Origin of the sequence: Nocardia sp. NPDC058705 (assembly GCF_042749305.1) — a bacterium.
Taxonomy (GTDB): Bacteria; Actinomycetota; Actinomycetes; order Mycobacteriales; family Mycobacteriaceae; genus Nocardia.
This window is the reverse complement of sequence record NZ_JBHYRN010000022.1, coordinates 57,672-115,342: the sequence shown is the minus strand read 5'-3', so window position 1 is coordinate 115,342 and position 57,671 is coordinate 57,672. Positions and strand designations below refer to the sequence as shown.

Annotated in this window: 52 protein-coding genes and 1 tRNA gene (2 of these 53 cut by a window edge); 35 read left to right on the top strand and 18 right to left on the bottom strand. The window is 67.6% G+C overall.

The window, feature by feature from the left end; all coding sequences use genetic code 11:
- From ACFW6D_RS23385 to ACFW6D_RS23375, 3 genes are all read left to right on the top strand, one after another.
- On the top strand, positions 1-673 hold the 3' end of the coding sequence (locus ACFW6D_RS23385) for a PepSY-associated TM helix domain-containing protein (RefSeq protein ID WP_379331377.1). The gene continues 764 nt to the left of window position 1, outside the view; the window shows 673 of its 1,437 coding nt (coding positions 765-1,437); the start codon falls outside the window, past its left edge; it ends in the stop codon at positions 671-673.
- A 65-nt stretch (positions 674-738) separates the two neighbouring features.
- Entirely contained in the window at positions 739-1,071 is a 333-nt protein-coding gene (locus tag ACFW6D_RS23380) for a hypothetical protein (protein WP_379331375.1), read from the top strand.
- Positions 1,072-1,118: 47 nt separating this feature from the next.
- The gene (locus ACFW6D_RS23375) at positions 1,119-2,702 is read left to right on the top strand and encodes an alkaline phosphatase D family protein (RefSeq protein WP_379331373.1); all 1,584 of its coding nucleotides are present in this window, start codon (positions 1,119-1,121) and stop codon (positions 2,700-2,702) included.
- A gap of 4 nt (positions 2,703-2,706) precedes the next feature.
- Here the strand turns inward: ACFW6D_RS23375 and ACFW6D_RS23370 are convergent, their stop codons facing one another.
- The 3 genes from ACFW6D_RS23370 to galK form a co-directional block, all read right to left on the bottom strand.
- A complete protein-coding gene (locus tag ACFW6D_RS23370) occupies positions 2,707-2,955 on the bottom strand; it encodes a hypothetical protein (protein WP_379331371.1) in 249 nt (82 codons plus the stop codon).
- A gap of 11 nt (positions 2,956-2,966) precedes the next feature.
- A complete protein-coding gene (locus ACFW6D_RS23365) occupies positions 2,967-4,661 on the bottom strand; it encodes a sodium:solute symporter family protein (RefSeq protein ID WP_379331369.1) in 1,695 nt (564 codons plus the stop codon).
- A 153-nt stretch (positions 4,662-4,814) separates the two neighbouring features.
- Positions 4,815-5,921, bottom strand: a complete 1,107-nt coding sequence (gene galK / locus ACFW6D_RS23360; protein WP_379331367.1) for a galactokinase — start codon at positions 5,919-5,921, stop codon at positions 4,815-4,817.
- Between the two features lie 294 nt (positions 5,922-6,215).
- Here galK and ACFW6D_RS23355 point away from each other — a divergent pair, with 294 nt between their 5' ends.
- Complete coding sequence (locus ACFW6D_RS23355) at positions 6,216-7,721, top strand: diguanylate cyclase domain-containing protein (protein ID WP_379331365.1); 1,506 nt, start codon at positions 6,216-6,218, stop codon at positions 7,719-7,721.
- Between the two features lie 114 nt (positions 7,722-7,835).
- A complete protein-coding gene (locus tag ACFW6D_RS23350) occupies positions 7,836-8,696 on the top strand; it encodes a BTAD domain-containing putative transcriptional regulator (RefSeq protein WP_379331363.1) in 861 nt (286 codons plus the stop codon).
- A gap of 65 nt (positions 8,697-8,761) precedes the next feature.
- Here ACFW6D_RS23350 and ACFW6D_RS23345 read toward each other — a convergent pair whose 3' ends face one another.
- From ACFW6D_RS23345 to ACFW6D_RS23325, 5 genes are read right to left on the bottom strand one after another with little or no spacing between them, the layout of a single operon-like run.
- A complete protein-coding gene (locus ACFW6D_RS23345; protein WP_379331361.1) occupies positions 8,762-9,019 on the bottom strand; it encodes a phosphopantetheine-binding protein in 258 nt (85 codons plus the stop codon).
- Positions 9,016-10,233, bottom strand: coding sequence for a type III PLP-dependent enzyme (locus tag ACFW6D_RS23340; protein ID WP_379331360.1), 1,218 nt, complete (start codon positions 10,231-10,233; stop codon positions 9,016-9,018). The genes ACFW6D_RS23345 and ACFW6D_RS23340 overlap by 4 nt, the downstream gene beginning before the upstream one ends.
- Positions 10,233-11,672 carry a class I adenylate-forming enzyme family protein gene (locus tag ACFW6D_RS23335; RefSeq protein ID WP_379331358.1) on the bottom strand — a complete coding sequence of 480 codons (1,440 nt, stop codon included), beginning with the start codon at positions 11,670-11,672 and terminating at the stop codon, positions 10,233-10,235. Before ACFW6D_RS23335 ends, ACFW6D_RS23340 begins: the two co-directional genes overlap by 1 nt.
- Positions 11,665-13,125: an MFS transporter gene (locus tag ACFW6D_RS23330; protein ID WP_379331356.1), complete on the bottom strand. Its 1,461-nt coding sequence runs from the start codon at positions 13,123-13,125 to the stop codon at positions 11,665-11,667. The genes ACFW6D_RS23335 and ACFW6D_RS23330 overlap by 8 nt, the downstream gene beginning before the upstream one ends.
- A complete protein-coding gene (locus ACFW6D_RS23325; RefSeq protein ID WP_379331354.1) occupies positions 13,122-14,183 on the bottom strand; it encodes a ketoacyl-ACP synthase III family protein in 1,062 nt (353 codons plus the stop codon). Before ACFW6D_RS23325 ends, ACFW6D_RS23330 begins: the two co-directional genes overlap by 4 nt.
- 222 nt (positions 14,184-14,405) lie before the next feature.
- Here ACFW6D_RS23325 and ACFW6D_RS23320 point away from each other — a divergent pair, with 222 nt between their 5' ends.
- The 15 genes from ACFW6D_RS23320 (at position 14,406) to ACFW6D_RS23250 (ending at position 32,266) form a co-directional block, all read left to right on the top strand.
- Complete coding sequence (locus tag ACFW6D_RS23320) at positions 14,406-15,080, top strand: hypothetical protein (protein ID WP_379331352.1); 675 nt, start codon at positions 14,406-14,408, stop codon at positions 15,078-15,080.
- Positions 15,081-15,151: 71 nt separating this feature from the next.
- Positions 15,152-16,084 (top strand): PDR/VanB family oxidoreductase, encoded by a 933-nt coding sequence (locus tag ACFW6D_RS23315; protein ID WP_379331350.1) that lies wholly within the window; start codon positions 15,152-15,154, stop codon positions 16,082-16,084.
- A 28-nt stretch (positions 16,085-16,112) separates the two neighbouring features.
- Positions 16,113-17,831: a fatty acyl-AMP ligase gene (locus tag ACFW6D_RS23310; RefSeq protein WP_379331348.1), complete on the top strand. Its 1,719-nt coding sequence runs from the start codon at positions 16,113-16,115 to the stop codon at positions 17,829-17,831.
- Positions 17,828-19,546 carry an acyl-CoA dehydrogenase family protein gene (locus ACFW6D_RS23305; RefSeq protein ID WP_379331346.1) on the top strand — a complete coding sequence of 573 codons (1,719 nt, stop codon included), beginning with the start codon at positions 17,828-17,830 and terminating at the stop codon, positions 19,544-19,546. Before ACFW6D_RS23310 ends, ACFW6D_RS23305 begins: the two co-directional genes overlap by 4 nt.
- Positions 19,543-21,246 carry an acyl-CoA dehydrogenase gene (locus ACFW6D_RS23300; protein WP_379331344.1) on the top strand — a complete coding sequence of 568 codons (1,704 nt, stop codon included), beginning with the start codon at positions 19,543-19,545 and terminating at the stop codon, positions 21,244-21,246. Before ACFW6D_RS23305 ends, ACFW6D_RS23300 begins: the two co-directional genes overlap by 4 nt.
- Entirely contained in the window at positions 21,243-21,512 is a 270-nt protein-coding gene (locus ACFW6D_RS23295; RefSeq protein WP_379331342.1) for an acyl carrier protein, read from the top strand. Before ACFW6D_RS23300 ends, ACFW6D_RS23295 begins: the two co-directional genes overlap by 4 nt.
- Before the next feature lie 20 nt (positions 21,513-21,532).
- On the top strand, positions 21,533-24,469 hold the full coding sequence (locus ACFW6D_RS23290) for a type I polyketide synthase (protein WP_379331340.1): 2,937 nt from the start codon (positions 21,533-21,535) through the stop codon (positions 24,467-24,469).
- Positions 24,466-25,488, top strand: coding sequence for a 3-oxoacyl-ACP synthase III family protein (locus ACFW6D_RS23285; RefSeq protein WP_379331338.1), 1,023 nt, complete (start codon positions 24,466-24,468; stop codon positions 25,486-25,488). Before ACFW6D_RS23290 ends, ACFW6D_RS23285 begins: the two co-directional genes overlap by 4 nt.
- Positions 25,485-27,368, top strand: a complete 1,884-nt coding sequence (locus ACFW6D_RS23280; RefSeq protein ID WP_379331336.1) for an HAD-IIIC family phosphatase — start codon at positions 25,485-25,487, stop codon at positions 27,366-27,368. Before ACFW6D_RS23285 ends, ACFW6D_RS23280 begins: the two co-directional genes overlap by 4 nt.
- Positions 27,365-27,598: an acyl carrier protein gene (locus ACFW6D_RS23275; protein ID WP_379331334.1), complete on the top strand. Its 234-nt coding sequence runs from the start codon at positions 27,365-27,367 to the stop codon at positions 27,596-27,598. The genes ACFW6D_RS23280 and ACFW6D_RS23275 overlap by 4 nt, the downstream gene beginning before the upstream one ends.
- A complete protein-coding gene (locus ACFW6D_RS23270) occupies positions 27,595-28,368 on the top strand; it encodes a 2-oxo acid dehydrogenase subunit E2 (protein ID WP_379331332.1) in 774 nt (257 codons plus the stop codon). The genes ACFW6D_RS23275 and ACFW6D_RS23270 overlap by 4 nt, the downstream gene beginning before the upstream one ends.
- Positions 28,365-29,093, top strand: a complete 729-nt coding sequence (locus ACFW6D_RS23265) for a 4'-phosphopantetheinyl transferase family protein (protein ID WP_379331330.1) — start codon at positions 28,365-28,367, stop codon at positions 29,091-29,093. Before ACFW6D_RS23270 ends, ACFW6D_RS23265 begins: the two co-directional genes overlap by 4 nt.
- The gene (locus tag ACFW6D_RS23260; RefSeq protein ID WP_379331328.1) at positions 29,086-30,207 is read left to right on the top strand and encodes an alpha/beta fold hydrolase; all 1,122 of its coding nucleotides are present in this window, start codon (positions 29,086-29,088) and stop codon (positions 30,205-30,207) included. Before ACFW6D_RS23265 ends, ACFW6D_RS23260 begins: the two co-directional genes overlap by 8 nt.
- Entirely contained in the window at positions 30,204-31,031 is an 828-nt protein-coding gene (locus ACFW6D_RS23255; RefSeq protein ID WP_379331326.1) for an alpha/beta fold hydrolase, read from the top strand. The genes ACFW6D_RS23260 and ACFW6D_RS23255 overlap by 4 nt, the downstream gene beginning before the upstream one ends.
- Positions 31,031-32,266: an FAD-dependent oxidoreductase gene (locus ACFW6D_RS23250; RefSeq protein ID WP_379331324.1), complete on the top strand. Its 1,236-nt coding sequence runs from the start codon at positions 31,031-31,033 to the stop codon at positions 32,264-32,266. Before ACFW6D_RS23255 ends, ACFW6D_RS23250 begins: the two co-directional genes overlap by 1 nt.
- A gap of 73 nt (positions 32,267-32,339) precedes the next feature.
- Here the strand turns inward: ACFW6D_RS23250 and ACFW6D_RS23245 are convergent, their stop codons facing one another.
- Both ACFW6D_RS23245 and ACFW6D_RS23240 read right to left on the bottom strand, forming a co-directional pair.
- Positions 32,340-33,272: an NAD-dependent epimerase/dehydratase family protein gene (locus ACFW6D_RS23245; protein ID WP_379331322.1), complete on the bottom strand. Its 933-nt coding sequence runs from the start codon at positions 33,270-33,272 to the stop codon at positions 32,340-32,342.
- A gap of 71 nt (positions 33,273-33,343) precedes the next feature.
- On the bottom strand, positions 33,344-33,700 hold the full coding sequence (locus ACFW6D_RS23240; protein WP_379331320.1) for a hypothetical protein: 357 nt from the start codon (positions 33,698-33,700) through the stop codon (positions 33,344-33,346).
- Positions 33,701-34,006: 306 nt separating this feature from the next.
- Here ACFW6D_RS23240 and ACFW6D_RS23235 point away from each other — a divergent pair, with 306 nt between their 5' ends.
- The 4 genes from ACFW6D_RS23235 (at position 34,007) to ACFW6D_RS23220 (ending at position 37,720) form a co-directional block, all read left to right on the top strand.
- Complete coding sequence (locus ACFW6D_RS23235) at positions 34,007-34,510, top strand: hypothetical protein (RefSeq protein ID WP_379331318.1); 504 nt, start codon at positions 34,007-34,009, stop codon at positions 34,508-34,510.
- Between the two features lie 138 nt (positions 34,511-34,648).
- Positions 34,649-35,485: a BTAD domain-containing putative transcriptional regulator gene (locus ACFW6D_RS23230; protein ID WP_379331316.1), complete on the top strand. Its 837-nt coding sequence runs from the start codon at positions 34,649-34,651 to the stop codon at positions 35,483-35,485.
- A complete protein-coding gene (locus ACFW6D_RS23225; RefSeq protein ID WP_379331314.1) occupies positions 35,475-36,479 on the top strand; it encodes an NAD-dependent epimerase/dehydratase family protein in 1,005 nt (334 codons plus the stop codon). Before ACFW6D_RS23230 ends, ACFW6D_RS23225 begins: the two co-directional genes overlap by 11 nt.
- Positions 36,476-37,720 carry a cytochrome P450 gene (locus ACFW6D_RS23220; RefSeq protein ID WP_379331312.1) on the top strand — a complete coding sequence of 415 codons (1,245 nt, stop codon included), beginning with the start codon at positions 36,476-36,478 and terminating at the stop codon, positions 37,718-37,720. Before ACFW6D_RS23225 ends, ACFW6D_RS23220 begins: the two co-directional genes overlap by 4 nt.
- Positions 37,721-37,824: 104 nt before the next feature.
- Here the strand turns inward: ACFW6D_RS23220 and ACFW6D_RS23215 are convergent, their stop codons facing one another.
- Positions 37,825-38,268, bottom strand: a complete 444-nt coding sequence (locus ACFW6D_RS23215) for an XRE family transcriptional regulator (RefSeq protein ID WP_379331310.1) — start codon at positions 38,266-38,268, stop codon at positions 37,825-37,827.
- Between the two features lie 241 nt (positions 38,269-38,509).
- On the opposite strand from ACFW6D_RS23215, the gene ACFW6D_RS23210 reads away from it, so the two are divergent.
- Positions 38,510-39,568, top strand: coding sequence for a hypothetical protein (locus tag ACFW6D_RS23210; RefSeq protein WP_379331308.1), 1,059 nt, complete (start codon positions 38,510-38,512; stop codon positions 39,566-39,568).
- Here the strand turns inward: ACFW6D_RS23210 and ACFW6D_RS23205 are convergent.
- Complete coding sequence (locus ACFW6D_RS23205; protein WP_379331306.1) at positions 39,557-40,315, bottom strand: DUF6319 family protein; 759 nt, start codon at positions 40,313-40,315, stop codon at positions 39,557-39,559. The genes ACFW6D_RS23210 and ACFW6D_RS23205 overlap by 12 nt on opposite strands.
- A gap of 133 nt (positions 40,316-40,448) precedes the next feature.
- Complete coding sequence (locus ACFW6D_RS23200) at positions 40,449-41,624, bottom strand: alpha-hydroxy-acid oxidizing protein (RefSeq protein WP_379331304.1); 1,176 nt, start codon at positions 41,622-41,624, stop codon at positions 40,449-40,451.
- 80 nt (positions 41,625-41,704) lie between these two features.
- On the opposite strand from ACFW6D_RS23200, the gene ACFW6D_RS23195 reads away from it, so the two are divergent.
- Positions 41,705-41,929, top strand: a complete 225-nt coding sequence (locus tag ACFW6D_RS23195; protein WP_379236850.1) for a hypothetical protein — start codon at positions 41,705-41,707, stop codon at positions 41,927-41,929.
- 3 nt (positions 41,930-41,932) lie between these two features.
- On the opposite strand, the gene ACFW6D_RS23190 is transcribed toward ACFW6D_RS23195, so the two are convergent.
- On the bottom strand, positions 41,933-42,751 hold the full coding sequence (locus ACFW6D_RS23190; protein WP_379236852.1) for an amino acid-binding protein: 819 nt from the start codon (positions 42,749-42,751) through the stop codon (positions 41,933-41,935).
- Positions 42,752-43,013: 262 nt separating this feature from the next.
- On the opposite strand from ACFW6D_RS23190, the gene ACFW6D_RS23185 reads away from it, so the two are divergent.
- The 4 genes from ACFW6D_RS23185 to ACFW6D_RS23170 all read left to right on the top strand — a co-directional run bounded on the left by ACFW6D_RS23185 (position 43,014) and on the right by ACFW6D_RS23170 (position 47,409).
- Positions 43,014-43,781, top strand: coding sequence for a DeoR/GlpR family DNA-binding transcription regulator (locus ACFW6D_RS23185; RefSeq protein WP_379331302.1), 768 nt, complete (start codon positions 43,014-43,016; stop codon positions 43,779-43,781).
- Positions 43,778-44,758 carry a 1-phosphofructokinase family hexose kinase gene (locus tag ACFW6D_RS23180; protein WP_379331300.1) on the top strand — a complete coding sequence of 327 codons (981 nt, stop codon included), beginning with the start codon at positions 43,778-43,780 and terminating at the stop codon, positions 44,756-44,758. Before ACFW6D_RS23185 ends, ACFW6D_RS23180 begins: the two co-directional genes overlap by 4 nt.
- A 144-nt stretch (positions 44,759-44,902) precedes the next feature.
- Complete coding sequence (locus ACFW6D_RS23175) at positions 44,903-47,125, top strand: fructose-specific PTS transporter subunit EIIC (RefSeq protein WP_379331298.1); 2,223 nt, start codon at positions 44,903-44,905, stop codon at positions 47,123-47,125.
- Between the two features lie 26 nt (positions 47,126-47,151).
- Entirely contained in the window at positions 47,152-47,409 is a 258-nt protein-coding gene (locus tag ACFW6D_RS23170) for an HPr family phosphocarrier protein (RefSeq protein ID WP_379331296.1), read from the top strand.
- Between the two features lie 51 nt (positions 47,410-47,460).
- On the opposite strand, the gene ACFW6D_RS23165 is transcribed toward ACFW6D_RS23170, so the two are convergent.
- A tRNA-Met gene (locus ACFW6D_RS23165) sits at positions 47,461-47,534 on the bottom strand.
- A 355-nt stretch (positions 47,535-47,889) separates the two neighbouring features.
- On the opposite strand from ACFW6D_RS23165, the gene ACFW6D_RS23160 reads away from it, so the two are divergent.
- The gene (locus tag ACFW6D_RS23160; protein WP_379331294.1) at positions 47,890-48,435 is read left to right on the top strand and encodes a transglycosylase family protein; all 546 of its coding nucleotides are present in this window, start codon (positions 47,890-47,892) and stop codon (positions 48,433-48,435) included.
- A 68-nt stretch (positions 48,436-48,503) separates the two neighbouring features.
- Here the strand turns inward: ACFW6D_RS23160 and ACFW6D_RS23155 are convergent, their stop codons facing one another.
- On the bottom strand, positions 48,504-51,482 hold the full coding sequence (locus ACFW6D_RS23155) for a UPF0182 family protein (RefSeq protein ID WP_379331292.1): 2,979 nt from the start codon (positions 51,480-51,482) through the stop codon (positions 48,504-48,506).
- Positions 51,483-51,639: 157 nt separating this feature from the next.
- Between ACFW6D_RS23155 and ACFW6D_RS23150 the strand changes: the two genes are divergently transcribed.
- Positions 51,640-52,218, top strand: a complete 579-nt coding sequence (locus ACFW6D_RS23150; protein ID WP_379236866.1) for a PPA1309 family protein — start codon at positions 51,640-51,642, stop codon at positions 52,216-52,218.
- On the opposite strand, the gene ACFW6D_RS23145 is transcribed toward ACFW6D_RS23150, so the two are convergent.
- A complete protein-coding gene (locus tag ACFW6D_RS23145; protein ID WP_379331290.1) occupies positions 52,219-53,244 on the bottom strand; it encodes a PDZ domain-containing protein in 1,026 nt (341 codons plus the stop codon).
- Between the two features lie 128 nt (positions 53,245-53,372).
- On the opposite strand from ACFW6D_RS23145, the gene ACFW6D_RS23140 reads away from it, so the two are divergent.
- From ACFW6D_RS23140 to ACFW6D_RS23130, 3 genes are all read left to right on the top strand, one after another.
- The gene (locus tag ACFW6D_RS23140) at positions 53,373-54,800 is read left to right on the top strand and encodes a zinc-dependent metalloprotease (protein WP_379331288.1); all 1,428 of its coding nucleotides are present in this window, start codon (positions 53,373-53,375) and stop codon (positions 54,798-54,800) included.
- A 210-nt stretch (positions 54,801-55,010) separates the two neighbouring features.
- Positions 55,011-55,886 carry a TOMM precursor leader peptide-binding protein gene (locus tag ACFW6D_RS23135; protein WP_379331286.1) on the top strand — a complete coding sequence of 292 codons (876 nt, stop codon included), beginning with the start codon at positions 55,011-55,013 and terminating at the stop codon, positions 55,884-55,886.
- 58 nt (positions 55,887-55,944) lie between these two features.
- Positions 55,945-57,297, top strand: coding sequence for an ABC1 kinase family protein (locus tag ACFW6D_RS23130; protein ID WP_379331284.1), 1,353 nt, complete (start codon positions 55,945-55,947; stop codon positions 57,295-57,297).
- Between the two features lie 65 nt (positions 57,298-57,362).
- On the opposite strand, the gene ACFW6D_RS23125 is transcribed toward ACFW6D_RS23130, so the two are convergent.
- Positions 57,363-57,671, bottom strand: the 3' portion of a protein-coding gene (locus ACFW6D_RS23125) for a WhiB family transcriptional regulator (protein ID WP_379331282.1). Its footprint extends 15 nt past the window's final position; only the last 309 of its 324 coding nucleotides appear in the window; its start codon lies beyond the right edge, outside the window; the stop codon is at positions 57,363-57,365.

The following is a 57,671-nucleotide window of genomic DNA, read 5'->3' as shown; positions in this document are numbered from 1 at the left end:
CACGAAGCTGCGCGAGGAACTGAGCTGGACCACGCCCGCGGTCACCGTCGCCAAGTCAGGTGAGGCTGCCGCCCCGAGCGATCATCACAGCGCAGGCCACACCGCACCCGCGCCCGTCGACCCGGCGGCCCGGATCGCGCAGCTCGATCGCGTGTACGAGGTGGCCCGCGCCAACGGCATCACCCAGGGCGCGGAGATCGCGGTCCCGGCGACACCGGACGAGGCCTTCGCGATCAAGGAACTGCGCCTGCCCGGCACCTTCACCATCGATGCGCTGGCCGTGGACGGCGCGACCGGCACGGTCACCGACCGACTGGCGTTCGCCGACTGGCCGCTGATGGCCAAGCTCACCAGCTGGGGCATCGCCTTTCATATGGGCCTGCTGTTCGGCCTGATCAACCAGTTGCTGCTGCTCGCGATCATGCTCGGGCTGGTCACCGTGATCGTGCTCGGCTACCGCATGTGGTGGCAGCGTCGGCCGGTACGGAAGTCGGCGCTGCCCGTCCCGCCGCGCCGTGGCGTGCTGCGCCGCACCTCGCTGTGGATCACCGTGCCGATGGTGGCCGCGGCGGTCGCGATCGGCTGGTTCGTTCCGCTGATCGGGGTGAGCCTGGTCGTGTTCCTGCTCATCGACGTGGCCTTGGGACTCGCCGCGCGGACCGACAAGGTGTAACGCAAAGCTAACTATCGAGGAAACATCCCATGTAACCCATGCCACTCGATGATCGGAGCTCCCCCATGAGAACCTCAGCTCGCGCAGTAGCGATGGCCCTGGCCGCCCCGATCGTCGCGGTCGCGTTGACCGGGATCAGTGCGGGCACAGCCGCCGCTGATGCCGGCTGTCAGGGCTCGATGAACGGTCCGTGGGCGTTCAACGGTGGGTGCTACGGCGGCGAGGGGACCTATCGGCTCGAGGTCGACTGCCTCGGCTACAACATCGCTCCCCTCGCCGTAGGCCCGTTCACGATCCGCAAGGATCTGCCCGTCGGCCAGGCTGGCACGGTGTCGTGCTTCGGACCGAACTGGTCGAGCGCGGGTTGGGCCTCGGGTTCGCGGATCTTCCGCCTCTGACACCGCATCGGTGGGCAGGTTCGCCGCCGCGGTGAAAGGATCCGAGGATGACCCTGTCTCGTCGAAAACTCCTGCGCGGCAGCGTGACAGGTTCGATCGCCGCCCTGGTCGGGGTGTCGGCGGTGAGCAGTGCGAGATTTCCCGCGCCGCGAACGCTGGGCGAACCGTTCTCACTCGGGGTCGCCTCCGGCGAACCGACCCCGGACGGGGTGGTGCTGTGGACGCGACTGGCCCCCGATCCGCTCGCACCCGACGGCTACGGCGGGATGACGATCGCCCCGGTGACCGTCGACTACGAGGTCGCCGAGGACGAACGCTTCACGAAAGTCGTGGTCAGGGGCTCGGCGGTGGCCACCCGCGAATTCGGGCACAGTGTGCATCCCGAGGTCGCCGGGCTCGCACCGGACCGCTGGTACTACTACCGGTTCCGGGCGGGCTCGGCGATCTCGCCGGTGGGCCGCACCCGTACCGCACCCGCGCTCGACAGCCCGACCGAGCGGCTGCGGTTCGCCTTCGCGTCGTGCCAATCGTGGAGTTCGGGCTACTACACCGCCTATGAACATCTCAGCGCCGAAGACCTCGACCTGGTCGTGCACCTCGGCGACTACATCTACGAAACCTCGTGGGTGATGGCCCGCCGTGGTGCGGACGAGCCGCCGCCGCAACTGCACGGCGAGGCCGTGGATCTGACCGGCTACCGGTTGCGCTACGCCCAGGCCAAAGGTGAAGCGCCGCTGCAGGCCGCGCACGCCGCGTTCCCGTGGCTGGTCACCCTCGACGACCACGAACTCGACAACAACTGGGCCGGTGAGAGTCCCGGTCTCGGCCTCGACGTGTATCGCCTGCCGCCGCTGTATCGTCGCCGCAAAGCCGCTGCCTTCCAGGCCATGTACGAACACCAGCCGATGCGCCTTGCCCGACTCCCCGTCGGCCCGTCGGCGCACCTGCACCGCCGCTACCGGTTCGGCGATCTGGCCGAGTTCACCATGATCGATACCCGCCAGTACCGCACCGCCCAGGCTTGCGGCGACGGCTCCGCGGTGCTGGGCTGTGCCGACCGCTACGCCACCGACCGCACCATTCTCGGTGCGGCCCAACGCGACTGGCTCGTCGACGGCTTCGCCACCTCGACCGCGCGCTGGCAGGTACTCGGCAACCAGGTCGCCATGGCTCAGTCCGACTACGACCCCGGCCCCGACCTGCTGCTGGGCACCGACGCCTGGGACGGCTATGTCGCCGACCGCAATACTGTGCTGGGCGCGGCGACCGATTACGAGGTCGACAACCTGGTGGTGATCACCGGCGACCGCCACGAGAACTACGTGGCCGACCTCCGACGCGATTACGCCGATCCCGAATCACCTGTGGTGGCAACCGAATTCACCGGAACATCGATCAGTACTGGCAGCGACGGCGCCGACCAGTCCGACGGCGGCCGCGCGCTGCTGGCCGCGAACCCCGACATCAAGTTCCACAACCGGCAGCGCGGCTACGTAAGAGTCGACCTCGATCATCGACAGTGGCGCAACGACTTCCGCGTGGTCCCCTACGTCAGCAGCCCCGGGGCCCCGATCAGCACACGCGCGAGTTACGTTGTGCAGGACGGGATCCCCGGCGCCGAGCTGGTGTGAGGTGTCACGGATCCGGGGTGAATTCCTCCATCGTCATCGTCGTGGTCTCGGGGACCTGCACGGGACGCAGCAGCGCCCAGCCGATGAACACGACCGCGAACCCGAACATGCCGAGGCCCGCCCACAGATTCACATCGACGCCACCGGTTTTGACGTCTTGGGTCGCACTGTCCTGCAGCAACGAGGTGATCACCAGGATCACGCCGTAGCTGCCGAGCAGCGCACCGATGATGGTTCGGATGTCGAAAAGCATTGCGGGACTCCTTATCCGATGATGATGTTGAGGGCGATCACCAGCACGAGCGCGATCCCGGCGAGCAGGACGGGGCGCTGGTACCAGGGCAGCGAGGCGGCGTCGGCGTCGGTGCGCATCGCCTTCGGCGTCTCGGAATACACCAGGCCGACGAGCTCGGCGGCCGGTTTCGGCCGCGTCACCATGGTCACCGCGACGCTGACGGCGATATCGACCACGAAGGCCGCGCCCGCGGCGACGAAGCTGGCGCCTTGCCCGGACAGGTTCGTCACCCCGGTCTCGTTGAGCAGGAATACGAACACGGCGGCGAGGGTGCCGCTGACCAGGCCGACCCAGCCCGCTGTCGGTGTCATCCGCTTCCACAGCATGCCGAGGATGAAGGTCGCGAACAGCGGCGCGTTGAAGAAGCTGAACAGGGTCTGCAGGTAGTCCATCATGTTGCTGAAACCGCCCGCGATGAACGCGGTGAAGATCGCCGCCACCGTCGCGCCAACCGTGGCGAGCCTGCCGACCTTCAGGTAGTACCCGTCGGGGCGATCCTTGCGGACGTACTGCTGCCACAGATCGAAGCTGAACACGGTGTTGAACGCGGAGACGTTGGCCGCCATGCCCGCCATGAACGCCGCGAGCAGACCCGCGAGCCCGACACCGAGAAGTCCGTTGGGCAGAACCTCTTTCATCAAGAACAACAGCGCTTGGTTATAGGTGACATCGCCTTCGAAATCAGGATTCGCGGCGACCTGCTGCTTGTACTCGATCATCTGCGGCACCAGGACCGCGCTGATCATGCCGGGAATCACCACGATCAGCGGAATGAACATCTTCGGATAGGCGCCGATGATGGGTGTGCGCTGTGCGGCCGAGATCGAGTGAGTTGCCAACGCGCGCTGCACTTCTACGAAGTTGGTCGTCCAATAGCCGAAGGAGAGCACGAAACCCAGACCGAACACGATGCCCATGATCGAGGCGAAGTTGTCGGTGAACCCGCTCATCGCATTGCCCGGCCAGGTCTGCAACTGTTCGGCGCCGCCCGGGGAGCCGGTTACCTTGGCCTGCAATCCATCCCAGCCGCCCACGCGGTGCAGACCCACCAGGGTCAACGGCAGCAGCGCGGCGACGATCACGAAGAACTGCAGCACCTCGTTGTAGATCGCGGCCGACAGCCCGCCGAGGGTGACATAGGACAGCACGATCGCCGCCGCCGCGACCACCGAGATCCACAGCGGCCAGCCGAGCAGCACGTTCACGATGGTGCCGAGCAGGTAGAGGTTCACGCCCGCGATCAGCACCTGCGCGACCGCGAAGCTCAACGCGTTCACCAGATGCGCGCCGGTACCGAAGCGCCTTCGCATGAATTCCGGCACCGAACGCACCTTGGAGCCGTAGTAGAACGGCATCATCACCACGCCGAGAAACAGCATGGCCGGGACCGCGCCGATCCAGAAGTAGTTGAACGTGGGGAAACCGTATTGGGCGCCGTTGGCGGACATACCCATGATCTCCACCGCGCCCAGATTGGCGGAGATGAACGCCAGACCCGTCACCCAGGCGGGTAGTGAGCGGCCGGACAGGAAGAAGTCGACACTGTTCGACACCCGCCGCCTGGCGATCAGGCCGATGCCGAGGACGAAGACGAAATACAGGGCGACCAGCGCGTAGTCGACGGGGGCGGCGTCGAGTCTCAGTGTCGAAGATGCCTCTAGCACAGCGTATTCCTCCTGGCCTGGAGCCGGGCGGCACACGAGCGTCGTTCACACGGCGCGGGCTGCGTCGCCCGTCGAACTGTTTCGGATGCCTCCACTGTGAGGGTTTGTGCCGTGCGTCACAGCGAAATCGGGCTGAACAAAAAAGACAACTGTTCAATTCAGTTTGTGGGCACCCGCGGCGGGTTCGACGGCGAAAACGCGCGGTGGAGCGAAACCTGTTGCGGCGAACCGGTTCACGATGTTTTCGGCGACACGGTCGGCGTGGTCGACCAGGGCGATGATGCTGCCGCCGAAACCGCCGCCGACCATGCGCGCGCCGTGGGCGCCCGCGTCAAGCGCGGCTTCGACCGCGAGATCCAGTGTGGGCGCGGAGACTTCGAAGTCATCGTGCAGGGATCGGTGCGAAGCGGTGAGCAGCTCGCCGATCTCGCGTGGGTCCGCGCTGGTCCGCAGCTTGTCGGCGACTGCGAGGACCCGCGCGTTCTCGGTGACCACGTGGGTGGCGCGACGCCGCAGCAGTGAATCCCGCAGGTGTGGAAGGTCTTCGACGCCTGCGTCGCGCAGGGCGGGCAGGTCCAGTGCGTCGGCGGCGGCTTCGCATTGGGCTCGACGTTCGGCGTAGCCGCCGTCGGACAGGTCGTGCGGTTGGCCGGTGTCGACGACGAGCAGCGTCAAGCCCGCTGCCTCCAGGTCGAACGGAATCTGTTCGGTGGCACCGAGTTCCGCCGCTGCGAACGCGCGGACATCGAGAAATAGCGCATGACCTGCGGCGCACAGGATCGAGGCTGACTGGTCGAGCAGGCCGGTCGGCACACCGGCGAAACCGTTCTCCGCCGCCCTGGCGACCTCGACCATCTGCCGATCGGTGAGTTCGGGAGCGAACAGATCGCGCAGCGCGATCGTCACCGCGCAGCACAGGGCCGCTGACGAGGACAGGCCCGCACCGATCGGCACCGCGCCGTCGAGTTCGAGGTCGACCCCGCGGACGCGATGACCACCGCGAACGAACTCGTCGACGACGCCGAGCGGATAGCGCGCCCAGCCGGGCAACCGATTCCGCTGTGCCACAAGGTCGTTCAGCTGCACTTCGACGGTGTCACCGGGCCGTTGCGCCGAGGTGAGCCGCACCAGCCCGTCATCGCGTGGTTCGGCCGCGCACACGACACCGAGTGACAGGGCGATGGGCAGCACGAAGCCGTCGTTGTAGTCGGTGTGCTCGCCGATGATGTTGACCCGGCCCGGCGCGATCCACTTCTGCACGCGTACTTCCCCTTCCGCTCCCTGCGACGATGCCACCACCGAACACCGCGGCGGGCAAGCGTGTGACACCGGGTGCCGAATCGGTATCCCCCCGATGCGCACAACACATCGACAGCGGGGCCGCGGACGTGTCATGATCGACTGAGTTGTAAAGGTTTTGAGCGTCGGCGCCTGCCGGCTGGGGATAGTGCTCGAACGACAACACTCGGTGCTCTCGGCCGATACTTCGAGTGATTCACCGGCCTTCCATTCGATCGACGCTCGTCGCGTGCGCAGCAAGATCGAGGGGGGCTGATGACCATCAGCGAGACACTGAGCGGAAGCCGACGATGGTGTGTGGGGCTCCTCGGCGCTGCGGGGGCGGTGCTGGTCGCGCCGTTGGCAGGTGGGCGCGCACTACCGTTTCTGCTGCTCATCGTGATCGTGGCGGGGTCGCTGGCGATGATCGGGTACGGCATGTACCGCCATCGGCCCACCCACCGGCTGCCCTGGTACCTGCTGGCCGCCTCGGTGCCGCTGTTCGCCGCCGGAACCGCCATACGCGCGCTCGGGCTGCACGCGGACTGGCACCCCGTCGATGATCTGTGCACCCTGGCCGCATCGCTGTGCCTGGGGCTGGCCGCCGTGGGCTGGTTGCAGCCGCGCAGACTCCGCAATGCCCGTGACCTGTGGCTGGATTCGGCGCTCATCGGACTCAGCGCGCTGCTGGCCTCGTGGACCTTCCTGATCTCGCCGATCCTGCGCCACAGCAACGGACTCGTCGACACCGCGCTGGCCGCGAGCTATCCGGTGATCCACGCCCTGCTTGCCACCGTGCTCGCGCATTCACTGGCGACGGTGGTTCGCTCGGAGACGTCACTGCGGTTGTTGCAGGCCGCGCTGATCGCCGTGCTCGTCGGCGGAGTACTCGAAAGTCTCACTGCCGCAGGCACGATCGCGGTCGATCCCGAGTACGCGCTGGTACCGCAGCAGTGGGCGTATCTGCTGGCCGGGCTGGCCGCGGTGCAGCCGACGATGGGCGCGCTACGCGACGCCGAGGACGTGCACCCGCATCGATCGCGGCAACGCGCCGGGATGATCGCGGTGGCGCTGGTGGCGGCCTCGCTGATCAGCGTGGTCGGCGCAGATCTCGGCGTCGGCGATCGCGTGGTGATCTGTTCGCTGCTCACCCTGCTGCTGGTGGGTGTGCTGGTGCGCAGCGAACGCGCCATCGGCCGCAGTATGCGCAGCGAACGCCGGGCGCAATATCAAGCCGACCACGACCTGCTCACCGGCCTGTTCAACCGCGCCGCCCTGTTGCGCGCACCTCACCGCTACCGCGACCAATGGGCCGGAAAACCGTTGTGCCTGCTGTTCATCGACCTCGACGGCTTCAAAATGGTCAACGACAGCTACGGCCACGCCGTCGGCGACGAACTCATCGCCAACGCCGCCTCCCGCATCCGCCGCATCACCAGCGTCGGCGACCTCACCGCCCGCTACGGCGGCGACGAATTCGTGATCCTGGCGCCCCGCACCCGCTCCGAAGCCGCCGTCCTTGCCGAACATCTCCTCGGCGCCTTCATTCGCCCCTTCGAACTGAGTTGCGGCGAAATCCCCATCACCGCCAGCATCGGCGTCGCCTGCGTCACCACCCGCCCCACCGAGAAGACGATCTACGACCTCATCCGCACCGCCGACGCCGCCATGTACCACGCCAAGGAATACCGGCTGGGCCTGAGCTTCCACGACGAACTGCGCACACCGACCCCTCGTCGGTCCCATCTGCGAACCACCAAACCGACGAGCACGGCCGTGTAGGGATCGTGACGCCGGTCACACGACCGACTCGACCCTATGGACTACTACTAAAGTCTCCAACTGAGGCATCAGCGGCCATTTTTTCGCTGTCGATTGTACTGTAGTATCAATTCGATGACCGAGCGAGAGGGGCTCGAGATGCTGATGGTCGACGTACTCGGCCAGATGCGAATACGCACCGATCGCGAGAGCGAGGCAGATTCCCGCTGCGCGATGCAGGTCGTCGACAACAGCCATATGGGCACCGCGCTGGCGATATTCTCCTGTTCGCCGGGGCGAGTGGTGGAAGTCGAGCGCCTGATCGAACTCATGTGGCACGGTCGCCCCACCCGGACCGCTCGACAGAGCGTCCATGTCCAAGTCAGCAAGCTGCGCAGGATATTCACCGATCTCGGCGGTGACGGGAGCGCCGTCATCCGCAACGCCCGCAACGGCTACCTGCTCGACGACCGGCTGGTGAGACTCGACGTCCAGCTGTTCACCGAGCAGGTCCGCCAGGCACACGCGGCGCATCGCGTCAACGACGCGGCGACCTCGCTGAAACTGTTCGACAGCGCCCTCGCGCACTGGCACGGAAAGCCGTTCACCGGCATCGATCTGCCGGGTGAACTCGCACGGCACAGCGAATCCATCGAGCGCATTCACCTCAGCGCCCGCGAGGGCCGCGTCGAGGTATTGATCAACATGGGAGCGGGCCGCGAACTGATCCCCGAGCTCGAATCCCTGATCGGGCACGACCCGTTTCAGGAATTCCTGCACGGCTGCCTGATGATCGCGCTGTCCAGAAGTGGGCGGCGCGGCGAAGCGCTGCGGCTGTACCAGAACTTCGCCCGCCATCTGCACCGCGAACTCGGCATACCCCCCGGCCCTGAGATCCGGCATATCTTCGACACCGTTCTCAGTGGCCGGGATGTATCCAGAATCTGGGTCAGCCCGCTCGACCACGACCTTCGAGCCAGCGTCGGGGTGGCCTGACAGGCGCCGACGCGTCAGCGTTCATCAGCCGCGCACGGCCGGAGCGAAGGCGCAGGTACGCCTAGCTACTTCTGGCGTAACCCGTCGATGACCTCCCACAGACCGCCGACGGTGTCGCAGGATCCGTCGACCAGGATGAAATCCGGGATCGCCACCTGGAACTCCTCCTCGAGCGCGATCAGCAGATGGACCAGGGCCAGCGAATCGACGCCGACCGACTTCAGCTCAGCGCCTGCGTCGAAGGTCATCTCGCGGGTTCGCGGCGGCAGGACGCTGCGCACGTGCTTCTCGAAGGACGGGTCCCACGGGGAATTCTCGGTCATGGCAGGTCTCTCCTGGTTGTTTCGAGCACGGATGCGGCGACCACCCGGTCGCCGTCGGTCACGACTTCCGCCGGTGCGGGGCGCGAGAGAAAACCCATCAGGCTCGCGGAGATCCCGTAGGCGCCGACGTTCGGAATGGTGACGAGATCGCCCGGTTTCGCACCGGCCAGATCGGACCGGTGGTTGAGCACATCGGCGGGGGTACACAGCGGACCGACGACGGCGGCCGCACCGGACTCCGCGCCTGCGGCGCCGACGACGGTGGCACTGATCGGTGGCACCCGGCCGATCCCGGACAGCCCGCCGACATGGTGAATTCCGGTGTCGGTGATGACGAATTCGCGGCCGCCGCTCGACTTGATCTCGGTGACCTCGGCGACGAGCGTGCCGCTGTCGCAGGTCAGATAGCGGCCGGACTCGAACGCCACAACGGGCGCGCCGTCACGCCACCCAGGGAACGAGGTGTCCAGCGCGTCGGACACCGCCGACCGCAGATTCGGATAGGTCGGACGGACACCGTCGCGTCCGTAGGGCGCGGCGAAACCACCGCCGAGGTCGAGCAGTCGCACCGAGATGCCGAGGCGGTCCGCGAACGCACGGGCGTGGCTGATGCTGGCGAGGATTTCGGCGATGAGCACCGTTTCGTCGACCACGTTGCTCACCGGGAAGAAGTGCAGGCCGACCACGTCGACGCCGTCGATGTCGAGATCGGCGGCGGTGAACGTCGCCGTGGCGATGTCGATGCCGAATTGCGTTGCGGCACCGGTCATTCGCATCGCGCTGTTGCCGTGGGCCGCCGGTCCGTTCACCCGCAGCAGGCACCGCGCGACGACATCGGCCGCGACGGCGGCGTCGGCGACTCGGCGCAGATCGTCGAGGGATTCGCACGAGAAGGTCACCACCCCGGCCGCGAGCGCGGTGGCGATCTCACCCGCGGTCTTACCCGGACCGGTGTACAGCGCGTCGGCGACGTCGAAGCCGGCGCGGATCGCCGAGGCCAGCTCCCCCGTCGAACTGATCTCGGCGTGGCAGCCACCGCGGTGCAGAATCGACCCGATGTGATGGTTCGGATTCGCCTTGAGCGAGAAGTACAGGCGACACGGCGCCGGAAGCAGTGCCAGCAGGTCGCTGTTCGCGCGCTCGACCAGTTCCTGACGATGGATGTAGACCGGTGTTCCGTACCGACCGGCGATCGACTCTGGTGACGGGTTCATCATTCCTTACCTTGGTATCGGCGAATGACGTTGCGTACGTCAATCTTTCCGTTGCTGGTGAGTGGAAGTGCCGAGACCACGACGCAGTCGTCGGGGATCTTCTGCGGCTCGAGGTGCAATGCCAATCCGGCCAGGACCACCGCCGGTTGCGCGGTTCCGGTGATCACGACCAGGTAGGGGGAATCGGGAGTGGGCGGCACGGTGACGGCCTGCCCGACGCCTGGCACCTGCTCGGCGGCGGCCGCGATCTCGGCGGTACTGGTGCGGACGCCCTTGACCTTGAAGATGTCGTCGCGGCGGCCCTCGATGTAGAGGTATCCGTCGGCGTCGACGCGGCCGTAGTCGCCGGTGCGCAGGAAGCGTCGCCCGTCCTCGGCTGTTCCGAAGACATCGACGCTCAGCTGCGGCGGACCCCAGTAACCGTCCATCACGTGCGGGCCGTAGGCGACGATCTGCCCGACGGTGCCGACCGGTACCGGTGCACCGGCTTCGTCGACGATCTCCACGGTTGTGCCTGCCAGCGGCCGTCCGACCGTGCCAGGACGAGTCAGGCCCGCGTCGGGTTCGGCGATGCTGACCCGTTTGCACTCGGTGATCCCGTACATCGCGATCATCGCGGCGCGGGGAAACACGGTTCGGAGTTCGCTGATCCGGTGTTCGGCGAGGTCGGCGCCGGTACTGGTCACCGAACGCACCGACAGAGCGGGGCCGCGGCGGGCCATCAGCGCAGACAGCATCGTCGCGACTGCCGGGACCAGCGGAAGGACCGTCACCTCGTGGGAGTAGATCGCCCGCAGCATGGCGCCGGGACTGGAGCCGTCGGCGAGGACGAGTTCACCGCGCGCGGCGAAGGTGAGCAGCACCTGGTACAGGCCGTAGTCGAACGACAGCGGCAGCAGCAGGGCCACCCGGTCGTCGGCGCGGTACCCGAGGCGCTCGGCGATGCCGGTCATGGCGGCGTCGACCGCCGCGGCCGGGCATCGAACACCTTTGGGCGCCGCCGTGGACCCGGAGGTGTACAGCAGACACACCAGATCCGCGGGGCCGTGCCCGGTTACCGGCGGTGCCGGGGTCTCGGTGTCGCCGAGGCTCGAGTCGTTGTCCACCACCAGTGCGGCGGTGCAGTCGCCGACCACCGTCTCGAGTCGGCGGTCGGTGGTGGCGGGGTGGAGCGGCACCGCGGTCGCGCCGAGATACCAGACACCGAAGAGCACGGCGATGGTCTCCGGCGCGGTCGCGGCACGCACCACCACCCGATCACCTTGCCGGACACCGGATTCGGCCAGCTTCCCGGCCGCGCTCACCGCGGCACGCAGTAGCTGCGCGTAGGTGAGTGTGCGATCGCCGTCTCGGACGGCGGTGGACGTGCCCGCGGCCGAGGCCGCTGCGGCGAGGATCGAGAACGGGCCCCGATCGTGCGAATTCGGATGGTTATCCATCAGTTCCCTCGTCTCGTGTGATGGGTGCGCGAGGCAGAATCGCCGCGACCGCGCCGCCCACGGCGAGCAGCAGCGCGGCCTCGACCAGATAGGCGTTGCGGGACGCGGCGAGCAGCGCAGCGAGTGCGGGTCCACCCGCATCGGTCAGCAGCGCGCCGGGCGACGGCGCGTCCGGGCCCGCCCGCATCGAGTAGGACACGGCCAGCGCACTGCCGACGAAGGTGACGCCGAGTGCGAAGCCGATCTCCTGCACCGCGTCATTGGCGGCGGTGCGGGTGCCGACGCGGTCGGCGGGCGCCGTGGCGACGACGAGTTCGGTGGCGATGGGCATGGCAAGACCGATACCGAGGCCGACGATGGTCATCGCGCCGATCACCAGTGGCACGCTCTGCGTACTCGCCGCCGCGGCAACACAACCCAGCGCCGTGGTGAGCAGGCCGGTGACGACGCCGAGCCGCGGACCCACCGTGCGGGCGAGCACCGGCGCCGACACCGCGCCGACGATGGTGGCCGCCGTGGTCGGCAGCACCGCCGTGCCCGCGGCCAGGGCGGAAAGGCCGTGGCCGGCCTGCAGGAGCTGGGTCAGGACGAACATCGCACCCGCGACAGCGAGAAACGCTGCGCCGTTGACCATTTGGCCCGCGATCGAGTCGCGGTCGAGGTCACCGAATATCTCGCGGCGCCGGTGCGCCGGGGTGAGAACGGCCGCCAGACACCCCACTGCCGATACCGCGACGATCGACGCGGGCACGGGTACATCGGTCATCAGATTCAGTGCGGGTACCAGGGCGATCATCCCGACGGCCAGCAGCAACGCGGTGACCGGCGAGAGCGCATCGCTGCGTTGCGCGGGGAGCGGGGCTAGTACGGCGAGCACGGCCACTGCGCAGACCGCCCCGACGACGGCGGTCATCGCGAAGGTGGCCTGCCAGCCGTGCCAGGCGATCGCCGCACCGCCCGCAACCTGACCGAAAGCTGTACCGACCACGGTGATTCCGGTCCAGACCGCGATCGCGGCGGACCGCTTGGCCGCGGGCACGACCTGGATGATCGCGGCAAGCGAGGCCGGTGTCACCAATGCGGCACCGGCACCGAGCACCACGCGGGCGCCGATGACCACCGCCGGTGTGTCGGCGAACAGCCCGAGGGCACCGCCGACCGACGTGACGATCAGGCCCGCGACCAGGGTCCGGCGGGCGCCAAGGCGGCCGGTCGCGAATCCGGCGGGTACCAGCAGCGCCGCGAACACCGTGGAGTAACTCACCACGACGACCCGCATGTCGGTGCTGTCGAGGTCGAGGTCGGCCGCCAGCGCGGGCAGCGCGAGGTTCATCGACGTGTTGTTGAACATCGCGACCGCGACCGCGACCGCGGCCACCGCGACGGCAGGCCAGTGGGCGCGTTCGGACGGCACCCGGTTGTCCGGGGCTGTCGAACGCGTAGGCGCTGTCACCGGACAGGCACCGGCGCGGCGGCCGGGCGGCCGATGCGGACGGGCGGCTCATCGGTGTCGAGCCCGGTCCACTCGACAACCACACAGGTGCAGGTGAATCCGGCTCCGCCGCCGACCAGGAGGATGCGTTCGCCGGTCCGCGGCCGGGTGGTCGAGAGCAGATGTGCCAGGCCGACCAGCTGATCGCTCGCGCCCATGTGGCCGATCGTCTGGGCGAAGCGCCAGTTCGACCGTGTGATGTCGAACGCGGCCAGGCTGCCGAGTTGCCGGTCGAACTTCGAACGACCCGCGGCCGGAACGATCATGTGCCCGAGGTCCTCCATCGCGCAGTCGGCGTCGGCCAATACTCCGGACACGGCCTCCGAGACGGCCCCGAGCACCCGCTGCACGGCAGCTCGCAGGCCGCCGGTGGTCGCGAAATGGTCGAACCTGGATTGCAGGACAAGGGGATCCGCCGGGGTTTCCAGCGAGAATTCGGGACCGCGGATCACCGGCTCGGCGTCGTTGCTCGCGACCGTGTGCGTCGCGACGATCCGCAGGGGTGAGGGAGTGCGGCCGATGATCGCCGCCGCGGCGCCGTCGCCGTAGACGATGCCGGTTTCGGTACTCCACCGATCGAATCGGTTGCCCGTGAACCGATCCGCCGTGGTGACCATGATGTCGCCACCGTCGGCGCGCAGGAGTCGAGCCGCGAGCTCGAGGCCGCTCAGCCCGACGTTGCACTGCTGCTGGAGGTCGAAGGCGTGGGTGCGCGGGTGCGCGACCTGATCGGCGACAAACGATGCGGCAGGCCACATTTCGGCGCCCTGGTACCACAGACCCCCATGGAACAGGGTGTCGATGGATTCGGGCGCGGTGCCTGCGGCGGCCAACGCGTGTCGGCCCGCTTCGACCGCCATCTCGACGGCGACGAGATCGCGCTCGACGCAGATGCTCTCGTAGCCGTCGTCGGCACAGGTGTCGGCGTCGTAGCGGCCGTCGGCCACCGCGTCCGCCGTCGACACGACATTCGGGAGCCAGGCCCCGATGCCGCGGAGATAGGTATCGTCAAGCTTCATCAGTGATCACGCTTTTCTGTGAATTCGGAACAGATATCCGGTGAATTCCCGGAGTTTCTCCGAGTGTTCGACAGGCACCCGAATCGGGTACTGCGAATCCGCTTCGAACCATACGTCGCAACACCGTCTTCACAAGCGGGTAATAATTGCCGCGTAAGAATCGGGTTAGCTCGCCGTCGGCGCGTAATGTGGCGATTAGCCCGCGGTCCTAATGTGGCCGATATGAGCAATCGAAATATCCAGAACTCCTACCGGACCGCGACTTCGGCTTGTCTTGTCGTAGCAGGGGTCGCATTGGCCGCCTACCCCTTGCTTCGGCCCTATTCGGACGAGAAGACACTGTCGGGCGCCGCTGCGTTCGCGTCCTCGTCGTGGGTGTTCGCCCATCTGCTCGCGGTGCTCGGGTTCGCGCTGATCGCCGCCGCGATACTCTTCGACGTCGCCTCCCGACCGGCCACCCGTACCGGGCTGCGCGTCGCGGCCGCGGCGACCGGGATCGGCGCGGTCACCCTGCTGAGCTTGTATTACGGGTTCGAATGCTTCGCGCTCAACGAGATCGGCAAGGCTGCGCTTGCGGCGAACTCGGACGAGGGCATGGCACTGGCCGACCGGATCCGCAACCACCCGGCCGCGCTGACACTGTTCGGACTCGGATGGCTCGCCCTCGGCGTGGCCGTCACGCTCTGGGTGGTGGCTCGTCGATCCGGTTGGGCCCCGATCGCTTTCACGGCTCTGGTGTGGCTCTACCTGCCGCAGTTCTTCCTGCCGTCCGTCGGCCGGATCGGGCACGGAGTCCTGGTGCTGATCGCCGCCACCGCCACCGCGTCGGCGCTGCGGTCCGAGCCCGATCACCGCACGGCGCAGCACCGGAATACCGGCTCTGAACTGCCGGTTTAGGACTGATCTAGGGCCACCTTAGCGCGACCCCGCAGAGTCTGTCGTATCGCACAACAGGCATCGGAGGGCATATGGACAAGCTCGAGGTCGTCGCCATCGAGTCGGCAGCCACCGGGGTCGTCCGGGTCGAGCTGAAGGCCCCCGACGGTACCCCGCTGCCGGAATGGGCCCCGGGTGCGCATATCGCTGTCGAACTCGATGGACGGTCCCGGCAGTACTCACTGTGCGGTTCTCGCCGGGACCGCGACCGATGGAGTATCGCCGTTCTCCGCGAACCCGAGAGCCGGGGCGGTTCGGCATATATCCACGAGCGCCTCACCCTCGGTGAGTTGATCACATACAAAGGCCCGGAAAACCGTTTCGAATTCACCGCCGCCGCGCACACGGTGTTCATCGCAGGCGGAATAGGTATCACCCCACTCGTTCCGATGATGGAGCAAGCGGGGGAACTCGGCCTTTCGTGGATTCTTTATTACGGCGGCCGCACCTTCGAGTCGATGGCATTCATCTCCGAATTGACGAATCGGTATCCCGAACGCGTGATAACGCGCCCGCAGGACACCGAGGGGTTGCTCGACATCGATGCGATCGTCGGCGGTCTGGACAGCTCGGCGCAGATCTACTGCTGCGGTCCGACCGGTCTCATCGACGCCGTCGAACAGTCCGGCGCCGCGCACGGCATCGCGGTGCGCACCGAACGCTTTCACGCCGTCCTCACCGACGACGCGGCGGACAACGACTCCTACCTCGTCGAACTGGCCGAGAGCGGTCGCGAGATCACCGTCGCCGAGAACACGAGCCTGCTCGACGCTCTGCGCGAGCACGGAATAGACATCTCCTCCTCCTGCGAGGAGGGCACCTGCGGCACCTGCGAGGTCGTGGTACTCGCCGGTGCGATCACCCACCGCGACTGTGTGCTCTCCGACGAGGAGCGGCAATCCGGCGAAACCATGATGGCCTGCGTCTCGCGGGGTGCGGGTCCTGTCCTGCGCCTGGCGCTCTAGATCGTCCCCACGTAGAAGGAACAAGCGCATGTCGAACGCAACCTATCTGTCGTATTTCCATCAGCGAGTGCAGTCGACCCCCGACAAGCAGGCTCTGGTCTTCCTCGAGGAAGCGGGCACCGAGCTGGTCGAACGGTCGCTGACCTACGCCGAGCTGGATGCCGAGGCCCGCTCGATCGCGGTCGCGGTGTCGGAGCTCATGGAGCCGGGTGATCGCGCCCTGCTGCTGTTCGCGCCGGGTACAGCGTTCGTCTCGGCGTTCGTCGGTGCGCTCGCGGCCGGTGTCGTCGCGGTCCCGGCGCCGCTGCCGGACGGGAAGGAGAAGGGCCTCGACCGGCTCGCGGGCATCGTCGCCGATGCCGATGTGCGGGTGGTCCTCACCCAATCCGAGCTCGCTCCCCTGGTCACCGCGTGGGCGCAATCGGTGCGCCCGGATCTGGTGATTCTCGCGACCGACGAGGTCGTCGCCGATCCCGACTCCTGGACCCCGCCCGCGATGGGCGCGGACGCGATCGCGTTCCTGCAATACACCTCCGGCTCGACCGGCGATCCGAAGGGCGTGATCGTCACCCACGCCAATCTCGTCGCCAACGAGATCGAGATCCGGGCGGCTCTGGAAACCGGCGACGACCTCATCATGGCGTCCTGGCTGCCGCAGTACCACGACATGGGCCTGATCGGGATGATCCTGCATCCGCTGTTCGTCGGTGGCACAGCGGTTTTCATGTCGCCGGTGACCTTCATCAAGCGCCCGGTCCGGTGGATCCAGACCATGGACCGCTACCGCGCCACGATCAGCGTGGCACCGAACTTCGCGTTCGACTTCGTCGCCCGCCGGGTGGACGACGACGCCATCACCGACATCGACCTGAGCTGTGTGCGATCGGTGCTCAACGGGTCCGAACCGATCCAGGCCGAGTCCATCGACAAGTTCCTGGCCAAGCTCGGGCCGCGCGGATTGCGGCGATCGGCGGTGATGCCGGTCTACGGGATGGCCGAGGCCACGCTGTTCATCACCGGTACGCCGGTGGGCGACGAACCCGTCGTCGTCGATGTGGACGCGGAAGCGTTCGCGGGCAATGTGTTGCAGGCACCGGCGCCGGGATCGCAGGCTCAGGTCAGAACGCTGGTCGGCAGCGGCAGGCCGCTCACACTGCAGGTCGCCATCGTCGACCCCGAGACCTTTCAGGAAGTCGAACCCGGTGCGGTGGGCGAGATCTGGGTGCACGGCACGAGTGTCGCCGCGGGCTACTGGAACATGCCCGAGAAGAGCGCCGAGAGCTTCGCAGCCGAGATCGTCGGTCGTAGCGGCGAAAAATGGCTGCGCACAGGTGATCTCGGGGCGTTCTCCGAGGGCAGCCTCTATGTCACCGGCCGGATCAAGGACACCATCATCGTCAACGGTCGCAACCTGTACGCCCACGACATCGAGCGGGCCGCCCGCACCGTCTCCCCCGCCGTCGCGGCCGGGGTGGGCGCGGCGTTCACGGTCGGTCAGCCCGAACGGCTCGTCCTGGTGCACGAGATCCGTCCCGAACTGCTCGCCGACACCGCGCACGCCGCGGTGATCTCGGAGATCCGCGATGTGGTCCGGGCCGAATTCAGCACCCCCATCGCCGAAGTCGTGCTCGTGCGCAAGGGTTCGGTCGCCAGGACCACCAGCGGCAAGATCCGCCGGGTGCGGATGCGTGACCTGTACGAAGCAGGCCAGGTCACCGCACTGACCGAACAGGTGACGGTGTCATGACGGCGCCGACGACTCACGACGACCTGGACGAAATCCTCGGCGCCGGTGCCGAACTCGACAACCCGGCCGGGCACAGTGCGCTGAACGCGGCCGACCGGATCGATGAATTCCCCACCGGCGCTGTGGCGCTGCTCGACGACAACCGCGTGTTCGAGTACTACGTTCCCGTCGAATATGGCGGCAAGCTCGACGATTACGCCGAGACCATGGGCATCATCCGCACGATCGCGGGACGCAACGTCACCCTCGCCGTCGCGCACGGCAAGACCTTCCTCGGCGCGGTGACCGTGTGGGTCGGTGCCGACCGGGAGTTGGCACAGCGGGTCGCCGATGTGATCCTGGCCGGGACGGCCGTGAGCTGGGGCCTCACCGAACGCGGCCACGGCAGCGACCTGCTGTCCGGGGACATGCGTCTGACCCGCGACGATCAGGACAATCTCGTTCTCGACGGCGAGAAGTGGCTGATCAACAACGCCACCAGGGGCGGCGCGCTGACACTGCTGGTGCGCAGCAAGCCCGAGGGCGGTCCGCGCGGATTCGACCTGGTGTTCTACGACAAGGCACGCCACGACGCGCACCGACCGGTGCCCAAGGAACTCACCCACGGGATCCGCGGCGCCGACATCAGCGGAATCCGGATCGACTCCGCGATCGTCGACGAGGCCGATCTGGTGGGGCGCCCCGGCACCGGGCTCGAAACCGTGCTGCGCGGACTGCAATTGACGCGCACGCTGTGCTGTGCGCTCTCGCTCGGCGCGGCGGACAGTGCGCTCGAGGCGGCGCTGGAGTTCGCACGCACCCGAAACCTCTACGGCCGCACACTCATCGAGCTGCCCGACGCACGCCGGATTCTCGGTGAGGCACTCGCCGACCAGTTCCTGAACGAGGCGTTCGCCTTCGTGGTCGCCCGCTCGATCCACAACCTCCCGGCCGAACTGTCGGTCCATTGCGCGGCCGCGAAGTTCCTCGTCCCGACCCGCACCGAAGCCATGATCCGCCGGTTGCGCGGGCTGGTCGGTGCCCGCTCCGTGCTCGACGGCGACGACCGGGTGCTCGGCCGGATCGAACGTGATCACCGCATCGTCTCGCTGTTCGACGGCAATACGGTGGTCAACCTGTCGTCGCTGATCAGCCAGTTCTCGCTGGTGTCGGGCAAGGGCGCGCTGCCCGCCGAGACGATGTCGGAGACTTGCCGACTGAACCTGGACCCCGAGCCGGTGGAGTACGCGCGGCTCAGCTTGCTGGCCAAACGCGGGTCGAGCGCACTGCGGTCACTGGCGGCTGTCGCGGAAGCGACCGCACATGACCCTGGGACACCCGAGCCGTTGCGGACACTGATCGCCGAGGCGAGCCAGCTCACCGGCGCCGAAACCGCAAGGGCGGCAGCCCAACCGCTCAATGCCGCCGACACCCCGAACTCGTCGTTCGTCGTGGCCGAACGCCTGTCGCTGTGCCTCGGCGTGGCCTGTGCCATCCACTTCTGGTACGCCAACCGCACCGACCGCGCCGGACACCCGCTCTGGCACGACGGGCTGTGGCTCGAAGCCGTCCTCGGCCGGGTACTCGGCAGCCTGCGCGGTGACGTCGGCGAATTCGACGGCACCTACGGGACGACGGATCGACTGCTCGCCGCGGCGCTGGAACTGCCTGGCGCACAACGAATCAGTGTGCTCGGCGAGGCCGGACACCGCGCGACGAAGGCAGGAACCAAGTGACCTCGACACTGCCCATCACCGCCTGCGGCGAGTCGATCGAGGCCGCCCTCGGCGACCCCTTCGACGCGGCGGGCCCGATGCCCGCCGACGCCGTTCTCGCGGCCGACGAAATGCGCCGCCTCGCCGACGGTGCCGAGGACCTTCTCGACACCGCCCGGCTCAACGCCGCCTTCGTCCCCGCCGCACTCGGCGGCACGCTGCGCTCGGTTCCGGACCTGATCGGCGCCCTTCGTCCGGTGTTCGCCCGCGACGCCTCACTGGGCCTCGGCTACGGCGTGACCACGCTGATGGCCGGGCTCAACGTCTGGACCGCCGGCGATGCCGCCCAGCAGGCCTCGCTCGCGAACACCATCCTCGACGGTGGCAAGGTATCGGTCGCCTACCACGAACTCGACCACGGCAACGACTTCTCGTCCAACGAGATGCGGGCGGTCGAGTCCGAGGGCGGCTACCTGCTCGAGGGTCGCAAGGAAGTCATCAACAACGCCCACCGTGCCAGTGCGGCCGTGGTTTTCGCACGGACCGACGACCGGCCGGGCCGGTCGCATTCACTGTTCCTCGTCGACCTCACCGATACGACGCGTACCGTCGGCCGACTCCCCCGCTTCCCCACGACCGCGTTGCGCGGAGTCACCCTGAGCGGCTTCGACTTCGATCGGCATCCGGTCCGCACCGCGGATCTGGTCGGGGCGCGCGGCACCGGCGCCGAGATCGCGCTGCGATCGTTCCAGGTGAGCCGGACAGTGATGGCGAGCGCCGGCATCGGCCCGGTGGACATGGCGCTGCACATCGCGTCCTCGTTCGCCGCACAGCGCGTCCTGCGCGGACGGACCGTGGATTCGCTCGAGCACGCCCGCACCAATATCGCGCTGGCACACGCACTGCTGCTCGCCACCGACGCCATGGTCGGCTCCGTCGCACGTCGCATCCACAGCAACCCCGACGCGGTCGCCACCCACACGGCCGCCGCGAAATACCTTGCCCCACAACTACTCGAACAGGCCATGGAGTACCTCGCGGTGGTGCTCGGCGCGCGGTTCTATCTGCGCAGCGGCCCGTCCGGGCTGTTCGGCAAGCACTTCCGGGATGTCGGCCCGATCGGCATCGGCCACGCGGGCGGCACCTCCTGCCTGCTCAGCATCCTGCCCCACCTGCCCCGCCTGACCCGCGATGCCGAGACCGGCACCACGGCGGAGCACCTGTTCACTCCGACCACTACCGGCGGGGACATCCCGTTCGACCGGTTGCGGATCGGAGTCCCGGTCGGTGATCCCTATCTGGCGGGATTGCCGTCCGCGCTCGCGGCGCTGCACGACGCCGGATCCGGCGGTGGTGGCAGCGTGGCCACCACCGCCCGGACTCTGCCCGCCTTCGGCGACGCGGCACGCGGGCTGGCACGGACCGAACTCGGGATCGACGCCGGGCCGCGCCCGATGGCCGTGGCCGCCCGCTACTGCGAGCTGCTCGCGATCGCCGCGGCAACCGGTCACCACCTGGTCAGCCCCGACCCGTTCACCGCCGTGTGGGCCCGGCTCGCCGTCGCGGCGATCGAGGCCCGGCGCACCGGTCTTCGACCCGACGTCGACATCGCCGACGTGGACACCGTTTTCGACGAACTCACCCAGCGCACCCGAACGGGGCGAAGCCACTGCCTCGACGCCGCACCGGTACTCCGCTCGATCCCCCAGGAGAAGCAATGACCGACCTCAGCCCGGTAATGACCGAAGCCGATATCGCCGACTGGTTGGCGACCAAGGTGGCGGGATACCTCGACACGACCGCCGAGGCCATCGACCACGACCGCTCGCTCGCCGAGTACGGACTCGACTCGGTCTACGCCATCACGCTCTGCGGCGAAATCGAGGACACCCTCGGCATCGCCGTCGAACCCACGCTGGCCTGGGACTACCCCACCGTCACCGCGATGGCCGAGTTCCTTGCCACCGAAACCGGTCCACGGCAATGACTTCCGAATCGAGGGAGCCCGTGCGGTCGACGGTGGACGTGGCAGGTATCGACTGCCGCTTCCCCGCCGCCGACTCGCCTGCGGACTTCTGGGATCTGCTGGTGCGCGGCGAGCACGGCGTCAGCGCGGTGCCACCGCAGCGGTGGCCGATCGACGAGTACTACGACCCCGACGGCGGACCGGGACGGGCCAACACCCGCTTCGCCGGTTTCGTCACCGATCCCGAAACGTTCGACTGTGAGTTCTTCGGCATCGCCCCCGTCGAGGCGAAAGCGATGGACATCCAGCAGCGGATGGTGCTGCACACAGTGTGGCGGGCGCTGGAGAACGCGGGCCTGGACCCGAAGGCGTTGCGCGGCAGCGACACCGGTGTGTTCGTCGGTGTCATGTCCAGCGACTGGGGCACCCTGCATCTGGCCGACTACGCGGGCATGTCGCCGCAGCGTGGCGTCGGCAACGGGTTCTGCATGATCGCCAACCGGGTGTCCTATCAGCTGGACCTGCGCGGCCCGAGCCTCGCGGTGGACACCGCCTGCTCGTCGTCGCTGGTCGCGGTCCACCTGGCCGCCAACGCGCTGCGCAACGGCGAATGCGACATCGCGGTGGCCGTCGGCGTGAATCTCATGCTCACACCAGCGCTTTCGGTGTTCTACACCCAGGCCGGGTTGTCCGCCGCAGACGGGCGCTGCCGTCCGTTCAGCGGCAACGGCGGCGGCATCGGTCGCGGCGAAGGCGTCGGCGCGGTGGTGCTGCGCCGCAGTGAGGACCGTCCCGACGACGCGCCCGAACCGTATGCCCTGATCGCCGGTTCCGCCGTCGGCCAGGACGGCCGGAGCAACGGCTTGACCGCCCCGACCCGCTGGGGCCAGGAACGGGTGATGACGAAGGCCCTCGCTGCCGCGAACTGTACGGCGCAGGACCTCGACTTCATCGAAGGGCACGGCACCGGAACCACTCTCGGTGACATGGTGGAGGTCAGGGCGCTGCGCGGCATCGTCGCCGGTGAACCCACTCGCACCCGGATTCTGGGTTCGGTCAAGGGCAATATCGGGCACTGCGAGGGCGCCGCGGGTATCGCCGGGTTCATCAAAGCCTGTCTGGCACTGGACAAACGCATCGTGCCGCCGACCCTGTTCGCCGACGAGGAGAATCCGCAACTGGATCTCGCGGCCCACGGGCTGCGCCTGGCCGCCGGCGCCGAGCGGCTCGGCCGCGGCCAGTTGTACGCCGGCGTCAGCAGTTTCGGGTTGGGCGGGACCAACGCGCACGTGGTGCTGGCCTCGGCCGAACGCGCGCGCCGCCCCAAGGGCAACGGCACACTCGGTGTGCTCACGGTGACGGCCAACAACGGTGACGCGTTGGCTCGCAACCTGGCCGCCGTTGCCGCGGGCATCGACGCCAATGACTGGCTGCGGCAATGCTATTCGAGCAACCACGTCAAATCCGGGCTCGGTGTCCGCATCGCGATTCCCGCGACCGGCGCGAGCTCCCTGCTCGACACGCTGGCGCATGCGGACCGTCGGGCCGCGGCGGCGACGAAAACGCCGCGTGGGGCACGGATCGTCTTCGCGTTCACCGGACAGGGCGCCCAGTACCGGCGGATGTGCCTCGATCTGAGGCTCCGTCTCCCGGCCTTCGGCACCCACCTCCAGGACGTGGACGACGCCATGGCGGAGATCACGGGTTCGTCGATCATCGCCGCGATCGAGTCCGGTGCCGACGCCGAAGGGCGTTCGCTCGACGAGACCGCGGTCAGCCAGCCCGCCCTGTTCGCCGTCCAGATCGCCCTCGCACGAACCTTCGCCGGCTTCGGGGTGCACCCGGCCGCCGTGATCGGGCACAGTGTCGGCGAATTCGCCGCCGCGGTCTGCGCGGGCCGGATGACCTTCACCGAGGCGGCCCGACTGGTGTCCGCGCGTGGTGAGGCCATGCAGGCGGTGGCCCGCGGGGGCGCCATGCTCGCCGCGGACTGCGGGTACGACGCCGCGCTCGCCCTCGCCGAGAGCATCGACGGTGCGGGCATCGCCGCGGTCAACGGGCCCTCGTCGGTCGTCTTCGCCGGTGTCGCGGAGGCGGTCGAGACCATCGCCGAGAAGCTGCGGGCCGACGGTGTCCGGGTCAAGGCGCTCACCGTGTCGCACGCCTTCCATTCGGCGCTGATGGCACCCGCGCAGGCCGCGGTACGGGAGGCGGCGGCCCAGGTCACCGAGGGTGCGGAGGGCGTGATCCCGATGGCGTCCACCGTGACCGGCGCACTGCTGGAACCGGATGACCTGACTCCCGACTACTGGGCTCGCCAGGTGACCGAACCGGTCCTGTTCGACCGGGCAGCGCGCGCACTGGCCGCGCTCCGGCCGACCCACGTGGTCGAAATCGGTCCGCGCGGTGTGCTTTCGGGCATCCTGCGGGCCTCGGCCGCGCTGCCGGACAGCACGATCCTCACCCCGATCCCCGGCGAGAAATCCGACGGGCTGGAATTCGCGGCGACATTGGCCTCGCTGTGGGAATCGGGTGTCGACATCGGCTGGAGTGCCCTGTACGACCGCGCCGATCACCGGATCCGGCGACTGCCGGGTTACGTGTTCAGCGACGGCGAGCGCTTCCTGGTCTCGGCGGCCAGTGCCGGGCTCACCGCGCCGGTGCGCGCCGTCGCCGGACACCATGTCCTGCCGACGAAACCGGCTGCCGTCGAAGCGGACCCGTCGAGCGTGTACAGCGCGGTGATCGCCGTCCTGGGCGACATCGGCGACTACCGTCCGGCCGATCTGCGACCGGACCAGGATCTGCGCGACGACCTCGGCTTCGACTCGATCACGATCATGCAATTCGCGGATCGGATCGCCCCTCGACTCGGCTTGGCAGCGGCGCCCGGACCTGAGCAATTGCACAGCGACATCAGGACGGTGGGGGAACTGGTGGAACTGGTGACCACGCTGACGAAGGAGAACCATCGATGAGCGCCCATGCCAATATCCTCGGCACCGGCACCGCACTGCCCGGTCCCGCGATCGACAACGTCACGCTGTCACAGCGATTCGGCGCCAACGCGCAATGGATCGACCTGTTCGTCGGCACGAGAACCCGGCACTTCGCCGTCGACATCGAGACCGGAGCACGCACCTCGACGCTGAGCGCGCTGGCCACCTCCGCCGCCTCGGCGGCGATGGCCGACGCGGGCGTCGACGCGGGCGAGATCGACTTCATCGTGCTCGGCACCGCCACCCCGGACCACCTCATGCCCACCTCGGTGAACCTGGTCGCCGACGAGCTGGGAATCGACCAGGTCCCGACCTACCAGTTGCAGTCCGGCTGCGCCGGTGCGATCGCCGCGCTCGACGTGGCGATGGCACGGCTGTCGCCGCAGTCGCCGACCGGCCTGGTGATCGGTGCCGATGTCTGCGTCAAACACCTGCGCCTGGACCGCGACGCCAACAGCAAGATGTCGCCCGCCGAACTGGTCAACTACGTGCTGTTCGGTGACGGCGCGGGTGCGGTGGTGGTGTCCTACGACGACGCCGGTGCGCGGATGCGGCTCTCGCACGTGATCAACCGGTTCACCGGCCGTGGTCGCGCCCCCGGTCAGCAGATCGAATGGTTCGGCATCGCCGACCGCGACAGCGACATCATGGCGCTGAACGAGGACTACAAGGCCATCGAGGCGCTGGTGCCGGACATGGCCGCCGAGGTGGTCGCCGAACTGCTCAGGACCACCGGCTGGGACCGCGACAGCATCGATTACCTGATGCCGCCCCAACTTTCGGGCCGGATGACCGACAAGATCGTGCGGCAACTCGACGTCGCGTCGGCGAAGGACATCTCCGTCGTCGCCTCGACCGGCAACAACGGCAACGCGCTGCCCTTCCTGCAACTCGACGCGCTGGCCGGGCTCATCGGCCCCGGTGAACGCGCCGTGCTGGCGGCCATCGAGTCGAGCAAATGGATCAAGGGCGGCTTCGTCGTGGAGGGGCTGTCGTGAATCTGCTCGAGCACGCCAGGGACCTGCGGCGATCCGGTCGGCTGGAAGCACAGCTGGACGAGATCATCGCGGGCCTGCCCGACCAGGACGACGACACCCTGTGCCGGATCGGCCAACTGCTGGTCACCGCCGACGCCGACGCCGTGGCCGGACACCATCCCGCACTGCCCAGCGCCACCGTGTGTGTCGTCGGCAGTTCGACACTCGCCCCGCTGCGCGCGCCACTGGCGGGCATGCTCGGATTCCGCGGCTTCGTACCGACGATCCATGTCGGTGACTACGCCCAGTACATGACCGAGTTGCTCACCGGCGTCGACGGCGAAGCCGAGGCCGACGCCATCGTCTGTGTCCTGGACGGTCAGGAAGTGTTCCGCCGCCTCCCGGCAGTGTGGACACCGGAGCAGGTCGCCGACGCCTGGGCCGCCGTACTCGACGAACTCGTCGTCGCGGTGGGCGGTCTTCGTGAGCGCAGCAGCTGCCCGGTGCTGCTCACCACCGTCGAGTTGCCGCCGCGCCGGATGGCCGAGATCGTCGACATGACCTCGCGTACCCAGCTGTCGCTGGCATGGCGGGAAGCCAACAGCACGCTGCTGCGCCTGTCGCAGGAGCTGGCGGGGGTGTACGTGATCGACTCCGCGCCGATCCTCGCCCAGGCGGGCTCGCTCGCCGACGATCGGCTGGCCGCCTACGCCCAGATCCGTTTCTCCGAAGGCTATTTCACCGAACTCGGTCGCGAGATCGCGGCGATCGTCGCCGCCCTGCGCGGCCGGACCAGCAAATGTCTCGTCGTCGACCTGGACGGGACGATGTGGGGTGAGGTGCTCAGCGAGGTGGGTCCGACCGGTGTGGTGTCCGGCGAAGGCCCGGTAGGCGAGTGCTTCTCGGCGATGCAGGGCGTTGTCCGCCATCTCGCGGCGCAGGGCGTGCTGCTCGCCATCAGCAGCAAGAACGACGACGAGCTGGTGCGAACCACGTTGCGCGACAACGCGAACGTCGATCTCGGCGAGGACGACTTCGTCACGATCGCCGCCGACTGGAATCCCAAACCGGGCAATATCGAGGCCATCGCGCAGGGCCTGAACATCGGCCTGGATTCGCTGGTCTTCGTCGATGACAGTGTCTCCGAACGGGGTTCGGTGCGGACCGCACTGCCGTCGGTGCGGGTGGTCGCGGTCGATCACAAGGAGCCCGCGTTGCACGCGCACGCGGTGCTGCGGGCAGGCTACTTCCGGTCACTGCACGTGACCGCCGACGACCTCGAGCGCGCGCAGCGGTATCGGGCCGAAACCCAGCGGCTGGAATTCCAGCGCTCGGCCGGGTCGATCGCCGACTACCTGGTGGGGTTGGCGACTCGCATCGAGATCACCGAGCCCACCGATGCCGAAATCGCCCGAATCTCGCAGATCACCTTACGTACCAACCAGTTCAACACCACTACCGTGCGCCGTGATCCCAGTGTCGTTGCCGCACTGCGTGACTCGCCCGACGCCGCAGTGTTCGGTGTTCGCTGCACCGACCGCTACGGCGACCACGGGCTGATCGGCGCTGCTTTCGTCGAAATCACCTCGGACACTTGGCATATCGACAACTTCGCGATGTCGTGCCGCGTGCTCGGCCGCAATGTCGAAGATGCCGTGATCGCCTGGATCTGCCGACGAGCCGAGGCCGCGGGCGCTACTGCGGTCACCGGCGCCTTCCTCGCCTCACCCAAGAACGCCAAAGCCGCGAACCTGTTCGCCGGCCTCGGTTTCGGCACCGTCTCGCAGTCGGCACACGACGCGAGCTACCGGCTCGAACTCGGCGACCCGCCGCAGCTGCCCCCACATATCGAGGTCGCCGACCACGACGCACTGATCGCTGAAGGAGTACCAACGCCGTGACCGAATCGGAATTCGTCGAACTCATCGTGAACGAAACCGGACTGCTCTACGCCGCCGAGGATCTGGACACCCCGTTCGACAGCCTGAACGACTGGGACTCGGTCTATCTGATGAAGCTGCTCACCGGGATCGAATCGGCCACCGGGAGCACCCTCGAGATGAGTGAACTGATCGAGGTCACCTCCCTCGGAGACCTGTACCGGGCCGTCACCGCGCAGGCCGTGTCATGACCGACACGCAGGTCACCCCGCTGGCGCGGGAACGGCGCCACACGCTGGCCTTCCTGGCCAATGCCAGGTCCGCGGGCGCGGTCTACCTCGACACCGAGGTCGACGCGACCGCGCTGACCGAGCACCAGCGCCGGGCGGACCGCAAGATCTCCGTCGTCACCTATGTGATGTCGGCGCTGGCCCGCACCCTCACCGAGTATCCGCAGGCGAACGCGACCATCGGCGGGCTGTGGGAGTCCGAGGTGACGATGCACCGCACCGTCGATGTGAAACTGGCACTGGACAAGACGATCAACGACGTGCGCTGTGCCGCGTCGGCGGTGGTGCCCGACGTCGCCGCGATGTCGCTGGATCAGATCCAGGACCAGGTCGAGCGACTGCGCGACACCGCGGCCGAGGAACTCGACGAACTGGCGGGCATCCGCACGCTGCACCGGTTGCCGCTGTCGGTGGCCCGGCTGGTCTTCGCCGCTGTCACCCGTCGATCGGGCGGCCCGGCACGGCTCGGCACCGTCGCGGTCAGTTCGCTCGGCCACGCGGAGGTCGCCCGGTTCTTCTCCTACGGCGGGACCACGGTCACGATCGGGCTCGGCCGGATCACGCGCAAGCCCGTCGCGGTCACCGTGGACGGGACCGAGCAGATCGTCGTGCGCCCCGTACTGCCGCTGAGCCTGACCTTCGACCACCGGGTCATCGACGGCGCGCTCGCCGCCGACGTGCTGTCCGCACTGGCCGGGCACCTGCGCGAACCGGACAGCGAGCAGCCGTGACCGAGGCAGGCGACTGGGCCGAGATCGGCACCGGATGGGACCTGGGCGCCCGGGTCCGGCTGGCCGCCGTCGCCGACTGGCTGCCGGCGACCACGCCGCCGGAATCGCAGCTCCGCGCGGTACTCGGCACCGCCTTCGACCGGTGGAACGCGATGACCTCCGCGTTCGCGCGAGGCCGGATGCTCGCCTCCCGTGCGCTCCTGCGGGCCGTCGTGGCCGAGCGTCTCGGCTGCGACGACAGTGAGATCGACATCGACAGCGAACCCGGTCGGCCACCACGCGCGTGGCGGGGCACAGCGCCCGCGCCGGTCGCGATCAGCCTGTCGCACACCGGCGACGCCATGGCGGTCGCGGTGGTGGACAGCGGCGCGAGCGACGTCGGAGTCGGCGTCGACATCGAGGCGAGCGACCGGCCGATCTACACCCCCGCCTTCGCCGCCGCCGTCGCACATCCAGACGAATTGGCGCAGCTCGCCGACCTCGACCCTGATCAGCTCAACGACGCGCTCATCGCGCTGTGGACGATCAAGGAAGCCGTACTGAAGGCCCGCGGCACCGGACTGACCGTTGCGCCGCGGCTGGTCTGCGTCGGGCTGCCCACCCGTGACACCGCCTCGACCACCCGGAATGTCGCGGCGCCGGACGGGCACCGCACCCGAATCGGGACCACCACCCATCACGGTCTGCGGATCAGCGCGGCACACCACTGGAGGAACCATGCATAGCCTGGCCGAACGCGTCGAGCTGGTGCGGCTGCACGCCGCCGCCCAGGGATTGCCGAGTCAGCGCGCGGAGGAAATCCTGGCGACGATCGACACCCTCGACGACGGCCCGACGGGCTGGTCGACGGTGTGGCTCGCGGCCGGTCGGCGCGAATACGACCAGCAGCGCTACCGCGACGCGGTGCCGTATCTGAACCTGGCCCGGTTCCCGTTCGTCGCGACCCCCGACGCCGCCACCGCACACGAACTGTGCGTCGACGCGTTCGGGAGCTGGGCCGCGACCGCCGGTGTGCGCCGGGTGCTGCTGCCGGTCGCGGGCAGCGAGGTGCCGGTGTGGCTGGCCGAACGGAGCCAGGCGCCGTGGGGCAACACCGGCGATGTGCTGGTGGTGTGCGGCGGGATCGTCAGCATCAAGGAGCAGTGGGCGCGGTTCGTCGAACTCGGCCGCCGATTCGGCATGACCGTGGTGCTCACCGAACTGCCCGGCGTCGGCGAGCACCCCCTCGAGTATCGGGACAGCTCCGGTCATGACCTGAGCGAGCTGTTCGACGCACTCGCCGCGGTGACTCCGGTACATCGAATCTTCGCCTCCGCCATGAGTTTCGGCGGCACCGTCGCACTGCGGGCCGCCGCACACGACCCGCGCATCGAGCGGATCTTCTCGGTCGGGCCGCCGATGCGCCACCTGTTCACCGACGGCGACTGGTGGCAACAGCTCCCGGAGACCACCAAGGACGCACTGGCGAAGACGACCGGCATCGCGGTGGACCGGCTGCCCGGCGAACTCGGCCGGTTCGCCGTGACACCGGGCGAGCTCGCCAGGATCACCGCCCGCGTCACCGCCGTCGCCAGCCGACGCGACGAGATCGTGCCACCCGAGGACGTGACAGTGCTCGTCACCGAAGTCCGGCGCGCGAGCGTCTTCGCCTTCGACGACGTCCACGGATCGCCGAACCACATGGCCGATATCGCGCTGACCCTGGCCGGTGAACTCGCCGACTTCGCCGGGGTCCCCGTCGGCCTGAAACATCTTCCGCCGCTGATCCGGCGGGCCAGGGGCCGTGCCACCGCCGTCACCGCCCGCACTCCCTTCGTCGATGCTCGGAGCACCGCATGACCGATCGGACCGAAGCCGTACTCACCCGATACACCCCCGCCCGGGTCGAACCCCGCGCACCGCACACCGGCACACCGCTGAAGCTGCTGTGTTTCCACTACGCGGGCGGCGCCCCCACCGCGTTCCGGCCCTGGCGCGAGCACGTGCCGGACGGGGTCGAGCTGACCGCCGTGGAACTCCCGTCGAGCAAACCGATCGGCGGCCGCCGGGTCCACGAGACCGTCGAATCGGTCGTGGAATACGTCGCCGACCGGTATGCCGACCGGATGACCGGTGACTACGTCCTCGTCGGCCACAGCATGGGTGCGCTGCTGGCCTACCTGGTAGCGCGCCACCAGGTCGAACAAGGCCTCGAACCGCCGACCGGCCTTGTCGTCGCGGCCTTTTCGGCACCGCAGCTCGACCCGCTCTCCATCGGCGTCGACACCCTCGACGACGCGGCCTTCGCCGCGGCGCTGGCCCGGTTCGGCGGCGTCCCCGAAGCGCTGCTGCGCAGGCCGGAATGGCTGGCGCCGCTGCTGCCGACGGTGCGCGACGACCTGCGCATGTGCGAACGGTTCCGGTTCGTCGCGCCCGCCGACGAGTTCACCGTGCCGACCCACGTCATCGGCGCCACCGCCGACGGTCTCGTCGCACCCGAACGGGTCGACGCCTGGCGCGACACCGGCTCCGACGTCACCTTGTCGTTCCTCGACGCCGACCACTTCTTCTCCGGCGCTGCCGCACCCACCCTCCGCGACACCGTGGTCGACAAAGCCATCGAATTCTGGGGTCGCCGCGGAAGCGACCACGCACCCCACACTCTCCGTCGAAAGGCCAGTTAATGACCACCTACTCCACCGATATCGCGATCATCGGAGCCGGTCCGGGCGGGTTGTCGGCGGCGGTCGCGCTCAGCAGGGCCGGGCTGTCGGTGACGGTCGTCGAGAAGACGCTCACCACCGAGCGTTCCTTCCGCGGTGAGTCCCTGTCACCGGATGCCGTCGCCCTGCTCGATGCCCTCGGCGTGCTCGACGACATCACCGCGACCGGCGCCCTGGTGACCAGGAAGCTGGAGATCTCCGAAGCCGGGCACCTGCTGATGTCGGCGGACTTCGCCGATTTCGACTACCCGCAGCCCTACCCGCGCGAGGTGCCGCAGCCGACGCTGCTCAACGCGCTGGAGAAGGCCGCCGCGGAGTCGGACGGTTTCCGGATGTTGCGCGGTGCCAACGTGACCGACCTGATCATCGACGACGGCCGAGTGCTCGGCCTGAGCTTCACCGATGCCGACGGCGCACACGAAGTGCGCGCCGCGCTGGTCGTCGGTGCGGACGGCCGCTATTCCAAGACGGTCGCCATGTCGGAGCTGGACTACGAACGGATCCAGCTCGACCGCGACGTCGTGTGGATGCGCACCCCGCTGCCCGAGCAGTGGGACACCGAGACCTATCGGATCAGGATGCACGGCGCCGACCACGGCCTGTTCATCCCCACCTATCCCGATATGGTCCGGGTCGGCTTCAACATTCCCAAGGGCAGCCTCGGCGAGCTGCGCAAGAGCGGTATCGCCACGCTGCACCAGCGGATCTCGGATCTGGCGCCGGAGCTGTCGGACCTGGTCCGCGAGCACGTCACCCGGTTCACCGACACCTCGACCCTCGACATCTTCACGTCCAGGATGCCGCGCTGGTCGCGCCCCGGCCTCGTCTTCATCGGCGATGCGGCGCACACCCTTTCACCGGTACTCGGCCAGGGTGTGAACCACGCGCTGATCGACGGTGTGGTGCTCGCCGAACTCGTGTCGGCCGCGTTCGGCGCAACGGCCGGCCGCGATGCCCGGCTCGATACCGCGGTGCTCGAGTTCCAGGGCGTGCGCGAGCCCGACGTCGCCGCGTCGCGTGGTCTGCAGTTGCGTCAGGAGTGGCTGTTCTCGATCGGGCACCCGGTCGGGGTGCTCGCGCGCAGTTCGCTGTACCGGGCATTGAACATCGCCAAGCCGTTGCGGCTGCGGATCCTGTCCAACGCCTACTTCCGGTTGCAGCGCCAGCGCGGCGACCTGCTCAGCGCGAACAGGTAACTCGCCCGGCGAAGACGACACTGCCCCTGTGCGCTCTCGAAGCACACAGGGGCAGTGTCGTTTTCGGGTCAGGTCAGCTGTTGCGCGCCCACTCGACGGTCACGGCGAGCGCGTCGTCGAGGGGAGTCGGCTTCAGCCCGAGCTCGTCTTCCGAACGGCTGGAATCGACCACATACGGCTGGGTCCACTGGTGCAGCACGTCGGCCATCTCCCGCATATCGGGCACCAGCACACCGCCAGCCCGTACCAGCCACGCCGGAATCGCCCGCGCGGTCACCTTGTCGACACCGGCGACGTCGGCCACGCGCGCGGTCATCTCGGCCATGGTCAGTGGCGGACCGGTGGGCGCGAACAGCAAGCGGTTCGACTCGGTCCTGGTCTGCGCCTGCGCGGCCGCGGTCACCATCGCGCGTGCCAGGTCCGGGACATAGGTGAACGAATGCGGCTGATCGACAGCGCCGAGAGCCAGTACCGACTTGCCCGCCAGCACCTTCGGCACCACCAGCGAACCCACATGCGAAGTCGTGGCGTGCGGGCCGAAGAAGTCCGATGCCGCCACGCTGATCGTCTGCGCCGCATGGGCGTCCCGGTTACGCAGCAGTTCCACCCGGATCAACGACTTGCCGGTGCTCGCCGTCTGCGGGGAGGTCTCGGTCATCGGCCCGTCCGGTGCCCCGAACGCGTACATGCTCTCCGGGAAGACGACCGGGATCGACAGTTCGGCCGCGACATCCAGCACCGCCGCCTCGATGGGCGGCAGCTCGGCCCGCCAGACCGGCGCCGAGTACTTCGAGCCGTGTACCGCGCAGAAGATGGCTGCCGCCCCGCGGGCCAGCGGTTCGATCTGCTCGCGTGCCGACGCGTCGGCGGCGGCGAGGGTGACTCCCGGCAGATCGGGCCCGGAACCCGATCGGGTGGCCATCGTCACCGTATGGCCCTGTTCGACGAGGATCGACGTGACGGCGCGGCCGACCGGGCCGGAACCGATCACCAAGTACTCGGACATCTGTTTCCCATCATCTGCTGTTGTCGCTGGTCGTTGCGGAAATCTGTTGGGGCGCTTAACTTTCGGTGGGGCTAGTCCCGCACTCGACCGTCCGGTGCCCGCAAGCCGAAGCCGAGCGCGCGGTCGACGCAGATGTGCGCCATCCACGACAGTCCGACGGTGAATCCGGCCGCGGCTTCGGGGATCGTGCTGGGCAGCAGGTACTCCAGCGGACCCGATATCGCGTCCCCGAACAGGTCTGGGACCAGGGCGAAGTACAGCAGCACCGCCCACGGGCCCGCTGCGCGATGCGCGAGGTTGTAATAGGGGACGGCGGCCGGCGCCAGCCTGCCCCGCTCGGGCGGGGTGCGGCCGATGAGCAGGGTGAGGTCCGGTGCGATCAACGCGATGATCCCCACTGTCAGCGTGGGCTGCCCGTGTTTGGCCATCTCGAAAATGGCGAAGGTCAGGCAGAAAATGCCGGCAATCGCATACGCGACCCGACGAATTCGCCGTCGAGGTGGTGTGGGCGGCATGCTTTGTCCCCTGTCTCGCGTGTGGCACAACCGTAATGGCTGAAGGAAACTTCTCGCTACTGGACAAATGGCCAGTAATGCGAGTGACGCAGACCACGGTATTGATCGGTAATCAACGACAGTCGGGGTGATACTCTCGACTTCCCTATTTCGTAGCGTGAAGCCACGGAGTCAACCTCGACACAGAACTGGGGGCCGGTGGCTGATTCAGTGCGAAGATTGGTTGTTCTGCGTGCACTGCTGGCAACTCCATCGATCCGCCACGTGCCGAGCGACGAAGTCGTGCCGACACTTGTCGACGGTATTTCGAAACGGCTGAAGCGGCGGATCGAGATCACCGCCGCACCGCTACCGCAGCGAATAAGCGCAGCATGGACCTCGACTGTTTCCATCGAGTTCATCGAATACTCACATTCGGTTCCCCCGGCCGCCGCCCTACTGGGCATCCTGCACGAGATAGGCCATATCCTCTGCGGGCACGGCACCCAGGTCGAAGCGCAACATTCGAACCTGACGGCACTGGCCCCGAGCCTGAGCCCCGAACTTTCCGCCCGTCTCCTGCGGCGCACGAGCTCGCAGATCGTGCTGTCGACGCGCGAAGAAGCCGAGGCAGAGCTCTACGCCCGCATCATCTACCGACGGATACTTCGGGCCTACGCGATCGAATGTGCCTCGCCGGGCAGTCGCGCCTTCAATCTCGCCGCGACGCCGTGGAACGACTGACACATCTGTGATCTCGGTCACTGGCCGCGCGGCGTCATCAGTGCTGTACTAAAGTAACAATCAGCATCAAAGCCTTCGGTTATACCCCCTGACTATGGCATCCAATTATGCGATAGTCATGTGTGATTGGACTGAACCATGCATGACGAATTTGCCGTGCCCCGTCCTATCGGGTGCCGATTCGGCATCCTGGGCGAGCTGCGACTGCTCACGCCGACAGCGCAACCGGTAGCAGTGCGAGGCCGCAATGTTTCGGCTTTTCTCGGCGTCCTGCTGGCGAACCCGAACACCGTCATTTCGGTGGACCGCCTCATCGACATCATCTGGAACGGCAATCCGCCCGCCCGCGCCAGAGAAGGTGTGCACGTACAGGCGGGCAGAGTTCGGGAAACCATCGAAACAGCGGGACTCGCACGCGGTGACCTCACCAGTGAGAACGGTGGATACCGACTGGAGATAGATCCCGAATCGGTCGACTGGGTGCGATTCGAACGCGCCGTACGAATAGGCCACAACAAATTCCGGGCCGGATCATTGGACGGCGCCGTCACCACATTGAGTCACGCATTGTCGTTATGGCGCGGAACACCATTGGCCGGAATTTCCGATTCGGATGAAATCCAGGCCTTTTCCACCACGATGACCGAGCTCTATCTGAGCGCACGCGAAACTCGAATCGAATGCATGACAGAACTCGGCATGGATCGAGAAATCGTCTGCGAAGCCACCTCGCTGGTGCGCGAACATCCGTACCGAGAAGACCTCTATCGATATTTGATGATCGCCCTCTATCGCTGCAGGCGACGGACCGACGCATTGATCGTATATCGGGATCTGCAAACCCTTCTTCGTACCGAACTGGGCATAGACCCGGACCCCATGGTCACCGACGTATTCCAATGCATTCTCGACCAATCGCCGATTCCTCCGGGCACGAGGATCGGGCTCCCCGAAAGGCAGATATATGCAGTCTGAAAACCGAATCTGGTTCGTCACCGGCGGCAACGGATTCATCGGCACCCACCTGATCCGAGACCTCGTCGCGCGCGGCATCGAAGTCAGGGCACTCGCCCGATCCGACCGCAGCGCCGCCGCGATCACCGAACTCGGCGCCACCCCGATTCGTGGGGAACTCGACCGGCCCGCGCAGTGGGCCTCGCACCTCGACGAGGTGTCCACCTTCGTCCACCTGGCCGCGGCTCATCCGCCGGAGTGGCGCCGAAAGGTGTACCGCCGCACCAACGAAGACGCGCTGCGCGCCGTTGCCGAGGAGTGCGTCCCGCGCGATATCCGGTTCATCCACATCAGCTCCGAAGCGGCGGTGATGGACGGCACGCCCATGGTCGACGTGGACGAGAGCCGCCCGCTCGCGATCGGCGCGAAAGCGCTGTACCCGGCGTCGAAAGCAGTCGGTGAAGTCATCGTCACCGAAGCATGCCGCCGCGGACTCGACGGCATCATCCTGCGGCCTCGTTTCGTCTGGGGTCCCGGCGACCACAGCCTCGAGGCCGTCGTCGCCTCGATCGACGCGGGCAAGTTCAAGATGCTCGGCGACGGCAAACAGCTGACATCCACCACCCATGTCGACAATCTGCTGCACGCGATCCACCTCGCGGAGTCCGCCGGCGAACGCGGCGAGGCGTACTTCGTCGCGGACGAGGGCACCATCGAATTCGGCGAGATGGCCGCTGCGATGGCCGGTGCCATGAACCGAGAACTTCCCGCCGGTTCGGTGAGCTTGCGCGCCGCGCAGACGCTGGCGAAGGTCGTCGAAGCCGTCTGGCGGCTGCCCTTCAAGGCCGGGCCGCCACTGACCTTGTCGATGGTGTGGCTGCTCGGCCTCACCGTCACCGTCGACACCACCAAAGCCGCGCGCGACCTCGGCTACCAGCCGACCACCTCGCGCGCCGCCGGACTGAAAGCCCTGCGCGACAGCTATTCCGCTACCGAAAGAACGGATTCCCTGTGACCGACGTGCGCGACAGCCCTGCCGACAACGCACCGACCGACGAGGAGCGCACCTCCGCTGTTCGTTGTCCCTATCCCTTCACTCGAGACAGTGCCGTCGACATCCCGGCCGTCTACGAGGAACTCCGCGCCGAGTGCCCGGTCAAGCCGGTGACCTTTCCCAGCAACGACGAAGGCTTCGTTCTCAGCCGCTACGCCGATGTCAAAGTGGCACTGTCGGATTCGCGGTTCAGCCGCCGCGCGATGCTCGACGCCGGTGCGCCCAAACTGTCGAGCGTGATCTTTCCGCCGAACACACTGTTCACCACCGATGCGCCGGAGCACACCCGGCTGCGCAAACTGGTGACGGCCGCGTTCACCAATCGCAGAATCACCGAACTGCGCCCGCGGATCCAGGAGATCACCGATTCACTGCTCGACGCGATGGCCGCGGCGGGCTCGTCGGCGGATCTGAATACGGCCCTGTCGTTTCCGATGCCGATCCAGGTGATCTGCGAACTGCTCGGCGTTCCGGCCGAAGATCAGGACAGGTTCCGGACGTGGTCGGATGCGTTCGTCTCGCTGACCCATATGAGCGAGGAAGAGGTGCACAAGAATCGGTTCGCACTGGCGGCCTACCTCAAGGAACTCGTCGATTCGCGGCGCGCCGATCCGCGCGACGATCTGCTCAGCGCCCTGACAACGAAGTCCGACGAGGACGGCGCGCTCAGTGAAATCGAGGTGGTGATGATGGCGATCACCATTCTGGTCGCCGGGCACGAGACCACGGTGAGTATGACCAGTTCACTCGTGCTGAACGTGCTGCGCGACGACGCCCTGCGCGAGCAGATCCTGACCGCACCCGAGAAGACGCTCGGCCTGGTGGACGAACTGCTTCGGGTGAATCCCATCGGCGACGGCGGACCGTACCGGGTCACCCTCGAAGACGTCGAGATCGGCGGTCAGCTGATCCCGAAGGGCAGCGGCGTGATCGCGTCGGTGGCATCGGCGAATCAGGACGAGGAGCAGTTCCCGCGGGCGAAGTCGGTCGACCTCGAACGCGGCAGCCAGGGGCATCTGGCATTCGGCCACGGGATCCACTTCTGCCTCGGCGCCAATCTGGCCCGGGTCGAACTCGAGATCGCCCTGAACTCACTGTTCCATCGGTTCCCCGGGATTCGCCTCGCGGACTCGGTCGACAACCTCACGATGCGGGGCGGGATGCTGGTGCACGGCCTCGAACGGTTGCCGGTCGCCTGGTAGCCGAGGTCGAGGATTGATCGTCACAGGCAAGCCGGTTCGCACCGTGTGCGAGCCGGCTTGTGATCGTCGCGAGGCGCGGTCGGACTCAGCGCAGGTCGTTCAACTCAGCGCAGGTCGTTCAACGGCGGCAGACTCTGCTTGTGCCGCAGGTACCGCACGTACTCGAGCACTTCTTCCACATTCTCGTCGGACAGATCCCTGGCCCGGAAGTAGATCTGCTGCACGGGCGTATCGGCGAGCAAGCGCAGCAGTTCGATCTGGCTGTCGACCTTGGCGCGCAGCTCGTCGTCGAAGAAGTAGGTCGCGGGCACACCGAACCCTGCCGAGATCGCGTTGATCGCGCTGTAGGACGGATTCGATTTGCGGCCCTGGGACAGCTGGTACAGATAGGCCTCGCTGATGTCGTGCCCCTTGGCGGCGGCAGCCTGGCAGACCTCTTTGACGGTCATGCGGCGGCCGGTGTCACTGGGCACCGAGTCGAACAACCGACGGATCTTGTCGGTGAAATCGCCCCCGCTGTGCGCGATCCGCTCGCTGTCGACGTTCACCACCTCCTCCCTTGTCTCCAGGCACAATCGGCGAGGCGTCGATTGTGCCCGCAACTGTTTCCGCGGTTGAGAATACACGCGTCTCAGGGATCGAATTATTTTATCGTAATAACGATGCTGTCACAAGGTTGAACGCACAAACCCGCCTTGACGCACCAATCAGGCTGTGAGCACCCAGGATAAGGTCCGCGCTTCGAGAAGCCCGAATCGAGAACTGTTGCTAGAGTAATAGTCGCTGGGCATGAGCGGGTCCGTCGGATCCTGCCTGCTCACCCACAGCACTGACGAGGATCTGATGGTTGCACTGTTCAGCTACTTCGCCGGCACGACACTTCTACTCCTGGTGCTGTACTTCGCCTCCGGTACACACAGCCGACCACTCGCGGCAGCGCTGGCCGTCGCGGCACTGTGCTCCTTCATCTTTCGAGAGCCGGTGGACACGTGGATAACTCAGCACATCTATCCACAGGTCGGTCACCTGGCCGCGGATTGCTTCATGCTGATCTCGCTCGCACTGCTGTCCAGCGCCGGGTCGACCCGCGCGACACGTCGCAAACTGCTGACCCTCACCCACGCGATCATCGCCGGATTGTGCGTGATCTTCTTCGCCATCCCGCAGGACGAACTGGTGGACCGGATATCGGTGCACATGTTCGAGGATCCGCGCTTCTTCGCGTACGCGACGCTCGTGAACATCGGCATCACGGTGCTCGCGCTGGTGATGTGGCGTGCCGAGTGGGTCGCCCAGATCGGCGCCACGCCGGTGCTGCTGCTCATCAGGGCAACGGCGCTGCTCGGCATCTTCTATATCGCGGCGCGCATCCTCTCGCCGCTCGGACTGGTTTCCCCGTTGATCGCCGTCGTGGTGTCGACGGCACTGGCATCGATCCTCAGCGGCGGCCTGGCACTGGTGGTGATCTGGAACATCACGTCCCTGCGCCACAACACCCGGCGGCGCACAGCCGAACTCGAAGCGCTACGGGAACACCTCGCCGGGCCGTACCGCATGTCGTTCGGTGAAGCGCTGTGGGCCCGGGTGAATCCCACCGCGCGACTGGTCGATCTGATCGCCGAACTCTCGGACCGGATCGCACTGTTGCCGCCGGACGATCCGATCCGTGTCCGCGCGATGGCGGTGAGCGCGGAGTCGCTGTGGGGATCCTCCAGTCGGCACGGCGGCCTTTCCGCAGGTCATTCGATCGCGGCCACCGGTGCGACCCTGTTCGCGATATCCCGCAGTGTTCGAGAAAACCACTGCGGGACGTCTCGAGGCAGACGCGCGGGTAGCTCAGTCACCTAACTCGGCGAGCAGCCGTTCGGCGGCTTCCAGCTCGGCCTGCAATTGGGCGACCTTGGCCTGCTGCGCACCGCGCGCGGCCTCCAAGATGCCCGCGACCACCTCGGCCACCTCCGGGTGCAGAATCTTCGCCGCCTGTGCCACGACCGCACTGCTGACAGCCATCCCCTTCACACTGCGTTTCTTCCCGTTGACCACATCGACGGTCCACTCCCCGTCGGCGGTACCGGTGAGCGTGACAGTCACCTCGGCGGCCTTGGCCTTGCGCACCGCGGGAGCTTTCGCCGGGCGGGGTGCGGCCGGGGCGGCGGGCTTCGCGGCGTCGTCGGGTACGGGGGCGAGCGACCTCGGCGCGGGCGTTGCGGTGCTCGGCAGGGTCGACGGCTGGGTCACAGTGTTGTCCTTTCGATTGCTCGGCGCGGGGACACTTTCCTGGCGGGTCCGCGTGGAACCGCCCGGCGCTACCGTAGTCCCGCGGGCCGGCTTGGTCAGCGTCACCTCGCTCGGGCCGAACGAGAGCACATCTTTGGAACCGGTGGGCCGCACCTGGAGGAAGTCGCCCGCGGACGGGTCGTCGAGCGCGACGACCTTGCCCGATTTCCCTTCGGCGACACCGACAGCGGCGGACGTGAACCACACCATCGGCGGTTTGCCCTCGGCGAGCTCGCCTGCGATTCGCGCGAGCTCGGCGTCGGACAGGACCGGCGGTGCTGATCGGCGGGATGCGGACTTGGTGCTCGGCGAGGACATCGTGGACTCCGGGGGTTGGTGCTACAGCGTGGTCTGAGCACCGATGATGCCGCACGGCACCGACAAGTTCTTCCCCGAGCCGACATCGCGGCCCCAAAACCCCTCTCGCGACAGGTTTCCCAACCCTCGACGATCAGCCGAGAGTGGCGTTCCCACGGGTCGTCGGACGGATGTTCTCGCGGACCCCGGCCACATCGCGATAGCCGTTGACCGCCATCAACAGGTCGGCTTCGGCCGCGTAACTGCGCAGCAGATGCACCAGCCCGCGCACGCCACCGAGCGCGAGCGCGTACACATACGGCCTGCCGAGCCCGACCATCGTCGCGCCGAGTCCGAGCGCCTTCACCACATCGGCACCCGAACGCACCCCGGAGTCGAACAGCACCGGCACCCGGTCATCACACGCGGCCACCACCGCGGGCAACGTTTCCAGCGCACTCAGACCGCCATTGGCCTGGCGCCCACCGTGATTGGAGCAGTAGATGCCGTCGGCGCCGAAGTCGATCGCCTTGCGCGCGTCCTCGGGATGGGAGATGCCCTTGAGGATCAGCGGCAGGTCGGTGAGCGAACGCAACCAGGTGAGGTCATCCCAGGTCAGCGAGTTGCCGAAGGTCGCAATCCAGTGCAGGACAATCATTTTCGGGTCGTCGGAGCCGACCATCTGCTGGAAGACCGGGTCGCTGGTGTAGTTCTTCAGCACATGCCCACGCAACTGGGGGAAGTTGCCGCTGGCCAGGTCGCGCGGCCGCCAGCCGGGCACCCAAGTGTCGAGGGTGACGGTGATGCCGGCATAACCGGCGGCTTCGGCACGGCGCACCAGACTCTCGGCGAGCTCACGGTTCTTCGGCGTGTAGAGCTGGAAGAACGAGGGCGTATCGCCTGCGTGCGGGCGTACCTCTTCGAGCGGATCCTCCATCAACGTGGAGTACATCGCGGGCACCCCGGTCTGCGCCGTCGCCTTCGCCACCGCGATATCCCCGTGGCCCTGCTCGCCGACCAGCCCGATCACCCCGACGGGCGCGAGGAACAGCGGGCTGGCGAAGGTATGGCCGAACGCCGTGACGGTGAGGTCGCGCTCGGTGGCACCGACCAGCATCCGCGGCATCAGACCCCAGTCCGCGAAGGCCTCGGCATTGCGGCGCTGCGTGAGCTCGTCGCCCGCACCGCCCGCGATGTAGTTCAGCAACGAATCCGGCAGTGCCGCAGTGGCTTTACGCTCCAGCGTCGCGTAATCCATGGGAAACTCGGGCTGGATCCCACCGAGCGCGGCCAGGTAGATCTCGTTCTGGTAGTCGGCGAACTGACTCATTGCTGCACTTTCGCACGCCGACCCGGGGTCACGGACCGCAGGGGGGATGTAAGGTGCGTCATACTCGAAAATACGAGATTGTGAGTGCCCCTGCCGTGACCGTCGTCGAACACTCGGCTGCGCCCGCCGATCCGGACGCCCTACTCGCCGATCGCTTCCATTGCGATGCCATCCGTCACCTGACTCGCCTCGCGCTCGGGCTCTCCCAGGACTCGATGGATCTGCTGACCTCGGTCACCGACCGACTACGCGCCGCCGAGGGCGCCCTGCGCGATCCGCTCACCGCCGACCTCGGCTTCGACTGACCCTTACCGCCGCCGCACGGTGAGCGCCGCGAGATCGGCGAGCCGATGCGCGCGGGCGATCTCGGCGGGTGTGAACGGTTCGTCCGGACGCACGAAACCCCAGCGCCGATCGTCGCTGTCCAATTCCAACAGCGTGCCCTCCCCTGGTTCGGGCACCTCCGGCGTGCCGGGCGCGAGATAGCGCGCGCCGAGCAGTTCGGCTACCGCCAACGGCAATTCGTCCGGATCGCCGACGATGCGGGCGGCGATAGCCAGCGCTTTGGTCTGCCCGTCGATCAGCGACAGCACGGTCGCCGGCCAGACCCGCACCTGCGAACCTCCCGCGTGTTCCACGGCCGCGGTGATCGTGGGCGCCGTGACCTCGACGGGGGCGGCGACGACGAGTTCGTCGAGTACCGCGTCCTCTAGTTGGTGCACATGCACGGTGAGAATGTTGGCGTCGCGGTGCGCGAGATGTTTGGCCAGGGTCTCGAGCGCGCCGGGTCTGTCCGCCAGGCGCACGCGGATCCGCCAGAGCGCTGGCGCGGCGTCGATGCGCTCGCGAGTGCGCAGTTCAGGGCTGTGCAGCCAGCCGCCGAGCACGCGCATCGCCGACGGTTCCACCACCCAGATCACCAGGATCGTGGTGGTGATCGTGAGCAGGGCGACGGTGAGCAGGTACGGCGGGTGCAGGTGCACGACCAGCGCGTGCAGCGCCAGCTCCACCGGGAACACCGCGGCGAGTTTCGCCAGGGTGAGCCTGGTCCGGCCCGGATGCGGGAGTCGGCCGCAGACCTCGCAGGCCAGGGCGTTGACACGGGGTCGCACTGCGAATCGCCACATGGAAGTCAGGATCGGTGGCCAACGTGTCGATCTTGGACGAGGTGCGTAACGGCGAGGTGAAAGGCGCAGCGAAAACTGTTGACCTGCAAGAACTTCCCCGTGATACCGAACACGCACCCGGCTTTCCTGTGACTGCCGACACCTTCCACCGCGATAGGCGACGGCAACAATTGTGACTCGGCTCACCAAAAATCATTGACAAACCCACACAAGCGGGCATAAAACAACATGAGTACAGATTCACGCCAGACCGGAGGAACCCATGTACGCCGAGGAACGACAGCAGGCGATCGCGACCCTGATCGGGCATCGCGGGCGCGTCTCCGTCGCCGAACTCGCCGACCAGTACGGGGTCACCACCGAGACCGTGCGCCGCGACCTCGCGGTACTCGACCGGCTCGGCGTGATCCGGCGAGTGCACGGCGGCGCGGTCGGATCCGGTGCGCTCACCACCTTCGAACCGGGCACCGCCGAGCGCGACAGCACCCGCGCCGCGGAGAAGGACCGGATCGCCGAACTCGCCCAGCAATACCTCCCGCGCGCCGGTGGCAGCGTGCTGTTCGACGCGGGCACGACGACCGTCCGGGTGGCCGCGGCCATGCCGATCGACGTCGACCTGGTCACCGTCACCAACTCGCTGCCGGTCGCCGCGCGCCTCACCGGGTTCGCCGGGGTGCGCTTGCACCTGCTCGGCGGGCGGGTTCGCGGGGTCACCCAGGCCGCCGTCGGCGCCGAGACCTTGCGGCTACTCGGCGAATTGCGGGTCGACGTGGCGTTTCTCGGCACCAACGCACTCACCGTGCGACACGGGCTGTCCACCCCCGACCCGGAGGAGGCGGCCGTGAAACGCGCGATGATCGCCGCCGCCGATCGGGTCGTGGTGGTCGCCGACGCGAGCAAGATCGGGCGCGAGGACTTCGTGCGATTCGGCGATACCGCCGACATCGACGTCCTGGTCACCGATACCGACATCCCGGCCACCGCGCACGCGGAACTGGTCACCGAAGGAATCGAGGTGGTGTCCGCATGATCGTCACCCTGACCGCGAACCCGAGTCTGGACCGCACGGTCACGCTCACCGAGCTGTTGCGGCGCGGGCAGGTGCATCGCGCGGCGAGCGTCACGTCGCATCCCGGTGGCAAGGGGGTGAATGTCGCGCGGGTGGTGTCCGAGGGTGGGGCGCCGGTGCTCGCGGTGTTGCCCGGGGCCGAAGACGATCCGGTGGTGCACGGATTGCGCACTGCGGGAATCGAATTCCGTACAGTGCCGGTCGCCGGAGGACCGCGGGTCAACCTGACCATTGCCGAAACCGACGGCACCACAACCAAGATCAACGAGCCCGGCTACCCGCTCGACGCCCGGAGTCTGGCCGAAATCACCGCACTGCTCGTCGAATTGGCGTCCGGGGCCGAGTGGATCGTGCTGTCCGGATCACTGCCGCCGGGAGTTCCCGTCGACTGGTACGCGCGGCTCGTCGCCACATTGTCGCTGTTACCCAACGGAACTCGACGCACCCGCGTCGCCGTCGATACCTCCGACGCGCCCCTGCTCGCCTTGTTCGCCGAATCGGTCGGCCCCGTACCGGATCTCGTCAAACCGAACTCCGACGAACTGGCCCAGCTCACCGGTCTCGACCCCGTCGACCTCGAAAACCCTATGGCCGCAGCCGAAGCCGCCGCATCGTTGATCGACCGCGGTGTCGGTGCGGTGCTGGCCACCCTCGGCGCGGCAGGCGCGGTCCTGGTCACCGCCGACGACGCGTGGTTCGCCGCTGCCCCGCCGATCGTCCCACGCAGCACCGTCGGCGCGGGCGACTCGGCCCTGGCAGGCTACCTACTCGCCGACCTCGCGGGCGCCTCCCTCGCCGACCGCCTGCGCACCGCCGTCGCCTACGGCAGCGCAGCCACCGCCCTGCCCGGCACCGGGCTACCCGGCCCTGCCGACATCCTTCTCGAGGCGGTCACGGCCCACCCGCTCACTGCCAACCGGCCGCAGGCTCCGGCATGAGCACCGCTACTCGGTCGCTGATTCGCGACCCGACCGCGTGCGCGGACCGTCACCCCGCGTGCTCGACCGCAACCGGTCGGCGCCGATAGCCCGGCCGACCGCATCGCCCCCCTGCTTTGCCCCCACTCCGGAAAGAACACGACGATGGCCGATTCGATCATCACCCCAGACCTGATCACGCTCGACGCCGACCTCGGCGCCGACAAGAGCGCCGTGATCACCGCGCTCGCGAACAAGCTCGCCGCCGCGGGCCGCACGACCGATGCTGCCTCGGTGAGCATGGCCGCGCTGGCCAGGGAGGCGCAATCGGCGACCGGCCTACCCGGCGGCATCGCGATCCCGCACTGCCGATCGGCCGCCGTCACCTCCGCGTCGCTGGGGTTCGCACGCCTGTCCCCCGCCGTCGACTTCGGCGCGCCCGACGGGCCTGCCGACCTGGTCTTCCTGATCGCGGCTCCGGAAGGCGCGGGGGCCGAGCACATGAAGCTGTTGTCGTCGCTGGCTCGCGCACTGGTTCGTCCGGCCTTCGTCGCCGATCTACGCGCCGCCGCGACCCCGGCGGATGTGGTCACCCTCGTCGACGGCGTCATCAATCCCCCGCCGACCGGATCCGCGACCGCGACAACATCTTCCACCGCTGCGGCGGGCCCAGCGGCGACCGGTTCGACGGGTGCAACCGCCGACGGCGCAACAGGTTCGACCTCCGCCGGCGGCGATCCCGGCACGACTGCTGCCTCCGGCTCGTCGGCCACCGGTGTCGGCGCGGCGGCAGTCGCCGCCGGTGCCGCCGCATCTGGCACAGCTGCGTCCCGTGTGGGAACCGACGGCGCTACGGCTGCCTCCGCCAGGGACGCTGCAGCCGGGGGCACAGCGCCGGTCAGCACCGCGAAGGCCGGCGCGCCCAAGAAGATCGTCGCTGTGACCGCCTGTCCCACCGGCATCGCCCACACCTATATGGCCGCCGACTCCCTGACCGCCGCGGGCGAACGCGCAGGTGTGGACATCGCAGTGGAAACCCAGGGCTCCAGCGGCGGCGACAAACTCGCTCCGTCGACCATCGCCGAGGCCGACGCCGTCATCTTCGCCACCGATGTCGGAGTGAAGGACCGCGGCCGATTCGCGGGCAAGCCGGTGATCGAGTCCGGCGTCAAACGCGCCATCAACGAACCCGACAAGATGATCGCGGAAGCCGTTGCGGCCAGCGATAATCCGGGTGCGGTCACAGTCGGCGGCACCACCCCCGCACCCTCGGACTCAACGGCCAAGGGGATCGGCTGGGGTACTCGCCTGCGGCAGATCTTGCTGACCGGCGTCAGTTACATGATCCCGTTCGTCGCCGCGGGCGGTCTGCTGATCGCGTTGAGCTTCCTGCTCGGCGGCTACGAGATCTCCGACAGCGCGAAAACGATCGTCCTGGACAACTCGATCACCGACCTGCCCGACGGTGGTCTGGCCACCTACTTCGGTGCGGTGCTGTTCCAGATCGGCTCGCTCGCCTTCAGCTTCCTCGTCCCGGCACTGGCCGGCTATATCGCCTTCGCGATCGCCGACCGCCCCGGTCTCGCACCGGGTTTCACAGCGGGCGCGATCGCGGTCTTCGTCGGCGCGGGCTTCCTCGGCGGTCTCGTCGGTGGTCTGGTGGCCGGGTTCGCGGCGCTGTATGTGAGCAAGCTGCCGGTGCCGGTCTGGGCGCGCGGGCTGATGCCGGTGGTGGTCATTCCGCTGCTCGCCTCAGCGATCGTCGGCCTGTTGATGTTCGTGCTGCTCGGCAAGCCACTGGCCGCGGTGACCAACGGACTCCAGGACTGGCTCTCCGGCCTGTCCGGCACCTCCGCGGTCGCGCTCGGTGTCATTCTGGGCGTGATGATGTGCTTCGACCTCGGTGGCCCGGTCAACAAGGCCGCCTACTCGTTCGCCGCCGCGGGCCTGTCGGTGAACGATCCCGCGACCCTGCGAATCATGGCCGCGGTGATGGCCGCGGGCATGGTGCCGCCGCTGGCGATGGCGCTGTCGACACTGGTCCGTCCGCGCCTCTACACCGAGGCCGAGCGCGAGAACGGCAAGGCCGCCTGGCTGCTGGGTGCCTCGTTCATCTCCGAGGGCGCCATCCCGTTCGCCGCCGCCGACCCGCTGCGCGTGCTGCCGTCGATGATGGTCGGCGGCGCGGTGACCGGCGGTCTGGTGATGGCCACCCAGGTCACCCTCAGCGCACCGCACGGCGGCATCTTCGTGTTCTTCGCGATCGGCCACATCGCCTGGTTCGTGGTCTCGCTGCTGGCAGGCACCGTCGTCGCGGCCCTGTGCGTGACCGTCGCCAAGGAGTTCACCCGCAAGCAGCCCGCGACCCCCGTCCTCACCACCGCGTAAAACCCCTTCACACAAGGAGATATCCCATGGCAAGCACCACCGTCACCGTCGGCTCCTCGGTCGGCCTGCACGCCCGTCCCGCCGCCCTGATCGCCGAAGCGGTCGCCGCGGCAGGCGTCCCCGTCACCATCGCCGTCACCGGCGGCGACCCGGTCGACGCGGGCTCCGCGCTGATGATCATGACCCTCGGCGCGGGCCAGGGCGCGGAAGTCGTGATCACCAGCGACGACCAGCCGACCCTGGACAAGATCGCCGAACTCGTCGCCAGCGATCTGGACGCATAACCCCGGAAACGCGAAAGGCCCGGAACCACTGGTTCCGGGCCTTTCGTTTTGTAGCGGGGACAGGATTTGAACCTGCGACCTCTGGGTTATGAGCCCAGCGAGCTACCGAGCTGCTCCACCCCGCGTCGGTGTGAACACAACATTACACATGGGTGCGCGTGACGCCAAATCGTGAGGTCAGTGGGGGTTTTCTCGTCGGCGGGCGCATTCCTCGCCAAGCAAAACCGCACTTCGAGGGCTTCGAACGTGGCAGCCATCACACATTTCGGCAGCCGAGCGTAGCTGGGCCGAGTTTCGGTGAGCGGCGTCACTATTACCTCGTGATCCCGAACACATAACGACCCAATAACAGACCGACCGGAATCTAGGTATTCCCACTGGCTATGCAGCGTAAACATCGATAAGACGTCTATTCCATTCATAGAATTCACTCGTTATCAAGATGTGATCGGCATCGATTCATTGGTTAGCGTCTCCCTCATGACTGAGACCCGGAAATTCAGCACCCGCGCCCTTGGCGTCGCCGCCATCGCCGGCGCCCTTGTTGCCGTTCCGTTCGGCCTCGCCACCGGTACCGCCTCCGCCGCCGCCTACAACTGGGACGGCGTCGCCCAGTGCGAGAGCGGCGGCAACTGGGGCATCAACACCGGCAACGGCTACTACGGCGGCCTGCAGTTCTCGCAGAGCACCTGGGCAGCCAACGGCGGCCAGGGTTCGGCCCACAACGCCAGCAAGGAAGAGCAGATCCGCGTCGCGGAGAACGTGCTCGCCAGCCAGGGCGTCGGCGCGTGGCCGCACTGCGGCCAGTACCTGCAGTCGGGCGCGTCCACGCCAGAGCCCGCCGTCGAGGAGCCCGCCGTCGAACTCCCCGTCGAGCTGCCCGCCCAGGCCAAGACCGAAGCCCAGATCGCCGTTGACCAGGCCAAGGCCGCCGGTCAGGCGCTGGCCGACCAGTACGGTGTCGCGGGTCAGTACCAGGACCTGCTCACCGCCAACGCTCCGCTGATCGCCTCGATCGGCGGCTGATCCAGAAGTTCCCCCTGCACAAGAAAGGCCCCGTCATCGTGACGGGGCCTTTCTTGCTGTCCGGGTGGTTACCGGCCTGCGGCCTCCTGGTACGCCTTCATCGCGGCGTCCAGTTCATCGAGGGCCTTGCCGTAATCGGTGAAGTTGCCCGACCGCATCGCCGTGCGCACCGCCTCGATCTTGCGGTTGAGCTCGGCGGCCGCGGCCTCCTGGGTCGCCGTGCCCGCAGGCGGTGTTGTCCCCGGCGGCGGGGTGGTGCCGGGCGGGGTGACAGTGCCCTGGTCCACCGGTGGGGTCGCCCCCGGTTTCGGCTTCACCGACGGATCGCCACCGAACGGTGTCGCCAGCGAGCCCGCACCCGGCATCACCTGGTTCAGCGCCTCGGCCAGCGTCGCCGCGTAACCGACCTTCACGCTGCCTCCCGCGTCGCGATAACTCACGAGCACGCGAAGCAGCTGCGGGAAGGTCGACGAACCGGTATTGCGTTCGTTGTAGAACGGTTCGACGTAGAGGATGCCGCCGTCGGCCACCGGCAGGGTGAGCAGGTTGCCGTAGCGGATCTTGTTCGAGTTCGACAGCAGGGTTTTCTCTTGGGAGACAGCGCCTGCGGTGGTCATCGCGTTCTGTGTCTGCTGCGGACCCTGGGTCTGCGTTTCCACCGGTAGCTGCAACACCGTGAACTTGCCGTACCCGTCGGGGTCTGCCCGAACCGAGATGTAGGCCGACAGGAACTCTCGGTTGTAGCCGACCATCGCCGAAGTCAGATTGAACACCGGCTTGTTGGTCTTCGGGTCGCCGAGCAACACGTAGTACGGGGGCTGCTTGAACGTCCCGCCCTCGATGGTCGGGTCATTGGGTACCGACCAGAACGCGTTGTTGGTGAAGAACTCTCGCGGATTGTCCACGTGGTACTTGGTGAGCATTTCGCGCTGGACCTTGAACAGATCCTCCGGGTAGCGGAAGTGCGCGCGCAGCTCGGGCGAGATCTCGCTCTGCGGCTTCACCGCGTCGGGGAACACCCCACGCCAGGCCTTGAGCACCGGGTCGACGGTGTCGGTCTCGTACAGGGTGACGGTGCCGTCGTAGGCGTCGACGGTGGCCTTCACCGAGTTGCGGATGTAGCTCACTTCCTTGCGCGGGATCACGCGCCCGGTCTTCTTGTCGATGCTGTCCTCGACCGCACCGTCGAGCGAGGTCGGCTGGGCGTAGGGGTACTTGTCGAGGGTGGTGTAGGCGTCGACGATCCACTTCACGCGGCCGCCGATCACCGCCGGGTAGGCGTTGCCGTCGGTGGTCAGCCACGGTGCGACCTTCTGCACCCGCTCACGCGGACCGCGGTTGAACAAGATCTTGGAGTCCTCGCTGATCGCGGAGGAGAACAAGATGTTGCGCTCGGCGTACTTGGCGGCGAAGGCCAGCCGGTTGAACCAGTTCCCGATCGGCACGCCTCCACTGCCGTCATAGGTGAACTGCGCCTGGTCGGTGTCGTATTCGCGGGGCTCCTGGCCCTCGGCGGTTCCGACGATGGCATAGTCGGGGTCGGTCTGGGCGATCAGCTCGCCGTAGTAGATGCGCGGCTGATCGACCTTGATCTGCTGGTCCTCGACCTTGGTGAAAAGGTCACTCACCATGAACAGCGGGTAACCCGAATCGCTGCCACCCGTGGCGCTCTGGGCCTCGGACTGCGGCTTGTTCACCCGGTTGGCCGGTGCGGCGACGAAGCCGTTGCCGTGGGTGTAGACGGTGTGCTGGTTGATCCAGTCCTTCTGGTTGCCCGACAGCGCGGCCGGGTGCAGCTCGCGCGCGGCCACGATGTAGTCCTGGATGTCGCCGTTGAGGCTGTAGCGGTCGATGTCGAGCGACTCGGGGAAGCCGTAGAAGTTCTTCCGCTGCTGCAACTGAGTGAAGGTGGGCGACAAGATGTTCGGATCCAGCAGGCGAGCATTGCCGATGGTGGCCGCGTCAGCGGACACCTCGAGCGGGCTCTTCTTGCTCTCGCCCTGATAGTTCTGATATTCGACTTTGTCGTCGGTGATGCCGTAGGCCTCGCGCGTGGCTTGGATATTGCGCTCGATATACGGGCTTTCCTTCTCCGCGGCGTTCGGGCGCACCGAGAACTGTTCGACCACCATCGGCCACACTGCACCGACCAGGATCGACGACAGCACGAGTAGCGCCGCCGCCATCGCGGGAACGCGCAGGTCGCGCAACACGATTCCGGTGAAGAACGCCAGCGCGCAGATCACCGCGATCGACAGCAGGATCAGTTTGGCGGGCAGCACCGCCATGATGTCGGTGTACGACGGACCACCGAACGTTGGTTCTTTGCGCGTACTCGACAACAGGTCGTACCGGTCGAACCAGTACGCCACCGCCTTGAGCAGCACGAAGATTCCCGCGATCACCGCGAGCTGCACGCGCGCGGCCCTGGTGAGGGTGCCTTCGCGCCCGGCCAGTCGCAGGCCACCGAACACGTAGTGGGTCACCAGGTTCGCGAAGAACGCGATCACCACGGCGACGAACAGCCAGTTCAGCACCATCCGGTAGAACGGCAGATCGAAGGTGTAGAAACCGATGTCGAGGCCGAACTGCGGGTCCTGCTGACCGAACTCGCCACCGTGCAGGAACAGCTGCACCGTCGCCCAATTCGACTGCGCGACCAGCCCCGACAGCACGCCGAGCAGCACCGGGATGCCGATGCCGAACAGGCGCAGCTTGCTCATCACGGTCGTGCGGTAGCGCGCGATCGGATCGTTGGGTCCGGCGACCGGCACGAACACCGGCCGCGACCGGTAGGCCAGCAGCAGCGCCGCCCAGACCACCAGGCCGACGAACAGCGCGACGACCACGAACAAGATCAGCCGCGTGACCAACACGCCGAGATACACACTGCGATAACCGACCTCACCGAACCACAACCAATTGGTATAGGCGTCGGTGAATCGGGGCCCGAGCAGCAGCAGCGCCGCGAGGACGACTGCTGTCACAAGCAGCACACGGCTGCGTCGGGACAACGAAGGTAAGCCGGTGGGGGGCCGCATGCCCACGGTGCCACTCTCCATGCTCCGGCGGTTCCACACCGTGAATCGGCGCAGTCACCGCAGTCCGAATGATGCGGGTGATCCGTTGCCGGACCGTTGGCGCCCACTCTACGGAAATCGGACACCGTGCAAGCGCGTGGGCCGAAAATGATTGGATGTGCGGGTGACCGAAGACGAGCACGCCGAAGTTCTCCTCGCCCGCTGTGTGCGCGAGGTCGTCGAGTTCGCCGACGCCGAGGGCTGGGGAAACCCGCCGCAGATGTTCGCGTTGGTGCCGACCGCCGACCTGGCCGCGGCCGAACCCGACCTGCAGGATCAGCTCGACGACGGCAGCGAACTGACCCCCGTTGCCCAGGAAGCCTTTCCCGACGACATCACCGGCGGGTCGATGGCGCTCGACGAATTCCTGGCCACCACCACCTGGCCGCCCGCGGTCGAAGGCTGCGTGCTGGTGCAGGAGATCGTGGTGCTGCCGCCCGACGCCGAGAGCGATCTCGACGAGGCCCTGGTGCCGCTGCTGGCCGACGACGAAGCCGCGGACGCGGCCGGGCGCGCCGCCGCGCACGCGCACCCGGGTCGCCGCGACGCCCGGCTCATCGCGGGCGTGCTGCGCCAGGGCGCGACCCTGTGCCTGCTGCAGATCCGCCCCGAAGACGACGACGGCTTCGGCGACCTCGACCTGCGCACCTACCCCGACCTGGCACCGGGCCTGGTCGAGGCCCTGCACCACACGTTGGAGTGACTACCCGCAGCTAATAGGTTCGCGGCCTTCGTTGATGGCGGTCAGCGAGGTGATCGCGCTGTCGAGGGTGTCCACCTTCACCAGGCGCAGGCCCTCGGGAAAGCGCTGAACTGCCTCGTTGCAGTTGTCGGCGGGGACGAGGAACGTTTCCGCGCCCGCCTCGCGCGCGGCGATCATCTTGTACTGGATGCCACCGATCGGGCCGACCTTGCCCTCCTGGTCGATGGTGCCGGTGCCCGCGACGAACTTGCCGCCGTTGAGCTCGCCCGGCGAGAGCTTGTCGATCAGCGAGAGACTGAACATCAGGCCCGCCGAGGGTCCGCCGATATCGGCGAGGTTGAACTCGACCTCCAGCGGCGGCCGTCCGCCTTCGCCGGGGGTGATGCCGAGGTAGCCCTTGGCCTCGTCGCCGGGGCGAGGTGCCAGGGTGATCTGGCTGGTCTGCTCGGCGTCGCCGCGTCGGTAGACGACGGAGATGGCGGTGCCGGGGCCTTTGGTGCCGACGATGTCGATCACGTCCTTGGGCGCGGTGATCGGGGTGCCGTCGATGCTGATCAGCTGGTCGCCGACCTCGAGCACGCCGTTGGCCGGGCCTTCCTCACCGAGTCCGCGCACCAGCACGACCGTCGGCATCTTCAGGTAGTGCAGCGCGGCGACCTCGGCATCGCTCTCGGAATCCTTGAAGTCCTGCTGGTTGGACTTGTCGACCTCCTCGCGCGACACGCCGGGCGGGTACACCTCGGCGCGCGGTACGAGGCCGTGCTCGCCGCTGACCCAGAACCCGAACGCCTCGAACAGGTTCAGCCCGTCGCGCACCGACACGGTCGTCATATTGAGGTGCCCGCTCGTGGGATCCAGCGGCGCGCCGGTGACATCGACCACCGGCTTGCCTTCCACCTGGCCGAGGGTGTCGAAGGTCGGCCCGGGGCCGAGGGCGACGAACGGCACGGTGACCACGCTGCCGGCCACGCCGAGCACGAGAACTGGGACGAGGGCGACGATCAGGGTGAGGATCCGACGATTCACTCCGACCACAGTAGTGATCGACGGTCGTGACCGACGGCAGTGGCACGCATTTGCGGCGCGGGTCGTGCCGGGCGATTTCGCGATGCGCGAACACCGAAGCCCCAGGGGTCCCGCGTAACGTAAGAGGTATGAGCGATCTCCCCTTCGGCTTCTCGACCGGCGACGACGACGAGTCCGGCAAGCGTCGCGACGAGGGCAACGGACCCGGCGGAAACGATCCGTTCGGTTTCGGAGCGGGCGCCGGTGGTGCGGGCGGGTTCGATCCGTCGCAGCTGGGCCAGATGCTGAGCCAGCTCGGGCAGATGATCAGCGGCATGGGCCAGGGCATGGGTCCGGCGGGCTCGCAGGCCGGTCCGGTCAACTACGACGTCGCCAAGCGACTGGCCCGCCAGCAGCTCGGCTCCACCATCGCCCCGATCGCCGCGAGCACCACCACCGCGGTGACCGACGCGGCGCACCTGGCCGAACTGTGGCTCGACGGCGCCACCGTGCTGCCCGCGGGCGCCACCAAAACTGTCGCGTGGACCCCGAACGACTGGATCGAAGAGACCCTGCCCACCTGGAAGCGCCTGTGCGATCCGGTGGCCGAGCAGATCTCGGGCATGTGGACCGCGCAGTTGCCCGAGGAAGCCAAGCAGTTCGCCGGACCGATGGTCGGCATGCTCGGCCAGATGGGCGGACTGGCGTTCGGTTCCCAGCTCGGTCAGGCGCTCGGCCAGCTGGCCAAGGAGGTGCTGACCTCCACCGATATCGGTCTGCCGTTGGGTCCGGCCGGTACCGCGGCGCTGCTGCCGACCGCGATCTCGGCGTTCAGCGAGGGGCTCGAGCAGCCCGAGAGCGAGATCATGGTCTTCCTGGCGGCCCGCGAGGCCGCCCACCAGCGGCTTTTCGCGCATGTGCCGTGGCTGCGCCAGCAGGTGCTCGGCGCAGTCGAGGGTTACGCGCGCGGCATCAAGATGGACTTCTCCGCGATCGAGGAAGCCGCGCAGGGCATCGACCCGATGTCGCTGAGCGACCCGTCCAAGCTGGAGGAACTGCTGTCGCAGGGCACGTTCGAGCCGCAGACCACGCCCGAGCAGAAACAGGCGCTCGAGCGCCTGGAAACCCTCCTGGCCCTGATCGAGGGCTGGGTCGATGTCGTGGTCACCGATGCGGTGGGTGAGCGCCTGCCGGGCGCGGGTGCGCTGTCGGAGACGCTGCGGCGCCGTCGAGCGTCCGGTGGACCCGCCGAGCAGACCTTCGCCACCCTCGTCGGACTGGAATTGCGGCCGCGCAAGGTACGTGAGGCGTCGGCGCTGTGGCGCAGGCTCACCACCGATGCGGGAATGGAACGCCGCGACAAGGTGTGGGAGCACCCCGATCTGCTGCCCGATTCCACCGATCTCGACTCCCCCGCCGGGTTCATCGACTCGGTGATCGGCGGCGGCACCGGCGCTTTCGACGATCCGCTGGCCCAGCTGGCCGAGACCGAGGCCCGCGAACGCGACGCGGCCAAGGCCAAGGATGCCGACGAAACCCCGCGTGACGAAGGCGATTCCGACACCGGCAAGTCCTGATCCGCACCGCCACCGAGGTCGATGAGAAAACTTTCGATCTCGGTGGCGCAACACGGTTCCGCGGCTAACGGTCGTGTGAAATCGGGGCGCTGACCCGCCGTACACAGGCTGTTCACAGTTCGAAGTCGTCCCGCCGACACGCCGAAAGCCTGTGGATAACTCGGCTTTCGGCGCCGGTCGCGGTATGGCCGGGTGCCGATACTTCTGACCATGACCACCACCTCTCCATTGCGCGGACCGATGCTCCATCCGCGAGTGACCACCCTGGTTCGCCCGTCCGGCACGGTCCAGCTCGGCTGGGACCCCGAACGCGCGCTGCTGCTGGAAACCACCGAGCACGACACCGGCACCGTGCTCGCCTTCCTGCGACTGCTCGACGGCTTGCAGTCACGTCCCCAGATCGTCTGGCGCGCAGGCGAATTCGGCATCAGCCCCGATCGCACCATGGGCATGCTCACCGCGATCGAGCGGGCGGGCCTGCTGCTCGAACCCGAGCCCAAACTGGGCAAGATCCGCAGCATCACGGTGCACGGCCTCGGCCCGCTCTCCGACGCCGTGGCGATCGGATTGCGGCGCATGGGTTTTCGGCCCACCCGCTCGCGCGAGTATCGGCCAGGTACGGCCGTCGGCACCGCTCCGGGCGATCTGGTGGTGCTCACCGACGCGTTGATGATCGATCCCGGCTTGTCGGTGGACCTGGTGTTGCGCCGGGTGCCGCATCTGCAGGTGCGGGTCCGCGACGGGATCGGTGTGGTCGGCCCGCTGGTGCTGCCCGGCGAGACCAGCTGCCTGCGCTGTGCCGACCTGACCCGGGCCGGATTCGATACCGACTGGCCGCATCTGGCCGCCCAGCTCCTCGGCCGCACCGGGCACGCCTCCCCGGCCGGCATCGCCGCGACAACAGCGCTGGCGCTCGGCGAACTCGAGGCAATCATCGCCTGCTCGCCGCGGCGGGCACCGCGCACCCTCGACGCCACCGTGGAATTGGACCTCGACACCCACGAGATCCAGCGTCGACCGTGGCTACCGCATCAGGACTGCGGCTGCCGGAACATGACCGCGCGCGCACCGGGAACATCGCGGTGACGGGCATCGCAGTGGCCGGTGTGAGCATTCTTATGGCACACACCCCGCAGGTTCGGCCATGATGGGTACCGTGTCCGAGATCGTGCGCCGCAGTTCCAGCCGCAATGCCAAGATGGCCAAGATTCCTCTCGGCATCGCCGGACGAGCCGCCGTGGGGTTCGGCAAGAAGCTCGTCGGCGGTGACAAGAAGCAGATCAATGCCAACCTGAACCAGAAGGCCGCCGAGCAGCTGTTCACCGTGCTGGGCGAGCTCAAGGGCGGCGCGATGAAGTTCGGGCAGGCGCTGAGCGTGATGGAAGCCGCCGTCCCTGAGGAGTTCGGTGAGCACTACCGCGAGGCGCTGACCAAACTGCAGGCGGCGGCACCGCCGATGCCGGCCGCGACGGTGCATCGCGTGCTCGACCAGCAACTGGGCACCAAGTGGCGCGAACGCTTCACCTCCTTCGACGACACTCCCGCCGCCTCGGCCAGCATCGGCCAGGTGCACCGTGCGGTGTGGTCCGACGGGCGCGCGGTGGCGGTGAAGGTGCAGTACCCCGGCGCCGACGACGCATTGCGCGCCGACCTGAAAACGCTGTCCCGGATGACCGGGCTGCTCTCGTCGGTGATCCCCGGCGCCGATGTGAAGCCGCTGCTCGCCGAGATCACCGAGCGCACCGAGGAAGAACTCGACTACCGCATCGAGGCCGCGAACCAGCGCCGCTTCGCCGCCGCGTTCGAGGGCCATCCCACCATCACGGTCCCGAAGGTGGTGGCCGGTTCCCCGAAGGTGATCGTCACCGAATGGCTCGACGGCACCCCGGTGTCGGCGCTGATCAAGGCAGGCGCCGAGGATCCCGAGGGCACCCTCGCCCAGCGCAACCGGATCGCCGAGCTGATGGGAACCTTCCACTTCAGCTCACCCGAGCTGGTCGGTCTGCTGCACGGCGACCCACACCCCGGCAATTTCCTGATCCGGCCCGACGGCACCCTGGCCGTCCTCGACTTCGGCGCCTGCGCACCGATGCCCGGCGGCTTCCCGGAGATTCTCGGCCGGATGCTCGCCCTGGCCGTCGCCGACGAGCACGCCGCCCTCACCGAACTCCTCTACGAGCACGGCTGGGTCATTCCGGGACGGAAGGTGACCCACGAGGAGATCGAGGCATACCTGCGCCCGTTCAGCGACCCGATCCGCACCGACACCTTCCACTTCACCCGCGCGTGGATGCAGCGGGTAGCGGGCAAGGCCTCGGAGTTCTCCAGCCCGGAGATGAAAACCGCTCGCGCTCTGCAACTTCCGGCCGAATACCTCACCGTCTTCCGGGTGCTGGGCGGTTCGGTCGGCATCCTGGCCCAACTCGACGCCGAACTCGGTTTCATGAACCTGGTCCGCACCTGGGTCCCGGGCTTCCGCACCGAACAAGCCTCCTGATACAAACGAACCGCTCACCATGACGAGGTGAGCGGTTCGCTTGCGGTACAACCCTTTTCCCGGGTTCATGCCATGATCGCGACCTTGCGCGGGCGACCGCGGGGACGCTTGCGGGCGATCACGACACCCTGGTCGAAGATCTCACCGCCCCACACGCCCCACGGCTCGGCGCGGTCGATGGCCGCGGTCAGGCAGGTCTTGCGGATGGGGCAGGCCGCGCACAGTTCCTTGGCCTGCTCCAGGTCGGTCGGGCTCTCAGCGAACCACAGATCGGGGTTTGCCCCCCGGCACGGCAGAGTCTTGGTGCCCTCACGGACACGAGAGGTCTGCGCCTCGGTTCGGCATGTCACGTCAGTAGTGGCCGTCGGCCAGTC

Bases quoted from the DNA above. Each gene is read 5' to 3' on its own strand.
- ACFW6D_RS23255 (WP_379331326.1), top strand. From the start codon at position 30,204: ATGACCGATCGGACCGAAGCCGTACTCACCCGATACACCCCCGCCCGG.
- ACFW6D_RS23240 (WP_379331320.1), bottom strand. From the start codon at position 33,700: ATGGCCAAACACGGGCAGCCCACGCTGACAGTGGGGATCATCGCGTTG.
- ACFW6D_RS23190 (WP_379236852.1), bottom strand. From the start codon at position 42,751: ATGTGGCGATTCGCAGTGCGACCCCGTGTCAACGCCCTGGCCTGCGAG.
- ACFW6D_RS23370 (WP_379331371.1), bottom strand. From the start codon at position 2,955: ATGCTTTTCGACATCCGAACCATCATCGGTGCGCTGCTCGGCAGCTAC.
- ACFW6D_RS23245 (WP_379331322.1), bottom strand. From the start codon at position 33,272: ATGTCCGAGTACTTGGTGATCGGTTCCGGCCCGGTCGGCCGCGCCGTC.
- ACFW6D_RS23225 (WP_379331314.1), top strand. From the start codon at position 35,475: ATGCAGTCTGAAAACCGAATCTGGTTCGTCACCGGCGGCAACGGATTC.
- ACFW6D_RS23130 (WP_379331284.1), top strand. From the start codon at position 55,945: ATGATGGGTACCGTGTCCGAGATCGTGCGCCGCAGTTCCAGCCGCAAT.
- ACFW6D_RS23355 (WP_379331365.1), top strand. From the start codon at position 6,216: ATGACCATCAGCGAGACACTGAGCGGAAGCCGACGATGGTGTGTGGGG.
- ACFW6D_RS23325 (WP_379331354.1), bottom strand. From the start codon at position 14,183: ATGAAGCTTGACGATACCTATCTCCGCGGCATCGGGGCCTGGCTCCCG.
- ACFW6D_RS23340 (WP_379331360.1), bottom strand. From the start codon at position 10,233: ATGAACCCGTCACCAGAGTCGATCGCCGGTCGGTACGGAACACCGGTC.
- ACFW6D_RS23310 (WP_379331348.1), top strand. From the start codon at position 16,113: ATGTCGAACGCAACCTATCTGTCGTATTTCCATCAGCGAGTGCAGTCG.
- ACFW6D_RS23205 (WP_379331306.1), bottom strand. From the start codon at position 40,315: ATGTCCTCGCCGAGCACCAAGTCCGCATCCCGCCGATCAGCACCGCCG.
- ACFW6D_RS23320 (WP_379331352.1), top strand. From the start codon at position 14,406: ATGAGCAATCGAAATATCCAGAACTCCTACCGGACCGCGACTTCGGCT.
- ACFW6D_RS23270 (WP_379331332.1), top strand. From the start codon at position 27,595: ATGACCGACACGCAGGTCACCCCGCTGGCGCGGGAACGGCGCCACACG.
- ACFW6D_RS23285 (WP_379331338.1), top strand. From the start codon at position 24,466: ATGAGCGCCCATGCCAATATCCTCGGCACCGGCACCGCACTGCCCGGT.
- ACFW6D_RS23295 (WP_379331342.1), top strand. From the start codon at position 21,243: ATGACCGACCTCAGCCCGGTAATGACCGAAGCCGATATCGCCGACTGG.
- ACFW6D_RS23180 (WP_379331300.1), top strand. From the start codon at position 43,778: ATGATCGTCACCCTGACCGCGAACCCGAGTCTGGACCGCACGGTCACG.
- ACFW6D_RS23185 (WP_379331302.1), top strand. From the start codon at position 43,014: ATGTACGCCGAGGAACGACAGCAGGCGATCGCGACCCTGATCGGGCAT.
- ACFW6D_RS23140 (WP_379331288.1), top strand. From the start codon at position 53,373: ATGAGCGATCTCCCCTTCGGCTTCTCGACCGGCGACGACGACGAGTCC.
- ACFW6D_RS23305 (WP_379331346.1), top strand. From the start codon at position 17,828: ATGACGGCGCCGACGACTCACGACGACCTGGACGAAATCCTCGGCGCC.
- ACFW6D_RS23170 (WP_379331296.1), top strand. From the start codon at position 47,152: ATGGCAAGCACCACCGTCACCGTCGGCTCCTCGGTCGGCCTGCACGCC.
- ACFW6D_RS23230 (WP_379331316.1), top strand. From the start codon at position 34,649: ATGCATGACGAATTTGCCGTGCCCCGTCCTATCGGGTGCCGATTCGGC.
- ACFW6D_RS23210 (WP_379331308.1), top strand. From the start codon at position 38,510: ATGAGCGGGTCCGTCGGATCCTGCCTGCTCACCCACAGCACTGACGAG.
- ACFW6D_RS23380 (WP_379331375.1), top strand. From the start codon at position 739: ATGAGAACCTCAGCTCGCGCAGTAGCGATGGCCCTGGCCGCCCCGATC.
- ACFW6D_RS23250 (WP_379331324.1), top strand. From the start codon at position 31,031: ATGACCACCTACTCCACCGATATCGCGATCATCGGAGCCGGTCCGGGC.
- ACFW6D_RS23160 (WP_379331294.1), top strand. From the start codon at position 47,890: ATGACTGAGACCCGGAAATTCAGCACCCGCGCCCTTGGCGTCGCCGCC.
- ACFW6D_RS23175 (WP_379331298.1), top strand. From the start codon at position 44,903: ATGGCCGATTCGATCATCACCCCAGACCTGATCACGCTCGACGCCGAC.
- ACFW6D_RS23260 (WP_379331328.1), top strand. From the start codon at position 29,086: ATGCATAGCCTGGCCGAACGCGTCGAGCTGGTGCGGCTGCACGCCGCC.
- ACFW6D_RS23350 (WP_379331363.1), top strand. From the start codon at position 7,836: ATGACCGAGCGAGAGGGGCTCGAGATGCTGATGGTCGACGTACTCGGC.
- ACFW6D_RS23375 (WP_379331373.1), top strand. From the start codon at position 1,119: ATGACCCTGTCTCGTCGAAAACTCCTGCGCGGCAGCGTGACAGGTTCG.
- ACFW6D_RS23200 (WP_379331304.1), bottom strand. From the start codon at position 41,624: ATGAGTCAGTTCGCCGACTACCAGAACGAGATCTACCTGGCCGCGCTC.
- ACFW6D_RS23135 (WP_379331286.1), top strand. From the start codon at position 55,011: ATGACCACCACCTCTCCATTGCGCGGACCGATGCTCCATCCGCGAGTG.
- ACFW6D_RS23335 (WP_379331358.1), bottom strand. From the start codon at position 11,672: ATGGATAACCATCCGAATTCGCACGATCGGGGCCCGTTCTCGATCCTC.
- ACFW6D_RS23315 (WP_379331350.1), top strand. From the start codon at position 15,152: ATGGACAAGCTCGAGGTCGTCGCCATCGAGTCGGCAGCCACCGGGGTC.
- ACFW6D_RS23345 (WP_379331361.1), bottom strand. From the start codon at position 9,019: ATGACCGAGAATTCCCCGTGGGACCCGTCCTTCGAGAAGCACGTGCGC.